General features: G+C 71.2%; 65 protein-coding genes. 22 read left to right on the plus strand and 43 right to left on the minus strand.

Features of this window, described 5'->3' with window-relative positions; genetic code table 11:
- The first annotated feature begins 390 nt into the window (after positions 1-390).
- From ACWGDX_RS29425 to ACWGDX_RS29435, 3 genes are read left to right on the plus strand one after another with little or no spacing between them, the layout of a single operon-like run.
- On the plus strand, positions 391-2,790 hold the full coding sequence (locus ACWGDX_RS29425) for a Helicase associated domain protein (RefSeq protein WP_453630382.1): 2,400 nt from the start codon (positions 391-393) through the stop codon (positions 2,788-2,790).
- Positions 2,790-3,242: a hypothetical protein gene (locus ACWGDX_RS29430; RefSeq protein WP_453630384.1), complete on the plus strand. Its 453-nt coding sequence runs from the start codon at positions 2,790-2,792 to the stop codon at positions 3,240-3,242. The genes ACWGDX_RS29425 and ACWGDX_RS29430 overlap by 1 nt, the downstream gene beginning before the upstream one ends.
- Positions 3,232-3,624, plus strand: a complete 393-nt coding sequence (locus ACWGDX_RS29435) for a hypothetical protein (protein ID WP_453630386.1) — start codon at positions 3,232-3,234, stop codon at positions 3,622-3,624. Before ACWGDX_RS29430 ends, ACWGDX_RS29435 begins: the two co-directional genes overlap by 11 nt.
- 262 nt (positions 3,625-3,886) lie before the next feature.
- Here the strand turns inward: ACWGDX_RS29435 and ACWGDX_RS29440 are convergent, their stop codons facing one another.
- The 3 genes from ACWGDX_RS29440 to ACWGDX_RS29450 all read right to left on the minus strand — a co-directional run bounded on the left by ACWGDX_RS29440 (position 3,887) and on the right by ACWGDX_RS29450 (position 6,692).
- Positions 3,887-4,585, minus strand: a complete 699-nt coding sequence (locus ACWGDX_RS29440) for an N-acetyltransferase family protein (protein WP_453630388.1) — start codon at positions 4,583-4,585, stop codon at positions 3,887-3,889.
- A gap of 209 nt (positions 4,586-4,794) precedes the next feature.
- Positions 4,795-5,367, minus strand: coding sequence for an N-acetyltransferase family protein (locus tag ACWGDX_RS29445; protein WP_453630390.1), 573 nt, complete (start codon positions 5,365-5,367; stop codon positions 4,795-4,797).
- Complete coding sequence (locus ACWGDX_RS29450; protein WP_453630392.1) at positions 5,364-6,692, minus strand: hypothetical protein; 1,329 nt, start codon at positions 6,690-6,692, stop codon at positions 5,364-5,366. The genes ACWGDX_RS29445 and ACWGDX_RS29450 overlap by 4 nt, the downstream gene beginning before the upstream one ends.
- A gap of 192 nt (positions 6,693-6,884) precedes the next feature.
- On the opposite strand from ACWGDX_RS29450, the gene ACWGDX_RS29455 reads away from it, so the two are divergent.
- Positions 6,885-7,382 (plus strand): hypothetical protein, encoded by a 498-nt coding sequence (locus ACWGDX_RS29455; RefSeq protein ID WP_453630394.1) that lies wholly within the window; start codon positions 6,885-6,887, stop codon positions 7,380-7,382.
- 258 nt (positions 7,383-7,640) lie between these two features.
- On the opposite strand, the gene ACWGDX_RS29460 is transcribed toward ACWGDX_RS29455, so the two are convergent.
- Positions 7,641-9,584 carry a pRL2-11 gene (locus ACWGDX_RS29460; RefSeq protein ID WP_453630396.1) on the minus strand — a complete coding sequence of 648 codons (1,944 nt, stop codon included), beginning with the start codon at positions 9,582-9,584 and terminating at the stop codon, positions 7,641-7,643.
- Positions 9,585-9,808: 224 nt separating this feature from the next.
- Between ACWGDX_RS29460 and ACWGDX_RS29465 the strand changes: the two genes are divergently transcribed.
- Complete coding sequence (locus ACWGDX_RS29465) at positions 9,809-10,339, plus strand: hypothetical protein (RefSeq protein WP_453630398.1); 531 nt, start codon at positions 9,809-9,811, stop codon at positions 10,337-10,339.
- A gap of 190 nt (positions 10,340-10,529) precedes the next feature.
- On the opposite strand, the gene ACWGDX_RS29470 is transcribed toward ACWGDX_RS29465, so the two are convergent.
- The 8 genes from ACWGDX_RS29470 to mobF form a co-directional block, all read right to left on the minus strand.
- Positions 10,530-10,769, minus strand: coding sequence for a hypothetical protein (locus ACWGDX_RS29470; RefSeq protein WP_453630400.1), 240 nt, complete (start codon positions 10,767-10,769; stop codon positions 10,530-10,532).
- A gap of 142 nt (positions 10,770-10,911) precedes the next feature.
- Positions 10,912-11,259 carry a hypothetical protein gene (locus ACWGDX_RS29475; RefSeq protein ID WP_453630402.1) on the minus strand — a complete coding sequence of 116 codons (348 nt, stop codon included), beginning with the start codon at positions 11,257-11,259 and terminating at the stop codon, positions 10,912-10,914.
- Between the two features lie 46 nt (positions 11,260-11,305).
- On the minus strand, positions 11,306-11,557 hold the full coding sequence (locus ACWGDX_RS29480; protein WP_453630404.1) for a hypothetical protein: 252 nt from the start codon (positions 11,555-11,557) through the stop codon (positions 11,306-11,308).
- 182 nt (positions 11,558-11,739) lie between these two features.
- Positions 11,740-12,084, minus strand: coding sequence for a hypothetical protein (locus ACWGDX_RS29485; protein ID WP_453630406.1), 345 nt, complete (start codon positions 12,082-12,084; stop codon positions 11,740-11,742).
- Positions 12,085-12,267: 183 nt separating this feature from the next.
- A complete protein-coding gene (locus tag ACWGDX_RS29490; RefSeq protein WP_453630408.1) occupies positions 12,268-12,774 on the minus strand; it encodes a hypothetical protein in 507 nt (168 codons plus the stop codon).
- A 348-nt stretch (positions 12,775-13,122) separates the two neighbouring features.
- Positions 13,123-13,980, minus strand: a complete 858-nt coding sequence (locus ACWGDX_RS29495; RefSeq protein WP_453630410.1) for a replication-relaxation family protein — start codon at positions 13,978-13,980, stop codon at positions 13,123-13,125.
- 422 nt (positions 13,981-14,402) lie between these two features.
- The gene (locus ACWGDX_RS29500; RefSeq protein WP_453630412.1) at positions 14,403-14,831 is read right to left on the minus strand and encodes a hypothetical protein; all 429 of its coding nucleotides are present in this window, start codon (positions 14,829-14,831) and stop codon (positions 14,403-14,405) included.
- Positions 14,832-15,332: 501 nt separating this feature from the next.
- Positions 15,333-17,234, minus strand: a complete 1,902-nt coding sequence (gene mobF, locus ACWGDX_RS29505) for a MobF family relaxase (RefSeq protein WP_453630414.1) — start codon at positions 17,232-17,234, stop codon at positions 15,333-15,335.
- Between the two features lie 441 nt (positions 17,235-17,675).
- Between mobF and ACWGDX_RS29510 the strand changes: the two genes are divergently transcribed.
- Positions 17,676-18,053: a hypothetical protein gene (locus ACWGDX_RS29510; RefSeq protein ID WP_453630416.1), complete on the plus strand. Its 378-nt coding sequence runs from the start codon at positions 17,676-17,678 to the stop codon at positions 18,051-18,053.
- Positions 18,050-19,132, plus strand: coding sequence for a hypothetical protein (locus ACWGDX_RS29515; RefSeq protein ID WP_453630418.1), 1,083 nt, complete (start codon positions 18,050-18,052; stop codon positions 19,130-19,132). The genes ACWGDX_RS29510 and ACWGDX_RS29515 overlap by 4 nt, the downstream gene beginning before the upstream one ends.
- Positions 19,133-19,290: 158 nt before the next feature.
- Here the strand turns inward: ACWGDX_RS29515 and ACWGDX_RS29520 are convergent, their stop codons facing one another.
- Both ACWGDX_RS29520 and ACWGDX_RS29525 read right to left on the minus strand, forming a co-directional pair.
- Positions 19,291-20,208, minus strand: coding sequence for a hypothetical protein (locus ACWGDX_RS29520; protein WP_453630420.1), 918 nt, complete (start codon positions 20,206-20,208; stop codon positions 19,291-19,293).
- A complete protein-coding gene (locus ACWGDX_RS29525; protein WP_453630422.1) occupies positions 20,205-21,062 on the minus strand; it encodes a ParA family protein in 858 nt (285 codons plus the stop codon). The genes ACWGDX_RS29520 and ACWGDX_RS29525 overlap by 4 nt, the downstream gene beginning before the upstream one ends.
- A 467-nt stretch (positions 21,063-21,529) precedes the next feature.
- Here ACWGDX_RS29525 and ACWGDX_RS29530 point away from each other — a divergent pair, with 467 nt between their 5' ends.
- A complete protein-coding gene (locus ACWGDX_RS29530; protein WP_453630424.1) occupies positions 21,530-21,859 on the plus strand; it encodes a hypothetical protein in 330 nt (109 codons plus the stop codon).
- Positions 21,860-21,932: 73 nt separating this feature from the next.
- Here ACWGDX_RS29530 and ACWGDX_RS29535 read toward each other — a convergent pair whose 3' ends face one another.
- The 26 genes from ACWGDX_RS29535 to ACWGDX_RS29660 all read right to left on the minus strand — a co-directional run bounded on the left by ACWGDX_RS29535 (position 21,933) and on the right by ACWGDX_RS29660 (position 42,505).
- Positions 21,933-22,316 (minus strand): hypothetical protein, encoded by a 384-nt coding sequence (locus tag ACWGDX_RS29535; RefSeq protein ID WP_453630426.1) that lies wholly within the window; start codon positions 22,314-22,316, stop codon positions 21,933-21,935.
- Complete coding sequence (locus ACWGDX_RS29540; protein WP_453630428.1) at positions 22,313-22,870, minus strand: hypothetical protein; 558 nt, start codon at positions 22,868-22,870, stop codon at positions 22,313-22,315. Before ACWGDX_RS29540 ends, ACWGDX_RS29535 begins: the two co-directional genes overlap by 4 nt.
- A 131-nt stretch (positions 22,871-23,001) precedes the next feature.
- Entirely contained in the window at positions 23,002-24,033 is a 1,032-nt protein-coding gene (locus tag ACWGDX_RS29545) for a DUF5131 family protein (protein WP_453630430.1), read from the minus strand.
- Between the two features lie 269 nt (positions 24,034-24,302).
- Positions 24,303-24,785: a hypothetical protein gene (locus ACWGDX_RS29550; RefSeq protein ID WP_453630432.1), complete on the minus strand. Its 483-nt coding sequence runs from the start codon at positions 24,783-24,785 to the stop codon at positions 24,303-24,305.
- 6 nt (positions 24,786-24,791) lie between these two features.
- A complete protein-coding gene (locus ACWGDX_RS29555) occupies positions 24,792-25,622 on the minus strand; it encodes an Lsr2 family DNA-binding protein (RefSeq protein ID WP_453630434.1) in 831 nt (276 codons plus the stop codon).
- Positions 25,607-25,810 carry a hypothetical protein gene (locus tag ACWGDX_RS29560; protein ID WP_453630436.1) on the minus strand — a complete coding sequence of 68 codons (204 nt, stop codon included), beginning with the start codon at positions 25,808-25,810 and terminating at the stop codon, positions 25,607-25,609. The genes ACWGDX_RS29555 and ACWGDX_RS29560 overlap by 16 nt, the downstream gene beginning before the upstream one ends.
- A gap of 22 nt (positions 25,811-25,832) precedes the next feature.
- Entirely contained in the window at positions 25,833-26,111 is a 279-nt protein-coding gene (locus ACWGDX_RS29565) for a hypothetical protein (protein ID WP_453630438.1), read from the minus strand.
- Positions 26,108-26,551, minus strand: coding sequence for a hypothetical protein (locus tag ACWGDX_RS29570; protein WP_453630440.1), 444 nt, complete (start codon positions 26,549-26,551; stop codon positions 26,108-26,110). Before ACWGDX_RS29570 ends, ACWGDX_RS29565 begins: the two co-directional genes overlap by 4 nt.
- Positions 26,548-27,234: a GGDEF domain-containing protein gene (locus tag ACWGDX_RS29575; RefSeq protein WP_453630442.1), complete on the minus strand. Its 687-nt coding sequence runs from the start codon at positions 27,232-27,234 to the stop codon at positions 26,548-26,550. Before ACWGDX_RS29575 ends, ACWGDX_RS29570 begins: the two co-directional genes overlap by 4 nt.
- A gap of 249 nt (positions 27,235-27,483) precedes the next feature.
- Positions 27,484-27,678: a hypothetical protein gene (locus ACWGDX_RS29580; RefSeq protein WP_453630444.1), complete on the minus strand. Its 195-nt coding sequence runs from the start codon at positions 27,676-27,678 to the stop codon at positions 27,484-27,486.
- Positions 27,675-28,259: a hypothetical protein gene (locus ACWGDX_RS29585; protein ID WP_453630446.1), complete on the minus strand. Its 585-nt coding sequence runs from the start codon at positions 28,257-28,259 to the stop codon at positions 27,675-27,677. The genes ACWGDX_RS29580 and ACWGDX_RS29585 overlap by 4 nt, the downstream gene beginning before the upstream one ends.
- Positions 28,260-28,333: 74 nt before the next feature.
- Positions 28,334-28,834: a hypothetical protein gene (locus ACWGDX_RS29590; protein WP_453630447.1), complete on the minus strand. Its 501-nt coding sequence runs from the start codon at positions 28,832-28,834 to the stop codon at positions 28,334-28,336.
- Between the two features lie 181 nt (positions 28,835-29,015).
- Entirely contained in the window at positions 29,016-29,822 is an 807-nt protein-coding gene (locus ACWGDX_RS29595; protein ID WP_453630449.1) for a hypothetical protein, read from the minus strand.
- Positions 29,823-29,944: 122 nt separating this feature from the next.
- The gene (locus ACWGDX_RS29600) at positions 29,945-30,460 is read right to left on the minus strand and encodes a DUF6197 family protein (protein WP_453630451.1); all 516 of its coding nucleotides are present in this window, start codon (positions 30,458-30,460) and stop codon (positions 29,945-29,947) included.
- A 77-nt stretch (positions 30,461-30,537) separates the two neighbouring features.
- The gene (locus tag ACWGDX_RS29605) at positions 30,538-32,646 is read right to left on the minus strand and encodes a chromosome segregation protein ParM (protein WP_453630453.1); all 2,109 of its coding nucleotides are present in this window, start codon (positions 32,644-32,646) and stop codon (positions 30,538-30,540) included.
- 81 nt (positions 32,647-32,727) lie between these two features.
- A complete protein-coding gene (locus ACWGDX_RS29610) occupies positions 32,728-33,141 on the minus strand; it encodes a conjugal transfer protein TraB (RefSeq protein ID WP_453630455.1) in 414 nt (137 codons plus the stop codon).
- A 15-nt stretch (positions 33,142-33,156) separates the two neighbouring features.
- Positions 33,157-35,004 (minus strand): ATP/GTP-binding protein, encoded by a 1,848-nt coding sequence (locus ACWGDX_RS29615; protein ID WP_453630457.1) that lies wholly within the window; start codon positions 35,002-35,004, stop codon positions 33,157-33,159.
- A 374-nt stretch (positions 35,005-35,378) separates the two neighbouring features.
- A complete protein-coding gene (locus ACWGDX_RS29620) occupies positions 35,379-35,615 on the minus strand; it encodes a hypothetical protein (protein WP_453630459.1) in 237 nt (78 codons plus the stop codon).
- Positions 35,612-36,109 carry a hypothetical protein gene (locus ACWGDX_RS29625; RefSeq protein WP_453630461.1) on the minus strand — a complete coding sequence of 166 codons (498 nt, stop codon included), beginning with the start codon at positions 36,107-36,109 and terminating at the stop codon, positions 35,612-35,614. The genes ACWGDX_RS29620 and ACWGDX_RS29625 overlap by 4 nt, the downstream gene beginning before the upstream one ends.
- A 122-nt stretch (positions 36,110-36,231) precedes the next feature.
- The gene (locus tag ACWGDX_RS29630; protein ID WP_453630463.1) at positions 36,232-38,454 is read right to left on the minus strand and encodes a hypothetical protein; all 2,223 of its coding nucleotides are present in this window, start codon (positions 38,452-38,454) and stop codon (positions 36,232-36,234) included.
- Between the two features lie 524 nt (positions 38,455-38,978).
- Entirely contained in the window at positions 38,979-39,164 is a 186-nt protein-coding gene (locus tag ACWGDX_RS29635; RefSeq protein ID WP_453630465.1) for a hypothetical protein, read from the minus strand.
- Positions 39,165-39,271: 107 nt separating this feature from the next.
- Positions 39,272-39,427 (minus strand): hypothetical protein, encoded by a 156-nt coding sequence (locus ACWGDX_RS29640; RefSeq protein ID WP_453630467.1) that lies wholly within the window; start codon positions 39,425-39,427, stop codon positions 39,272-39,274.
- An 18-nt stretch (positions 39,428-39,445) separates the two neighbouring features.
- A complete protein-coding gene (locus ACWGDX_RS29645; protein WP_453630469.1) occupies positions 39,446-39,616 on the minus strand; it encodes a hypothetical protein in 171 nt (56 codons plus the stop codon).
- A 424-nt stretch (positions 39,617-40,040) separates the two neighbouring features.
- A complete protein-coding gene (locus tag ACWGDX_RS29650) occupies positions 40,041-40,652 on the minus strand; it encodes a hypothetical protein (RefSeq protein ID WP_453630471.1) in 612 nt (203 codons plus the stop codon).
- 147 nt (positions 40,653-40,799) lie between these two features.
- Positions 40,800-41,360 carry a WhiB family transcriptional regulator gene (locus ACWGDX_RS29655; RefSeq protein WP_453630473.1) on the minus strand — a complete coding sequence of 187 codons (561 nt, stop codon included), beginning with the start codon at positions 41,358-41,360 and terminating at the stop codon, positions 40,800-40,802.
- A 110-nt stretch (positions 41,361-41,470) separates the two neighbouring features.
- Positions 41,471-42,505: a hypothetical protein gene (locus ACWGDX_RS29660; protein ID WP_453630475.1), complete on the minus strand. Its 1,035-nt coding sequence runs from the start codon at positions 42,503-42,505 to the stop codon at positions 41,471-41,473.
- Positions 42,506-42,885: 380 nt separating this feature from the next.
- On the opposite strand from ACWGDX_RS29660, the gene ACWGDX_RS29665 reads away from it, so the two are divergent.
- The 3 genes from ACWGDX_RS29665 to ACWGDX_RS29675 are packed head-to-tail and all read left to right on the plus strand — an operon-like array spanning position 42,886 to position 44,737.
- Complete coding sequence (locus tag ACWGDX_RS29665) at positions 42,886-43,680, plus strand: GntR family transcriptional regulator (protein WP_453630477.1); 795 nt, start codon at positions 42,886-42,888, stop codon at positions 43,678-43,680.
- Between the two features lie 17 nt (positions 43,681-43,697).
- Positions 43,698-44,435 (plus strand): GltA, encoded by a 738-nt coding sequence (locus ACWGDX_RS29670; RefSeq protein WP_453630479.1) that lies wholly within the window; start codon positions 43,698-43,700, stop codon positions 44,433-44,435.
- Positions 44,435-44,737 carry a hypothetical protein gene (locus ACWGDX_RS29675; protein WP_453630481.1) on the plus strand — a complete coding sequence of 101 codons (303 nt, stop codon included), beginning with the start codon at positions 44,435-44,437 and terminating at the stop codon, positions 44,735-44,737. Before ACWGDX_RS29670 ends, ACWGDX_RS29675 begins: the two co-directional genes overlap by 1 nt.
- Positions 44,738-44,739: 2 nt before the next feature.
- Here ACWGDX_RS29675 and ACWGDX_RS29680 read toward each other — a convergent pair whose 3' ends face one another.
- Positions 44,740-45,474 (minus strand): dihydrofolate reductase family protein, encoded by a 735-nt coding sequence (locus ACWGDX_RS29680; RefSeq protein ID WP_453630483.1) that lies wholly within the window; start codon positions 45,472-45,474, stop codon positions 44,740-44,742.
- A 1,168-nt stretch (positions 45,475-46,642) separates the two neighbouring features.
- On the opposite strand from ACWGDX_RS29680, the gene ACWGDX_RS29685 reads away from it, so the two are divergent.
- The 4 genes from ACWGDX_RS29685 (at position 46,643) to ACWGDX_RS29700 (ending at position 50,186) form a co-directional block, all read left to right on the plus strand.
- Positions 46,643-47,932, plus strand: a complete 1,290-nt coding sequence (locus tag ACWGDX_RS29685) for a cell wall protein (RefSeq protein ID WP_453630485.1) — start codon at positions 46,643-46,645, stop codon at positions 47,930-47,932.
- Between the two features lies 1 nt (position 47,933).
- A complete protein-coding gene (locus ACWGDX_RS29690) occupies positions 47,934-49,370 on the plus strand; it encodes a DciA family protein (protein WP_453630487.1) in 1,437 nt (478 codons plus the stop codon).
- 190 nt (positions 49,371-49,560) lie between these two features.
- Positions 49,561-49,815, plus strand: a complete 255-nt coding sequence (locus ACWGDX_RS29695) for a hypothetical protein (RefSeq protein ID WP_453630489.1) — start codon at positions 49,561-49,563, stop codon at positions 49,813-49,815.
- Entirely contained in the window at positions 49,812-50,186 is a 375-nt protein-coding gene (locus ACWGDX_RS29700) for a fic family toxin-antitoxin system, toxin component (RefSeq protein WP_453630490.1), read from the plus strand. Before ACWGDX_RS29695 ends, ACWGDX_RS29700 begins: the two co-directional genes overlap by 4 nt.
- A 192-nt stretch (positions 50,187-50,378) precedes the next feature.
- Here the strand turns inward: ACWGDX_RS29700 and ACWGDX_RS29705 are convergent, their stop codons facing one another.
- Positions 50,379-50,549 carry a hypothetical protein gene (locus ACWGDX_RS29705; protein WP_453630492.1) on the minus strand — a complete coding sequence of 57 codons (171 nt, stop codon included), beginning with the start codon at positions 50,547-50,549 and terminating at the stop codon, positions 50,379-50,381.
- A gap of 338 nt (positions 50,550-50,887) precedes the next feature.
- Here ACWGDX_RS29705 and ACWGDX_RS29710 point away from each other — a divergent pair, with 338 nt between their 5' ends.
- The 4 genes from ACWGDX_RS29710 to ACWGDX_RS29725 all read left to right on the plus strand — a co-directional run bounded on the left by ACWGDX_RS29710 (position 50,888) and on the right by ACWGDX_RS29725 (position 52,737).
- A complete protein-coding gene (locus ACWGDX_RS29710) occupies positions 50,888-51,097 on the plus strand; it encodes a hypothetical protein (protein WP_453630494.1) in 210 nt (69 codons plus the stop codon).
- Positions 51,094-51,822 (plus strand): restriction endonuclease, encoded by a 729-nt coding sequence (locus tag ACWGDX_RS29715; protein ID WP_453630496.1) that lies wholly within the window; start codon positions 51,094-51,096, stop codon positions 51,820-51,822. The genes ACWGDX_RS29710 and ACWGDX_RS29715 overlap by 4 nt, the downstream gene beginning before the upstream one ends.
- A gap of 364 nt (positions 51,823-52,186) precedes the next feature.
- Positions 52,187-52,492 (plus strand): hypothetical protein, encoded by a 306-nt coding sequence (locus tag ACWGDX_RS29720; RefSeq protein ID WP_453630498.1) that lies wholly within the window; start codon positions 52,187-52,189, stop codon positions 52,490-52,492.
- Positions 52,489-52,737: a hypothetical protein gene (locus ACWGDX_RS29725; RefSeq protein ID WP_453630500.1), complete on the plus strand. Its 249-nt coding sequence runs from the start codon at positions 52,489-52,491 to the stop codon at positions 52,735-52,737. The genes ACWGDX_RS29720 and ACWGDX_RS29725 overlap by 4 nt, the downstream gene beginning before the upstream one ends.
- A gap of 214 nt (positions 52,738-52,951) precedes the next feature.
- Here the strand turns inward: ACWGDX_RS29725 and ACWGDX_RS29730 are convergent, their stop codons facing one another.
- Positions 52,952-53,194 carry a DUF6300 family protein gene (locus ACWGDX_RS29730; RefSeq protein ID WP_453630502.1) on the minus strand — a complete coding sequence of 81 codons (243 nt, stop codon included), beginning with the start codon at positions 53,192-53,194 and terminating at the stop codon, positions 52,952-52,954.
- A 72-nt stretch (positions 53,195-53,266) separates the two neighbouring features.
- On the opposite strand from ACWGDX_RS29730, the gene ACWGDX_RS29735 reads away from it, so the two are divergent.
- From ACWGDX_RS29735 to ACWGDX_RS29745, 3 genes are all read left to right on the plus strand, one after another.
- A complete protein-coding gene (locus ACWGDX_RS29735) occupies positions 53,267-53,458 on the plus strand; it encodes a hypothetical protein (protein ID WP_453630504.1) in 192 nt (63 codons plus the stop codon).
- Between the two features lie 94 nt (positions 53,459-53,552).
- Complete coding sequence (locus ACWGDX_RS29740; protein WP_453630506.1) at positions 53,553-53,726, plus strand: hypothetical protein; 174 nt, start codon at positions 53,553-53,555, stop codon at positions 53,724-53,726.
- Positions 53,727-54,073: 347 nt separating this feature from the next.
- Entirely contained in the window at positions 54,074-54,424 is a 351-nt protein-coding gene (locus ACWGDX_RS29745) for a hypothetical protein (RefSeq protein ID WP_453630507.1), read from the plus strand.
- The last annotated feature ends 8 nt before the right edge of the window (positions 54,425-54,432 follow it).

Consider the following 54,432-nt stretch of genomic DNA (forward strand, 5'->3'; position numbering starts at 1 on the left):
CAAGGGGAGGTGCATCACGCGCGGGGCTGTGTAGGGCTTGGGGTTACTGCCCACCACCCCCGCAACAGAAGTGACGGACCGTCGGCCCGATCGGGTGCCGGCCTCACCGCAGTGACGGGCTCCGCTGCGCTCCACCCTGACCGCTCCCCCACCCTCGAAACTGTCCGGCTGCTGTTCAACAGCACCCCGCCAGCATACACTGTGATGTGTCGCCATGGGTGGGAATCGGCCAAGTATCAGCCGTAGGGACGAACTTGGCGCATGAGTGATGCATCACGGGCGCTCACTGTGTAGAGTCTGGGAACAGACATCAGCACCCCGGCCCCTCGCGCCGCGCCGGACTTTCTTTTCTGATTGCGCGTCGAATTCCGCGAAAAGGAGAACACGGGAATGGCCGTGAAACTGCGTGACCACCAGATCGAGGCCGTTGCCGCCATTGTGCGCGGCCTCGATATCCCGCCGGGCGGCATTCCCGTCAATGGCCTGCGCGGGCAGGTACACGCCGCGTGCGGGACGGGAAAGACCATCATCGCGGCTGCGTCGGCAAAGCGGATTGTGCCCAAGGGGCGCATTCTCGTTCTGGTGCCGACGCTGGATCTTCTGACCCAGACCGTCCAGGCGTGGCGCGGGGCCGGGCACACGGGGCCGGCGGTCGCGGTGTGCAGCCTCACCGACGACCCGGAGCTGTGGAACCTGAAGGTGCGCTCCACCACGAACCCCGTGCGGCTGGCTCTGTGGCACGGCGAGGGGCCCGTCACCATCTTCGGGACGTACGCCAGCCTCGGTGTCCTGGCGGAGGCGTTCGAGGGCGTCTACGGGAAGCAGCTCGCGCCGATGGACCTCGCTGTAGTCGATGAGGCCCACAGGACATCCGGCTCGATGGGTAAGGCGTGGGCGGACATCCATAGCCAGCACGTCATCCCGGCGCACCGCCGGCTGTACCTGACGGCCACCCCGCGGATCTGGCAGGAGCGGCCGAACCGGGAGGTCGCTGAGGGGGTGCGTGAGGCGCTGCCGAAGGAGATGGCGGCCTCGATGGATGACGAGGCCGTGTTCGGGCCGGTGCTCTACAAGCTCTCGCTGGCGTCGGCAGTCTCGCGCGGTTTGCTTGCGCGGTATCAGATCATCGTCCTGGAACTGAAGGACCCGGTGGTCACTCCGGAGCGCCTGATGAGTGAGGAGCGGCGTGGTGAGGAGGTGCGCGGGCAGCGCCTCGGGGCGCTCCAGGCGGCGCTCCTGCACACGATGGAGCAGCACCAGCTCCAGACGTGCATCACCTTCCACCATCGGACGATAGAGGCCTCGGCGTATGCGGAGGGCCTGGAGCGGGTGGCCAAGCGGCTGCACGCGGACCAGCCGGAGAAGTACCCGGCCGCGATCTGGGCGGACTGGCTGTGCGGTGAGCACGTGCCCGAGCGCCGGCGGGACGTCCTGGGCGAGTTCGGGTCCACGGCCCGGCGTGCGGTGCTCTCGAACTGCCGTGTCCTGGGCGAGGGCGTCGACATCCGGGCCGTGGACTCCGTGGCCCTCCTGGACCCCAAGGGCGCCCCGCACGACATCGTCCAGGCCATCGGCCGGGCACTGCGGCAGAAGCCGGGACAAGGGAAACTCGCCTCTCTGATCGTGCCGGTATTCCTCCAGCCCGATGAGCAGCCTGAGGATATGTTCACCTCTGGATCGTATCGGCCTTTGGTGAAGGTATTGGAAGGTCTGCGGGCTCACGACGAAGAGGCCGTGGAATTGCTGGCGATTCCGCAGGAGCCGCAGAAGGACGTGGTGCAGCCGTCAGAGTTCATCGGTTCTAAGCCCGAGGACGGTGAGGAAGAAACCCGTCTCCTGCTCCGTTTTGCGGCTCCGCGTGACCCGGTGATGGTCGCGGACTGGATTTCCTTCAACGTCATCGACACGGAGAAGCAGGACTGGGCTCGCGGCTGGGCGTCGCTCAAGAAGTTCACTGAGCGTGAGCTTCACGCCCGCGTTCCATATGGGTACAAGGAGGGCGCGTACCCGCTCGGGCAGTGGGTCGCGGAGCAGCGACGGGCGTACGGGGCCGGGCAGATGACCGGCCAGCGCGCCGGGCGGCTGGAGAAGCTGGGCATGGTCTGGTCCCCGGCCGATGAGCGGTTCCAGGAGAACCTGGAGGCCGCCAAGGCGTACTACGAGCAGCACTGGACGCTGTGCGCGCCCCGGTCCGCGACGATGCTGGACAGGCCATTGGGGATGTGGCTCGCGAATTTGCGGCGGCCCGGTGCGCTGGAGGGTCACCCCGAGTGGAAGACGGCGCTGGAGGCCGTGGATGAGCACTGGGACCCCGCGTGGCCGGCGGAGTGGCAGAGGCACTACGCCGCGCTGCGGGAGCTGCTGACGGATGAGGAGGACCACTCCGAGGTCCTGCCCGGCTTCACCGTCCACGGCATGGACGTCGGGAAGTGGCTGGTGAGGCAGCGTCAGCACACGGTCTGGGCAGGGCTGATGGACGGGCAGCGCGAGCTCCTGGAGGCGGTCGGCGTCGTGCCGCTGCCCCCGGAGCAGGCGGAGCCCGCCACGGCCCCCAAGGCGGCCGTGAGCGCCTTCGAGAAGGGCGTTGCGGCCCTGGAGCAGTACAAGGCCCGCACCGGCTCTGTGACGGTCCCCAGGGCCCACGTAGAGGAGTTGCCGGATGGGTCGGAGGTCAAGCTCGGGGTGTTCCTGAGCAACAACCGCAGCCGCCGGGCCAAGCTGACCGCCGACAAGCTCCAGGCGCTCGCCGCGCTCGGGCTGGAGTGGGCGTCGACGGAAGGGGTGGCGTGATGACCACGGGCGGGCAGGAAGCGGGCCAGCAGGTGGTCAGCGTCGATCCGCGTCAGCGGATGGGCGACTACCAGACGATGGCGGTCAACGCCCGGATGAAGGTCCACGCGGTCCTCGCGGCGGCCGGGCTGGAGCCGGATGAGGCCGACGAACTCGTCTGCGCGATGGAGGCCGGCGCCGTCGCGGGGGCGCACTGCTGGGTGGAGGAACTGCCCGGCTGCGCCCCGGACGCCCACGGCACCGTGTACGGCGACGGCTGGGACGGCGCTGTGGACCGGGCGTTGGAGGTGCTGGTCTCCACCGCCGACAGCGCCTACCGGCAGCGTGGGCGCGCCCGCGTCACCCGGTCGCTGCTGATCGGCGGGGAGATCCTCCGCAACCGGCTCGCGGCCGCGGAGCGGGCTGCCGGGGCCGGCCCTTCCGGTGGAGAGGAGAGCGACCGTGAGCGGTGACCAGGCGGAGGAGCAGCGCGTGCAGGAGGCCGTACGGCGGCACGTCCGCAACAGCGCCTTCGCGGAGGCGGAGAGGGTCATCTCGTTCGTGCTGTCCGACTCTGGGGTGCAGGAGGCGAGGGCACGGGTGGAGGCGGCGGAGACGGAGTTCGGCATGGAGCTGTGCGCCCGTCTCCAGCCGTTCCAGGACCGCTACGACCGGGCCGTGCGTGACGGCGACCTGGCCGGGCTCACCGGGATCTGCCCGGGCAAGCACGGTCGCTGGGGACGGATCTGCGTCTTGTCCGACGGTCACGAGACCTCGATGGAGGAGCCTCACTGGGGCCGCAACAGCGAGGGTCGGCCGATCGCGTGGGTGGGCAGCGCGCCCGACGACTGGTGAGGGCACCAGCTCGTGCCGCCGCCCCGGACTGAGTGGGCGGCGGGACGTTGGCAGGCAGGACCCCCGGGCGAGCTGTGCGGCCCGGGGGTCTTTCGCTGACCCGGGTCAGCGGCACCGTGCCCCAGGGTCTACACGCACTCCAGTGCGATGTCGGGGGCCCGGAGGCGGTGGCATCGCACTGGTGTGCGTGTAGACCCTGAGATCTTGGGCCCGGTCCCCCGGCCGAACTACGTGGCGGCCGGGGCGGGTTCGGCGGGTTCTGCTACCTCGGGAGGGGGAGCACACCATTGATGACGGGGCGGATGCCGTCCGGTGTGGGCCAGTTGGTGACGGCGACCTCGCGGTGCAGGGGGAGCCACATCTGTACGACGTGCGGTTCGGCGGGGCGCCAGACGGCGACGGGGCGGGCGGGCTCCAGGATGCCCATGGCTTCGCCGGGACGGAGCGTCTTCCAGCCCATCGACCGGTAGTACGGGAGCAGGCCGAACCTGTCCTCGGTGACGGTGCCGGTCATGAGGCGGAACCCGCGGGCGATGAACTGGCGTCGGGCGTGCTCCGTCATCAGGACACCGAGTTTGCGGCCCCGCGCGGCAGGGTCGACGGCCATGTACTCGCACTCCACCACGCGGCGGGACAACAGCAGGCGCCGGTCGTGCTCAAGTACCGGGACACTGTCGATCCAGGCCAGTGGCGGCACTGCGACGATCAGGCCGACCGCGGTGCCTTGTTCCTCGGTAACCCATGCGCCGCCGGTCGCGTAGTGGCCGGCTCGGGCGGCGGGGATCGGAATGGTCGCCAGCTGCATGGCGAAGTTCGCAGTGCCGGGATCTCCCGGGATCACCATGTCCAGCAGGCGGGCCAGCGTCTCCTGGTCCTCGGGAAGCGGCCTGCGGAGCAGCGGTTGAGCGGCAGTCGGTCGGCTGTGCCGTGCGGCGGCACGTGCGCGCGAGGCTTGCCCCATCTCTGTCCCTTGGTTTGGTGGCTGATGGCTGAGGCTGGCCACCGTAGAGGCAATGGATCAGGGGGCCCGGCCCGGCACGACGCACCAACGAGTGACGGGCGGGCGTTCGAAGCCACAGCCGGCCACCGCGTGACGCCGGGGTGCGGACGGGTATGTGAAGGCGGCGGGCGGGCGGGGCGGCGCAGGCGATCAGGTACAGGTGCGTGTGGTCACCGCGCGGCGGCGTCGCTGTCGACCTGGAGGAGCAGGAGGTCGTAGACCGGGCCGCCGGGCTCGTTGCGGTACGGGCCCGCGTACTGGTACCCGAGGCGGTCGTACAGGGTCCGGCCGGAGGTGTTGTCCGGGCGGACCAGGAGCGAGGCGTAGTCGGGATCGATGGCCTTGATCAGCTCTGTGTGGAGGCGGGAGCCGATGCCCTGGGACTGCCGGGCGGGGGTGACGGCGAGCTCGCACAGGCCCATGAGGCGGCCCGCGCGGACGTGTTCGGGGATCTCGGGGAGCAGCTCGCCGTACCAGTACTCGGGTGTGCATGGGAAGGCGTAGCCGAAGCCGACCATGGAGCCGCTGGCGTAGGCCGCGACCAGGGTGAAGCCTTCGTGGCGGAGGTGGTGGGTGACCTGGCGGCGCAGTGCGGCGGCGGACAGGCCGTCGGTGGAGGCGCCGGGGGTGTCGACGAGTTCGGGGTGGGCGTCGGACCAGATGTCGGCGATGGTGTCGAGCATCGGCGGGACCTGGCCGGGGCCGTAGGTGCGGATCACGACGTCTGTGCGGGTGCTGGTCATACCCGTCCTCCTCCGGTGGCGGTGGTGCGGTATTCCTCGATCCAGGACGCGACCGCGGGGACGCGGCCGTGTCGCTGGAGTGCGGCGGCGACGTTGTGCAGGGACTGCAGCAGCCGGTCGGAGCGCACTTCGGGGAGGAACGCGAGGACGCGGCCCGCGGCTTCGGCGGCTGCCTCTGGCTCGGGACGGTCCCTCACCGCATGTTGGATGGCGACGTCGGCCGTGTACAGGGCGCGGTTTCTGGCGAAGGCGTCGCCGTGCAGGAGAACGGCCTGTTCGGCGCCGGAGGCGGCGCGTTCGTGCTGCCCGAGGTCGGCGCGGGCGAGGCTTTCCAGGCCCGCGAGTTCGCCGGGTGCGTAGAAGTCCAGCCAGGGCGGGTCGGTGTCGGAGGGGCCCTTGGCGTAGAGGGTGTGGGCGCGGACGATCGCCTTGTCGGTGGCGCTCGGGTCGCCCATCAGTGCCCAGCCGCCGGCCTCGCGCATGTGGAACAGGGAGAGCAGCCGCGGGGAGCCGAGGTTGCGGGCGACGGCCTGGGCGCCCTGCGCGGCAGAGATCGCCTCACGGGGCCGGCCCGAGGCTTTGGCGAGTAGGGAGAGGCAGCCGAAGGCGTGCGCCTCGAGTTCGGGGTCCTCAGCGATCCGGGCGGCGGCGAGGGCCTCGCCGTACAGGGAGTGGGCGTCGCCTGCGCGGCCGGAGTCGTAGGAGAGCCATCCGGCGGCGATCGACAGGGCGCCGGTGGCCGATCGCAGCTTCGACTCGGTGCGGCTGGTGTACGTGCCGGACTGGAGCCACTGGTAGGCGGTGTGCAGCGCCTCGGACGCGGCCTGGCGCAGCGGCGCGGAGCCGTGGTCGTGGTCCTTGGCGAACAGCGTGGTCACGGCCGCCTTGACGGCCCGTACCTCGCTCGCGCCGATCTTTCCCGGCGTCTGCCCGGCGGTGAGCGGGAGGGCCAGGAGCACGCCGGCGCCGTCGAACAGGAAGGCGCGTCGCTCCACCGAATCCTCTTCCTGCCGCGGCCCGTTCGGCCTGGCGGCGGGCCGTGCAGGCCGTGCGGGCAGTGCTGGTGTGGGCAGGCGGAAGCCGAGGTCGGCCATGCTCCGCCCGTGGGTCATCTGGGTCAGGATGCGCTGGTAGACCGCGCGGGGACAGAGGACCTTCCCGTCTTCCCAGTCCGCCACCAGGCGCGGGCCGCAGGCGACGTTCTCGCCCATCGCCCGGCCGGTGTCGTTGACCTTGTTGGCGAACTCGCTGCGGCTCATCTGGAATTCGAGTTCGCGGACAGCGCGCAGCCGGGTGTTGGGGACGGGCTTGCTGTGGTCGGCCATACCGGCTCCGGGTCCGCGGGTGGGACGGGTGCGGCGACCGTACCGCTCCCCTGGTTCTCCTGCCCTGGTCTTGGCCGCAGTTCACCCGCGGGGGCCGACTTGCATCGTTCTTTCATCGGTTGGACGTCGCACCCGAAGAGGCGTTGCTGCTTGCGTGGAGGGTGACGTGACGACCGATCAGGGAGATGGCGAATGGCGAACGCTTCCGCCGCAGGAACAGCCGGGGCCAGGAAGCCCGCCGCCCGGACCTGGCACGAGCTGGCCGCGGTCACCGACGCCAAGCGCAGGCTGTGGCTGCGGGGCCGCAACCGCACCGGCTGGACGGTGTGCGGCCGGGAATGGGACGCGGTAGCCGTCGAACCGATGGCGGCCGGACTGGACGCGCTCGCCGCGATGCGCGCGGGCACCCGGCGCGGCTACCAGGTCCTCGCCGACCACCTCAGCGACCGGCTGTACGTCGCGGTACCGGCCGGCACCGGCCACGCCTTCACGGGCATCCCCGGCGTGCGGGTGCTCTCCAGCGGGCACCAGCTCCTCACCCCCAGCACGCCGCAGGACGGCACGGCCGCGGCCGACTGGGTCAGCCACCCGCGCGGCGACAGACCGCCGGCGCTCATCGCGGCCGACCGGTTCGCCGCCCACCTGCGCGAGCTCGTCTGTGCCGCGCGGGCGGAGGCATCGGTGTCGTGAACGGTCGCACGGTGCTGTACGACCCCGAGGACCGGATCGACGCGCAGCTGCCGCTCGATCGCGTGACGCACGAGCGGGTGGTCCGGGCGGTCCTCGCGTCATGGTGCGGTGTTCCTTTTCTGTGCTGTCGCCTGGTGAACCGGGTGTTGTGCCAGGCGGAGGGATCGTGTCGTCAGGCCGGTTCGCGGGCGTCGGCGGGCCGGGGCGGGTCAGTCCAGGTCGTCAGCCGGTTCGCGGGCGTCGGCGGGCCGGGGCGGGTCAGTCCAGGTCTGTGGTGCCGGAAGCGGCGCGGGGCCGGTTGCGGGCCCACTTCTTGAGGTCACGGGCGCGGTAGAGGAGTTCGGCGCCGCGCTTGTCGACCGGGCCGGGGAAGTCCGGGTCGTTGGCGCGCGCCCAGCGCAGGGCGGCGAGCGTGATCTCCGGCAGGTGGTCGTGCTGCGCTGTGCGCAGGCCGACCACGGCATCGTCCGGGTCTGGTGCCGGGGCCGGGTTCGCCGGCGGCGGCACCGTGGTGTTGCCGGGGTCCACAGCCGGGGTCGGCGGCGTGAGGCTCCAGGCGTCGGCGAGGACGTCCCGGTCGGCGGGCGGCCCGGTGGCGGGCGCGGGCGGGAGCGCGGGGGTGCTGGTGTTCCAGGCGTCGGTGAGCAGGTCGACGGCCGGAGCGGCCGTCTTCTGCGGGGAGTTGCCGGCCTCGCCCTTGGCGTGGACGCCGGACATCGCCCACTCGCGGGCCTCCGCGTTGGACAGGTTCAGCACCTGCGTCTCCTGAGCGCGGCCTCGGGTGACGACTTGGACGCGGCCGGGATGCTCGCTCGCCATCGGGATCGGGCTGACCTCGGGTACGAGCATTCGCCAGGCGTTGAGGGTGTAGCGGACCAGGATGCGGGTGGAGAAGTTTTCGCGCATTTCCGGGCCGCCGATGGCGCGGGCGGTGGCGGACTGGGCGACCAGGAGGACGTGCAGGCGGACCTGGCGGCCCATGAAGAGGATCTCGGCGAGCGCGTCGACGGCCGGGGACGCCTTCGGGTCGCCGCTCTCGCGGGTCTTCGCCCAGTACCGCTTGAGCTGCGCCATGGTCGCGTTGACCTCTTCGAGAAGGATCACCAGCCTCGGGCCGACCCGCCACGGTTCGCGTTCGAGGACATCGTCGGCCAGCTGCTCGGCGAGGGTGAGCCGGTGCCGGCCTTCCCGGGCCAGGTGGACCAGGGCGTCGTGGATGTCAGCGATGTCCCGGCAGTAGGTGATGCCGGGAACGCCGCGGGCCCAGGTGTGGGAGATCCGCTTGAAGTCCAGGACGTAGGCGAGCGCGCCGTTGTGGACGAACTGGCAGCAGATCGCGCGCAGGATGGTCGACTTGCCGCCGCCGGTGCCCGCGGAGATCAGGACGTGCGGGGATTGGTGGTCCAGGTCGACGGAGACCTTCTTCTTGCCCGAGCCCAGGCCGATCAGCGGTGCGGACTCCGGCATCTTCGCGAGGATCTCGCGCACCCCGGGGTCGGACAGGCTCAGCTTCTTGGGCGGGACCTTGCGCTTCCTGACGATGACGTACGTGTCGTTGCCCGCCCGGCGCCAGGTGAAGGAGACGTTCTCCAGGGCGAGCTTCTTGACGATGAGGTCGGCGACCTGGTCCTCGTTGAACCGCATGTGGGTGGGCACGTCGATACGTATCTGCGCGTCGTCGTCGGAGAAGTTGCGCGGGATGTGGAGGTAGCGGCGCGGGTCGGTGAACTCCGACATGCCCAGCGGCACGGCGAGCGCCTCGTGCAGCGGGATCACCCACTCGCGCATGAACTCCCGGCGCCCCCGGGTCAGCAGCCCGTACGCGACGCCGCCGACAGCCGCGGCCGAAGCGGCGGCGATGCCGCCAGTCTCCAGCGTCGCCAGGGCGGGGCCGGGGTTCTTCCAGATGTCGCGCGCGGTGGCGACGGTGGAGTCCTGGTTCTCCCACAGCACCCAGTAGCCGGTCCCGCCCGTCGCGGCCAGGCCGCCGATGCGGACGGTCAGGCGCTGCCACCCGGCCCGGTAGGAGGAACGGGACACCTTCGCTTCGACCTTCGGCAGAACCCGGGTGCCTGCCCGCCAGAACGTCGCGTCCGTCTTCCGCTCACCGTCCATCGGCCGGCCGGCCAGGAACCGGCCGATCCCGAACGCCACCGCTTCCGCGGTCTCCTCCACCTGCCTGTCGAACTTCGACTGCGCCATAGCCGTGCCCTCCGGGTGTGCGTCCAGGCACCTCACACCCGGAAGCGGACACCTCCTTCCTACGGCCGTTCACCTGTGGACAAGGTCCGGCGACCGGCGCCGCCAGATCGGGTCGGCGGTCCTGCGGTGACCGCTCGCAGTAGACAGATGGGGGTGTGCGCGAAATATGGCGCTCCGCGCTTCGGGTGGCATTCCTGGGTGCACCGCTGCGGCAGTATCGGCACATGGAACCGGAACTGGATGTGCTGACCGCTGCTGACGTGGAACGGCTGACGGACTGGAACGTCCCGCCGTTGGACGCGGTCCCCCATGACGTACGTCCGGAGATCGTGACCTACTACCTCGCCGTCGCCGGCATCCCCGACTGCTTCGACCCACTGGCCGGGCTGGACGTGGAGCTGCGCGCCGGGTGGTCCGCCACGGACGGGCGCACCATGCCGGCCACACCAGGCTCAGTCGACCTCTTCGTCGGAGCTCATCTGAGGATGATCGACACGTGGTGGCTGGCCATCGACTCCCTCGATACCAGCGTGCGCGGCCCGTACGGGCTGCCCCCGTGGGCCGAGGACTTCGTCAAGGGTGAGCTGCAGAACCTCTTCGACGCCACGACCGCCCTGCAGCGCCGTCATCACCTATCACCACGGCAGCGCCGGACCCGAGCTTTCCAGGTCACACGGATATGGGTACGTCCTGTCCAACGGCACGGTCGCCCCCTTCTGAAGCCGGCCGGCACACTTCTATCCCCACGGCAGTGAAGATCACCCAGATGACTGAGGGAACCCTTCGGCATTGCTCGGTCCGGCCGAACCCGCAGTTCAACCGGGAATCGCGCGAAGGACAGTCGGCCCGCCCCCCGTTGGAGAGCACGGACACGCCGTACCGGTGCCGAGCACGTCGGACGGTACAAGGGGATGGCGCCCCGGACGGCCGGGGCGTCGTCGCTCCTCAAGCCGCCCGCACCCCGGACCAGCCGCGCGCCGCGTGGCGCAGCTCGACGCGGCCGGCGGTTGTTCCGGCCGGGCGGGTGGCCCAGAAGGGGTGCCGCTGAATGCGTGCGGACAGGCGGAGGAGGCGGCGGCGCAGTGCCGTGGTGTTCTGCGGTCCGGGTGCGGCCAGGGCGTGGTAGGCGGCGTGCCAGTCGCGCTGGGTCTGGACCAGGTCGTCGGGAAAGGTGTGGTCGTCCATCCCCGCATTAGATCGTGTGTTCGATTTCTTTGTCATGCCGGTCCGTATGCGGGCGGGGAGGCCCCGGACCGGGTCCCCCCGTTCCGTCCGGAGAAGGGGTGAGGAAACCGCTGTTCCGGTACGAGTGTGCTGTGCGGACCGGTCAGGAGCGGTGCCGGATGCGGTCCAGGTCCGCGTCGAGGACGGCGAGATCGGGGTGGTCCCGCAGCTGCTGCTCGCGCGCCCATTCACCGAGGTCGGCCTTGTGCGCGGCCTGGACCGCCTCGCCGGTGGTGCCGGTGAGCGTGGCGAGGAGGTCCCGGTCGACGGGGCTCATACCGAGATACCGGTTGGCGGGGGCATAGGTGGAGGCGATACCGGCGGGGCAGCTGCTGCCGGCCTCGGTGAGTTTCCCCAACAGCCACTGCCGGAACGGGGTGTCCTGGTCCTTCCAGGCGGGGTCGTAATTGTCGTACTCGGGGTCGTTGACCCCGGGGCCGATGACAGGCATGCGCGGGCCCTTCCAATTCGGGTGCCGGTTCGGGTGCTGCGGTGGTTCAGGCCGGTGTGACAGTCGCGGTGTACGGGGCCTCAGCCGACGGCGGCGTCTCCGTCCAGGGGCCGGTGACCCGCCAGCCGTCCGCGAGCAGCGCCCGGTCCGCGGCGGCGCCGTCGAACGGTTCGTCGGGGCCGACGCCGATGCAGTAGCCCAGCGGCCCCTGCCCGGGGTGGTCGATGTAGACGTGCCAGTCGGTGTCGTATTCGGCCCGCGCGGTCAGCTCAACGACGGTGGTGTTCTCGTTCGGCATACGCGCACGGTAGAACGCGGGCACACCGGCCGGGGCCGGTTCGCCCGGTTCTGAACCCTCACGGGGAGCATGGTGGTAAACGGCCTCGCCGCGCGCGGACACGGCAGGCGGGCGGGTGCGCGGGTCGTCCGGCGGTGATCCACCGGGCCCGTCCGACGGGCCCGTCCGAATCCGGGGCTGTGTCAGCCGGCGATGTGGCCGGGATCGGGGAGTTCGGGCGGGAAGTGCCTCTCCAGGATCTTGACCCATCTGGGCGGCACCATGAAGCCCGTGTCGGCCTCCGCTCGGACCAGCTCGGTCAGCGCGTCGACGAAGGGCTGCGCGGCGGTACCGGCGGGCATCACGGCGGCGGCCCGCTTGAGACGCTCCTGCGCGGCGGGGAAAACGCCCCTGGCCCAGTCCTCCTCTTCCCGTATCCGACTGCTTCCTTCCTCCCCGTTGATGTGCATGATCGCGAGGGCCGGGCAGTCGCGGGTGTGCCAGGTCTCGCGGATCAGACCTTTCGCCACGTAAGTGATACGGGTCATGCCGCTGCTGCCTGGGAGAGCGACACAGTCGGTGCAGTCTTCATGTTCCATTTTCGGCATATCGGTCATCGCGGGCTCCCTTTCCGGTAGGGAGTGAGCCTGCCAGGCCGGTCGGCGGACGGCCAGGGGTTTGCCCGGCCGCTCCCGGCGCCGGCCCTGCCCGGTCTTTGCCGTGGTGCCGGGTCAGCGGGCGCGGCGGTGGTCGTAGACCGTCAGGGACAGGGCTCTCATCGCGGCGTCGGCCCGGCCGGCGTCCAGGCCCTGGTCGACGGCTTCCAGGGCTTCGGCCGCCGAAACCCGTACGGCCCGGGGCAGGCCGTCGTAGGCGGTCACGCGGTAGGCGACGGTACGGCGGGCGTCCCGTTCCTCCTCGCTCACCCCGCCGGCGATGAGCGGGAAGACCGCGGCCTGGTACGTGGCGATGCTCACGAGGACGGCGTCGGCGATCCCCTCCGCGTACCCGTCGGACGGAACGATCCCGGGACCGGGACCGGGCTGGAAGAAGGCTGTCACCTGGCGGCGGGCGAGAAATGATCCGGTCCCCGCGCCGAGGGCGGCCGCGCCCCCGGCAGCCACAGCCTCCGCCCTGCCGCCCAGAAGAAGCCCCAGGCAGGTCCCGCCCACCGTCGCCGACATCACCAGCACGAAGGTGACCAGCAGATGTATGCGGGCGGCGAACGAAAGTGTCATGCCCAGCAGTATGCACAGCCCCGCCCCCTCCGCCCCCGCAGTGCCGGGCACGCCCTGTGAGCGGGTTTGCCGTGGGGCCGTGACAACGAACCGGGCGGCCCTGTAAGCGCGATCGGCCGATTCCGAGGGCGATGTCCCCTACGCTTCATGAATCTCGAAGGGGGTGACCATATGGGCAAAAACCGCTGTGCTGTCGATGACGCCGGATGGGGCGTACGCGAGGACGCGGACGTCGGCTGGGGTCTGACCAGCACCGTGCGCTGACACCTGAACAGCGGGGCCGGACAGGACGGTTAAGACGTATCCTGTCCGGCCCCGCTGCCATGCGTCAGCCGAACCGCCCCGCGGTCAGCGTGCCTTCGGCAGCCCGGCCAGGGACCGGCGGCCCTCGTCACGGCCGACGACCCGCCACACCGGCCGGCCGGCCCCGTCACGGATCAGCAGGGGCAGGGTCGTGGTCGCCACGGTGAGCCGGTAGTTCACACTCCCGACGCGACGGGCACGGCCGTGGAACACCGCCTCCCTCGTCGCCGGGACCGCGCGGCCCGGGGCCGGGGCGAACACGAACAGCACCAACGGGAACGGCCGGTCCAGGGACGGCCCCGCGTAGGTCTCCTGCCAGTGGGAGCGCGGCGCACGGGCGGCGTTGCCGCGACCGGACGGGGGCGCGTTGCGGTAGGCGTCGTAGCCCTCCACCTTGGCGACCAGGCGGGCGTAGGACATGGTGCGGTCGATCTCCACGAACGCGCTGGACCCGTCCGCCAGGAGCACCACGGCGTCCGGGACGAGGGAGCCGGCGGGGGTGGGATGGGCGGCCTCGAGCCGCCAGTCGGCATGGTCGGCCGCCTCGGCCCGGTGGAAGGCGATGACGGTGTCGACCAGGGCGAGGCCGTGCTCCCGAAGGCCCGTCCTGCTGGAGGCGACGCGCTTCCCGGTGGTCCGCCCGGCCCCGGGCGCGAGCATTCCGGAGGCGGCGGCTTCGGCGAGGCCCGCAGGGGTGCAGTACCAGTAGCTCTGCTGGGCACGGTGGGTCCGCCCCACCAGAGCGGGGGATTCGGCGTACAGGTTGCGCAGCGCGCGGCGTACGTGGTCGGTGTCCTGCTGGTGGGGCAGCAGCAGCGTCTTGAGCCGGCGGGGTGTGGCCAGACGGAGCCGGGCGAGGGTGAGCAGGACCTCGCCGCGGATGTCCGCGCCGGCCTTCGCCACTGCGGCCTTCCGGGGCCGGGACGCTTCTCCAGATACATCTGTACTGGGAGAAGAGGAGTTGCAACCGGCCGGGGCAGGCGGACCAGGGGTCTGATCAGCAACAACGCTCAAACGGCGGCCAGGGGCCGCAGGGCTGGGAGCAGGGCCCGCCGCAGGGCCCGGAACGGGGCCCGCCGGGGCCGGCGGCGTGTGCGGGGTGGGGGTGGTGGTCATCGTGTCCTCGCGATCCTCCGGCCGTCGCGGCCGGATCGGTGACAGGTCCCGCCCGCACGCGGATATGCGCGCGGGCCGGGACCCACCGTGCGAAGCCACCCCTTGTCCGCAGCCTGACGATCACCGACGGCGGATGTCCGACTCCTCCGCAACCACCCCTGGTCCAGGCGGATTTATCCGTGACCGACGCCACACCGCCCGGCCGGAGTTCAGCGGGTAGGACGGGCGCTGGACGGCGAGGCTCCGCGACGCCAGTCCGAGGGCTTGTGAGCGCGGAACGTCTCACCGCTCTCGATCCTGGCCTTGTTCCGGGCGAACTCCCGCTCGGCCGCCGACAACTGCCGGGGCGCACAGCCGGGGTGCCCCCAGCCGTCAGTCACCTTCATGACGACCTCGCCCTTGCCGTAGTCCTTGAAACAGGCCGGGCAGGTGCCCGGGTACGCGGCCCGCACCGACCCGCGCGGCAGCGGCACCGCCTTCTTTGCCGCCCTCTTCTTGGCGGCCGGCTTCCCGCCGCCCGCCTTCTTCGCCGCCGCCTGCGCCCGCCTGACCGCCTCGCGCTGCGCCTTGCCGGGCCGCTTCTTCGGCTGCTGCCCGCGTGCCGCCTTCGCGGCCTTCTGTGCTGGGGTCTGTCCCACGCGTGGATCATAGAATCCGGGCGTCCGGCGGCTACGCGCGGCACGCTCACCGGGCGACAGCGCGTATGTGCGCACCGGTGCGCACACAGCGCGATGAGTTGCGCACGATGTAACGCACGCCCCCCACCCGGTGGAGCACACCTGAGTGGAGTCCACCCACCTGATACGCGTCGTGATCTCCACTCTCCGGTGGACTCCACTCCCACCCCGCCGCCAGTCCGCGCACCGGGTGCACGGTGAAGTACCGTGCCCGCTCATCTCCGGCGGCGGCGCAGGCGCGCGGTGCGCCGCGGGTTCGGCCAGCCACCGGGGTACCGCCATGAGCGGGAGCGGCGCCGGATGGGCGGCGGTTTCGGCGACAGGTACAACGCCGCGGCGCAGCCGGGACGCGTCGGCGAGCTGCTGGAGATGCTCCAGGCGCTCCGTCGACAGGTGCGGCAGGGTCGGGGCAACCATCGGGCCTCCGTGCTCGGTCGTCCCGCCGGACAGGTCGGCGGCGTGTCACGGCTGGAGGCCCTGGCCGGGGCCGGGCTGCTGGTGCTGCTGCTCGTGCTCCTGGCGGCGCCGGTCGACCGGGCCGGCCGGGCCCGCGGCCGGGGCCGGGGGCTCCCCGTCCTCGATGGCGCGGCGGCGGGCGCTGGCCGCGCGGGTGAGGGCGGCGAGCCGGTCCAGGTTCTCCGGTGTGCGCATCCACGTCGCCGGGTCGGTCGTCCGGCCCTCCAGGTACTCGCGCGGCATCGCGGCCTGCTGGTGGGCGTGGACGGCGGCGGCCCGCTGCGCCGGGGTGAGGGCGGCGTCCCGGTCCGGGTGGTCGACGGCGTGGGGAGCGGACGCCGTCTCGCTCTCGAGGTCGCGGTGATCGGCGGGTGCGGAGGAGGCCGAGGTCGTGGCCTCGCTGGCGGTGGCGGTGGCGGCTCGGACGCGGGCGGCGCGGATCGCGTTCTGCACGGCGAGGCTGGCGACCAGGGCCCGCTCGTACCGGCTCGACTCCCGGGGCGGCTTGCCGTCGGCGCCGGTGATCCACCACCTGTCGGGCTCGGCGAAGTCGGCGGTGTAGAAGAGCCGGCCGGGGTCCGGGGCCCGGCGGCCGGGCTGGGGAACGGTGAACTGGCGGGAGTGGTCGGACAGGGCACGGTTGGCGATGTAGTCGTCCAGGCCGCGCGTGAACTCCTGGCCGCGCAGGGTCTCCAGCAGATGCCGGCGGGCTTCGGCCAGGACATGGCGGCGGGCGAATTTCTTGCGGACGGTGGAGACGACCGCGGCGACGTCGACGGCGGCCAGGACGGCGTCGACGTGCGGATCTACCCGGGCCCGGATCGCCGCCCCCACCGTACGGCAGCGCTGGAGGAGCCCGTCGACCATCCGCTTGCCGCACCTGAGGAGCGCGGACGCCTTCCACCACGCGAGCAGCTGCTTCAGCGGGCGCGGGGTCTTCTTCTCGGGGCGGGTGTCCTGCGCCGCCTGCCAGGCAAGGCCGTGGCGAGCCTTCTCGCCGGGCAGCCGCCCGTGTTCCTGCGCGTACTTGTAGGTCAGGCCCTCCAGGGCGTCCTCGATCCGCTGACGGCGGGTCGAGGACCAGTCGATGAGCTCGGAGTCGACACCGGCTATCTCCATCACCGGGCGCAGGCCCGGTGTCACCTCCCGGGGCACCGTCGCCAGTCCCAGGGTTTCGCACACCTCGGTCGTCATCGCCAGGGTGTAGAGCGTCCCGGCCGCCACCACATGCTGGTACAGCCGGACCGTGTCCAGCGCGTACCAGGAACCGTCCGGGCGCTGCGCCCGGTTGGCGATCAGGCAGTGATCGTGGAGCAGGGGAAAGCCGTCCCTGTTGTCGAAGTGCCGCCACTTCGCGACCACCAGGGCCTGGGCCTTCGCGCGCTGACGGCCGGACGCCCACCGGGTCTCGGCGACCTCGTCCTCCAGCCGGCGCAGCACCGTGGTGACGGCCCGCTCGTGCGCCCGCTCGATGACCCGCCGGGTCCGGTCGTCTCCCAGCGCCCACAGCACGACCAGGGACGCCTGCGGACGGAACACGAAGTCCAGGGCGAGCAGCGGTGTCTGTTTGCGCTGCTCGATCTCCTCGACCGGCTGCCCGAGGACAGTGGCCAGCCGCGCCGTCTCCGGGTCGACGCCGTCGTCCAGGAGCCTGCGCTCGATCCGGTCGGCGTCCGGGTGCCGGCCTTCCCCGAACAGCAGCTCCATCTGCCGCTCCGTCACCACCGAGCCCGCGGTGAGCCCGAGCGCGGCCAGGCCGCGCCCCAGCCACACCCCGGGCGGGAGACCGGCCGTCTCCTGAGCGTCCTTCAACGCCTGGCCGACCGGACGGCGCCCGTCCCCGAACGCGACCCCACGCGTGTAATACCGCCACGAATTCCCCGGCTGAACCTTCGCCACACTGATCATCCCCACAGGCAACACCGGCTCTGACCTGCACAAAAGCACGATCCCATGCGGCGGGAGACTTCACCGGAACTTCACCACCGATCCCGCCCTGCGGACGCTTCCGGCGACACCATGCCCGCCAGGCGGACACCACCAGGGCCATGCAAATGCTGCGCGGCACCCAGTCACACACACCTCACATGCCTCGCACGCCTCAAAAACGCCAGGAAACGGCTCCAGCGGTATCCAGCGCGGCTTCACGTACCGCTTCCCCGGACAACGGCCGAGACACCGCCTCATGCACCACGTCACCCCGACCCCCTACAACCCGAGCGAGATCTCTCCGCCTCACCGGCCCGTGACACCCGCAGCCGACCGCCGGGCGGGGCGGTCCCGCGATCCGGCCGTACCGCTCCCCGGGCCCCTCGCCTCATAAATTCGAACAGGCGTAGCATTTGATGGGTGACGACCGACGGCTTCCCCCAGGACCTCCGCGACGCCCAGACCGAGCTGCACCGCACCCGTGCCGCGTACCAGGCGCTCTGCCGCCGACTGCCCTGGTCCGTGGAACCCGCGCCGGGGTGGAGCGGGGAGAGGACGCTGTACAGCGAATACCGCCGGGACACACCGGACAGTCCCGGCTACACACCGGAACAGAAATCGGAGGAGGACCGGCTGCGGGCCCGGCTGCGTGACCTGTCCATCCAGGTGTCGCAGCACCCGTACTGGGCGGCACTCGAACGCGGGGCCGTGGTGGACGCACGGATGGAACTGATGAAGGCCACCCGCGAGGCGCTCCCGCTCTCGCGTGGCGCCGGGGCGGATACCGTGAGCGCATGACGGCAGGGCACGGGCCGGTACACGGCACCGAGGCGTGGGACGAGGCTCACTGGCAGGCGTACGGCGAGGGGGCGTGGCCGCGGGTGCGGCGGCTGTCCTGGACGCTGACGAAGCGGCACATCGGCTACAGCCCCGGCGACATCGGCCTGATCGAGTCCGGAAGGGTCGACACCCCCGGGGCGCGGCGGGAGCGGACCGCGACGTGGCTGCCCGCCGCGCAGCTGCTCGCGCTGGCACTGTGGCGCGCGGCCCGCAGCGAGGACGTCCTGGTCGACGACGTACCGCTCACCCGGGCGCTGTGGTGGCTGGGCGGAGCCCACCACGATGGGCTGTTCACGGGACCGCTGCCGGTGTGGGAGCCGGGGCTGCCCGGCGGCGGGTGGCAGCGCCTCCAGCGGCGCGGCGAGCAGGTCCTCGGACCGGCGAGGGACATCGTCACCGGGCAGGTCCTCCAGGACCGCTCGGAGAACCGGGCGCTGCGCGACACCCAGGACGGCACACCCGAACCGCCGCTGCTGCTCGGGGACCGGTACCGGGCCGTGGCCGCCGGCCCCTCCCGTGACGGTGCCCCGCCCCGCTGGCAGGGCACCGTCGACCACGCGCAGCGGAGCATCACCCGGGCCTCGGACGAACTACGGGCCGGACACTGGACGCCCGGGCCGGACGCCACAGCAGCCGCGGCGATCCTCCTCCCCACCCTGGGCGCGGACCCAGACGCGCCCGCCCTGCCCCCAGGCGTCACCGGGCCCGCATGGATTCAGCGGGCCGTACGCCTCGCGCACATCCACGCGACCATCCGCACTGTCCAGCTCCACCACCGGCACGCCGACGAACTCGACAGCCACCCCGCCCAACTGCTCGGACTCGCCCTCGCGGCGGTCACCGTCGCACTGGGCGATTTCGGCCCGGCCGCAGCCGAGCTGGAGGGACTGTGGGACCGCCGGACCACCGGAATCGCCTCGTGGGAGCGGGCGCATCTCCCGGGCGCCGTACGCGGACACATCACCACCCTGGAGGCGCTCACCACAGCCCTGGCCGGACTCTGCATCGACCTGACCCACCCAAACGAAGAGCACTGAGCCCATGAGGGTTTGCGTTCATCTGTCGGGCTGTCAGCCAGATCGGTCCGCTGTCCCAACTGGCGTGATCTTGAGGCCCGTCGGCGAGTATGGTGCGCTCATGGATACGACGGGCGTCCGACCACCACATTTGGCCGGACGCCCGTCGTATCCGATCGCTAGCGGTTGCTGGACTTCATCCGCTCGAAGACGACATCGAACACCCGCGGGTCCTGCTCGTCGACGAAAGCGGCCAAGATGTGCGTCAGAACCTCATTGTGGGGGATGCGCCCACGGGCAAGCCGATCCGCGAGCGACACGGAGCGCCGGTCGACATCACGCTTGAGCGTGTCGGGCAAGGCGTTCGAGGGCTTGAGGGTTGGCGGCTCCGCTCTCTCTATGACGCCCGCCAGCGACTGAGCGATGACTTGCACGTCATCTTCGTCGCTGAGCGCCAAGCCCCCGGGGATCAGACTCAAGGTCTCCCGTAGCCGCTTGGCGGTGACCTTGTCCGCACCGACGGCCTGAACGACCATCTCGTACACCCCGACCGATGCCTTCAGCCCGTGCTTGTTCTGGAACGGGAGGAGCTCGCGTACCTGTCCCTCGGGGGCCTTGTAGCCGCGGACGGTGAGGACCTCACCGAGTTCCCAGCCGTCGCGGAGCTGACTGCACCGGGAGCGGCTGATGCCATGCTCGATCTCTGACCATTCTTCGATGGTCTTGTAGCAGCGCTCCGGCTCCAGCTTGTGCGGGATCTTTCGGAACAGGCGGCCGGTGGCCACGGTGTCGAGGGACTTGCCCGCGACCCATGTCGCCGTGGACAGCAGCTCGATCCCGGCCACGCAGGCATCGAGGCGTTCCTGCTCGTCTGCGGTGAGGGGGCCGGTGCCTGCCGGGTCGACTGGGTCGGGGATCTTGTCGAGTCCAGGCCGGGCGGCGTTGACGGCGGCGGTGATCCGTTCGGCGAGGGCCTGCTCGGTGAGCGCCTGGCGCTCTTCTTCGACTCGGGCGGCGGTTCGGGTCAGGCTGGTGGCGGCATCGCTGGATGCACCGTCGTCGTCCCAGCCGTCCAGCTCGAAATCCTTCTCGCTCACGCGGCGGTCACCAGCCCTGCGTTGGCGGCGATGGTACGGAAGAAGCCGGCGGTGTCCGTCTTGGGCCGGTAGAACACCACAGGGAGTCCCTTGTTGCGAGATTCCTTGAGGTCGGCGGACCGGACGGGGATCTCTCCCAGCAGCGGGATGCGCGGGTGATTGCGCAGCTGCTTGTAGACGGCGGCATCGAAGTCACCCATGGGCTTCATGACGCGGCCGATGACCATGCCGAGGATGTCGAGGTCGTCGGCGGGGCGTCCGAGGTTGGCCATGATCTTCTTGTGCTGAGCGACCTGCATCTTGACGGCCTTCATCGCCCATTCGTCGACGTCGACCATGATGATCGCTGCCGTCGCGGCTGCGGTCTGCGCGTCGGTGTCTGTGTCCAGAGCGGGGCGCATGTCGAGCAGGATGTCGTCGTACTCGCTCTGGAAGTGCTCCAGCATCCGGGCATAGAACTGGTTGGCCGACCCCGTCTCCCGCAGCCGGGAGGGCAGGAAGGCCATGTCCATGCTGGCGGGCAGGACGTCGATGTTCTCTACGCGGGTCTTGGCGATCAGCTTGTGCGGGTCGGACATATCGATAACGACGGTGGCCTGGGTGGGGCCCTTCTCGTCGTCCAGCATGGGCACCTTGAAGGAGCTGGTGGCGTTGCCCTGGGGGTCGCAGTCGCAGAGCAGGACGCGGCGGCCGTGCTCGGCAAGGGCGCCTGCGAGGTTGATGGTGGTGGTCGTCTTGCCGACGCCACCCTTCTGGTTGCACATGGCGATAATGCGGGTCCGGTCGCTGTCGCTGATGCGAGGCGCTGGCAGCCCGAGGGCACCAGAGATGGGGCCCGAAGCGGTTTCGGTCATGGCAGGGACGATATCCAGAGTGCGGCACCGCCCTGAGCAGCACGCCCGCATCCCACCCCTCTGAGAACGTAAATCGGAGGCGATCCCAGCGTCGACCAAGATCATTCTTCTACAATTGTAGAAGAATGATCTTGGTCGACGGGTTGGGTCAGGAACGCAGTCCGGCCAGGAACCGCGTCCGGCGACCCAGGCGCCACGGCCGCCAGGAATTCCCGATGTCAGATCGCCATCGGGGAGCGACGGACACAGCGGATAGGGTTTCGTCCGTGACGAATCAAGACCCTGGGGAGGCCGCACATTCGGATGACCGTGACAGTGATGGCCTGGTCTCGGTAGGTGAGTCAGTCGGCATACGTGAGCGCCTGCTGCGTCGTACGTGCGGATGGTGCGGAGCGCCGATGACATGGTCGGGGACGGGTCGGCCCCCTCAGTACTGCCGTGCCGCGCATCGTAAGAAGGCGTCTGCGGTGCGCCGTGCCCAGGCGCTCGCCGACCGGCCGGTAGCTGAGGGGGGCCGGTCGGCGGAGCCGGTGCGGGAGGTGGTGGAGCGTACGGTGACCCGGACCGTGGTGCTTCAGGCGCCGGTGGAGGTGCGGCATGTTCCGGCAACGCGTCTGAACGGTGAGCCGTACACGCTGCCAGCGGATGCGATCGAATGGGCGCAGGCGCTCGCACATCTGCGTGCCGCCGCGGAGGCAGCGCATATACCGGGCGTTGCGCGGGAGTCGCTCGCGAGGGCCTGTGATCTGACGGCCCATGCGCTGCGCGCTGGCGCGGGGCGTGTGGGTGAGCGGTAACGGCTACGGCCTGAAACGCAAAAAAGCCCTGCCCCAGCATGTGCCGGGGCAGGGCTTCAGGGCGAACTGGGTGTCAGGCCGCCCAGGTGCGGGCGCACCTTCGTCGGGGTTGGGGAGGCTGGCAGCGGTTGTCGGGGCGGCGGGATGCCGCATCGCGGTGATCGGGACCGGCCCCGGTCTCGGTGGCCGGCGCCCAGATCATGCGCCAGGTGTCGTCCCACTCGCAGCCGTGGTCGGGGTGCGGGTGCCGTAGGAAGAGGCCGTGGGTGTGGATGGCGCGCGGGATGCGGGGGATGAGCGCCGCGGGGTCGTCGCCGGGCCGGGGATGGGCGCGCTCGATGAACGGGCCGACCCGTACGGCGGCGAGCATCGCGCGGGCCTGGTCGACGACGGCCTGGTCCTCGGGGGAGATGGCGCCGGGGGCGTGACCGCAGCGGCGGAAGAAGGGGCGCTTCATCGGGTCGGCTCCTCGAGGGGGGTGGGGTGCGGGGTGGCCGTCGGCATGGCCGGGCTCAGGTAGCGGGCTGCGGTGTCCACGAAGTTGTCGTGGGCGACCTTCGCGGCCTCGCGGGCCTCGGTGAGCCGCTGCTTGGCCGCCTCACGGTCGGTGTCGGCCGCAGTAGTGGGGACCGCCTGCCGGATCGCGTAGGTCAGTGTGATCATGCGGTCGGCGGCGGCGCGCACGGCCTGGTTCTCGATGAGGACGCGCAGGGCGACCAGTGGGCGGGTGATAGCGCTGCGGGTCATGTGGCTCTCGCCGCGCAGGGTCTCGATCCGGTCGGAGCCGGCGCCCTTGAGGACGGCGTCACCGCGCCTCCACATCTTCGTGCGGTGGTCGCTGGCGGCGCAGGCGAGCGCGGTGACGGCCTCCAGGCGGTCACGGCGGATCGCCTCGCCGTGGCTGGCACGGACGCCTCGTTCGGCGGCGCGCTCCTGAAAACGGCCGGAGACGATCGCGCCCAGCAGGGTGGCGACGATGGCGAGGGCAGCTGTGATGAGGGTGGGTAACACGCGGGACCTCTCGGGTTGCTGACGAACGGGAAAGCGCCGCGCCCGGCCGGGGAGGCGGGGCACGGCGCTCGGGGTGCGGTGCTACGTGTCTGACGGCGGGCGGCGTAGGCCCCGGTGGCCGGTCATGCCGGTCACCAGCGGGCGGCGGTCGGGAAGGCGTCGTGGTGGTGGCCGTCCAGGAGGCGGCCGGCGTTCTTCTTGCCGACGCGGCGCATCTCGATGCGGTGCCCGTGGTCGTCGACCGGTTCGCCGACCAGGACGCTGCCGCGCGCGGGCCTGGTACGGATGACGAGGGCGCCGGAGGGTGCCCATTCGCCCCACTGCTTGAAGAAGAAAGGCGTGTGGGTCTGCCGGCATTCGTCGCGGATCTCGCGTACCCAGTCCGGGTCCATGGTGCGGGCGCCGGGTCCGGACTCGCCGCCCGCGATCACCCAGTGGATACCCCGGGTGAATCCGCTGTCGCATCCCGCGTCGTCGCACGGCCCGCAGCCGTCGTCGTGGGGTGCGCCCGCGCAGCAGCGGCACGGCACCAGCAGACAACTGCTGAGGTCGAGCGGGCCGAGGAGCGGTTCCGCGGACAGAAAACGCACGGCGGCTGGCGTATCCAGGAGCGCGGGGATACGCAGGTCGGCGCGTTTCTGGTCTTCGACGCTCACCCCGAGCCACACATTGGGCAGCGGCTTGGCGAAGTGGCTCCACCACTGCCGTGTGTACGCGTCGCGCTGGTACCGGGGGATCGGGGCCGCGTCATCCGTGACGATCGCGGTGGTGGCCTCCTCGCACGCGTGGCGGAAGGTGAAGCTGGAGAGCAGGGACCGCATCCGGCCGTGGCGCTTGGTGAGTACCTGGTAGGTGTGCTGCGGGGTGAGCGCCATCACGGCGAAGACGCGGGCGATGTGCTCATCGGGGACCTTGTCGTGGAAGAGGTCGCTCATGGAGTTGACGAAGATCCGGCGGGGCTTCTTCCAGCGCAGCGGCACCAGCAGCCGCTCGGGCCGCAGCTGGATGTCGAAGCCGTTCTCGAAGTGGTGGCCGGCCGTTCCGCGGAAGCGTTCGGCGAAGGTTTCGGCGTAGCAGTGGTCACAGCCGGGGCTGACCTTCGTGCAGCCGGTGACGGGGTTCCAGGTGGTGTCGGTCCACTCGATGGCGGTCGTGCCTGACACGGTCGTGCCTCCGAGACATGAGGGGTCGGGTGCAGGGGGGTGGGCGTGGGTGATCTGTGAAAGGGCCGTGGGCCTCGGTGTGGCCCGCGGAGGCGTGGGTGTCCGGGCCGCCCGTCTGCCGTCTGCGGGTCAGGCGGGCGGCCCGGATGTCACGCGCCGTCCAGCGGGAGCCGGGCCTTCTGTCGCCCGGCTCGGCTCCCGGGGCATGGCGCTTCTGGACGTGCACTGCGCCGGCACCGCCGGGCCGCGCCGGGCGCGCTGGCCGGTGCTCAGTTCTCGTCGGCGGCCAGGCGCTCGTAGTTCGCGAGCAGCGCGCCGATGGCGGCCGCGTCTTCGGCGGTGCCGACCCAGGTGCCGGTCTCGGTCCAGACCGGCACGTCCGTGGTCTCTGCGTCGAACACGCAGATGTACGGGCCGTACCGCTCCAGAGCGGCGGTGGCCACGGCGGCCGGGTCGGCCAGGAGCGGCGCGGTCGCGAGGACTTCGAGCGCGGTGACGTCCAGCCACATCGGCTCGCCCGGGGTGCGCGGGAGGTGGAGGCGGCCGGTGACCCGGAGCTGGTCTCCGGGCACCAGGTCGTGCAGCACCTCATGCGCCATGACCGGGTCGGAGACGGTGCAGGGCAGGATCATTTCGTCCGTGCGCTCATCGCTCGGGCTGGCGGTGAGGCGGAACCTCGCGGTCGACCCGTGCAGGTCGCCGGGCACGGTCTCCTCGTCCAGGAACCCGTCCAGCACTATGAGGTCATCCATGGCCGGTCAGCCCGCGGAAGCGAGGATGCCCGGCGCCGGGTGCGCGGCGGCGTACGCGTCCAGGACGTCCCTGGCCGGCGTGCCCCGGTCGGAGACCTGGTGGCCGTTCTTACGCGCCCATGTCCTGATGGCGGCGAGCTCTTCCCGGGTGCGTCCCCTGCCGCCCGTGCGGTTCGGGGCGGCCGAGGAGGCCGCCGTGGTGGTACGGGTGCCGGCTTTCACGGTGCGCAGCTCCTCCTGCGCCCGTTCCAGGTCGGCCCTGGCCTGGGCGACCTTCTCTTCGGCCTCGCGCTGCGCGGCCTCCGCCTCGCAGCGCTCGGACAGCTCGGAGAGGTCGCCCCGGATGCGGGCGGCGCGGCTGCGGACTCCGGCGGCCGGGTGCGCGGCCGCCCACTCGAGCAGCTCCTGGACCTCGGTGGAGACGGTGAGCGGGATGACCGGGATGTCGATGGCCGGGGCGCCGGCGGCCGCGCGGGGCAGTCCGAGGACCTGCTCGGCGATGAGGTCGCTGAGCTCGGTCGCGCTCAGGCCGGTGGCCGTGAGGATGGCCTGTTCGCTGTCGCCGTTGTTGTGCATCGAGACCGCCATGGCCTCGTGCGCGGACACAGCCGGGGTGGCGGGAGTCGTCGCCATGGTGGAGGTGTCTCCGGTTTCCGGGAGGAGGGGGAGCAGGGCGGTGAGGGTGTCGGTGTCGGTGGGCAGCCCGAGAGCGTCCAGGAGCAGCCCGAGGTCGTACTTGTCGCGGGCGTGGCGGGCGGTCACCAGGGACGCGGCGCCGCTCTGGTCGCCATCGAGCGGGCTGAGGTCGAGGAGGGTCTCTCTCAACTCGGTGAACACGACGGGCCCCCCTTGTGTCTGGTGGTGGTGCGGGGCTTGCGCTGGGCGAGCACCAGGAGCTCGCGGTTGCGCTTCTTCTGGGCGTCGGTGAGCGGCTGGGGCTTCCGGTGCCAGAGCGGGGACGCGGGTGGCTCGGGATAGGCCAGGGCGTGGTCGGTGTAGGTGTCGTGCGATGAGGTGCTGCTCATGGGTGCCTCCGGGTGGAGGGGTTCAGGCGTGGTCGTCATCGCGTCGGCCCTTTGGCCGGACGTCGGAGGCGAACCGGCCGAGGCGTGCCTCGGTCGGATTCGCGGTGATCCAGGACTCGGCGCATGCCTTGTGGACGGGCTCGCCGTGGTGGGAGCGCATCGGTGTGGGCTGCTCGCACAGCACGCAGGGGCGCATCTGCCAGTGGTCGTAGTGCTGGCTGTCGCGCCAGTCGAGAAGGCCGCCGGGAGCCGGGACGCATCCCGGCTCGAACGGCGGCTTCTTGTCTCGCTTGCGGGTCACAGCCGTAGATCGGGCAGCTGCTGGAGGACCTGGTCCACGAGGTCCTGCGTCGGCTTCCAGGCCGGGAGTGCGCCGGTAGCGAGCACGGGCAGTGGCAGCTCGTGGACATCAGTCAGGACCAGGTGGTGCACGTCGCGCTCCGCCCACGGGCTGGAGCAGCGGGCAGGCCCCTGATCCAGATGGCAGTCGGTGAGCCGGGCGATCCCGATCACCGCACCGAGGGGGAGTTCGCGGCCGCGGATCGCGGTGGCGACCATCGGGTCGCGCAGCACGGCGGGCGCCGGCCGTGTCTTCCCGGCGTGGAGAAGGACCCAGCCGCGCCAGCTCCACGGCTTGGGCCTGTTCTCAGTGCTCTTGCCCGCGAGGATGCAGGTCGCCCAGGGCTGGCGGATGGTGATGCCGCGGATCCAGTCGCCGCCCTCGAGTTCGGCGGCGCTCACGCGACATCCGCCGGGAGGTGCGTGCCACGGCGGCCGGCGCGGCGGCCGTTGACGGTCTTCGCGTAGGCGTCGGCTCGCGTCGCGAAGTACGGGAAGGTCGCCTTGCCCTTCTTGACCTTGTACATCGCTTTGTCCGCGCCGCGCAGGATCCGGCTCATGGTCTCGCCGGACAGGTCGGCTGCGCGGGCGATGCCGATCGAGACGTCCAGGCGCAGCGTCTGCCCCTCGTACTGGAGGGGCTGTTGCAGCTGCTCGCGCAGTTCGGTGATCTCCGCCAGGGCGGCGGCCGGCGGGAGCACGGCGCAGACGGCGAATTCGTCGCCGCCTAGCCGGGCCGCGAACGCCTGACGGTTCGCGCTCCAGCGGGCGAGGCGTCGGCCCATGGTCTGGATGACGGTGTCGCCCGCGGCGTGTCCGTAGGTGTCGTTGATGCCCTTGAAGTCGACCCCGTCCAGCATCAGGACGTGCAGGTCGTTCCGGTGGCGGGTGCGCAGGAGCCGCTCGCTGTACGCGGTGAACTCCGGTCGCAGCGCCAGCCCGGTGAGCAGGTCCTTGCGGGCGTCGGCCAGGCGTCGGTGGAGCGTCAGGGCGTGGACGGTCCAGCCGGCCAGCGGCAGCGCCGCGGTGGTGAGAAAGAGGGCACGTTGCCCGGGACGGGCGTGTAAGCGCGCGGGGAAGGTCATACTGGGTGTCCCTTCTTGTTCTTGCGGGATGGGAAGGCCCGGCACCGCCGCAAGCCCGGTAAGCGAAGGCGGTGTCGGGCACTTCTGTGTGCGGGGCCGTGTACTGGCGCCCCGGGGCTGTCCGTTCACTGCTGGGCGTGGCGGAACACCGCGACCGTCCCGGCCCCGCGAACGTGCGGGACCGGGGCGGTACGGAGGAACGCCGCGTTCGCGGGGTGGTCAGGGCTGGAGGTCAGCCGCCTTGTCTGCTCATAGCCGGATGGTGATCTGGGTGCGCGGGTCGCCCGCGCTGGTGTGGACGGTGCTGCGGTGCGCATCGAGACCGGCGGCCCCGCCCTGGATGGGGAGGTGGCAGTCCGGACAGCCGTGGAACCAGTGGTCGCCGGCCGGGAGTTCGGCCGGGGTGAGCGGGTGCGGGTGCGGGCCGCCGGCTGCGCGGCTCACCGGCGGCCGTCGGGGCGGGTGGTGAGCCAGGTGGTGACGGCGGCGGCGCTGATGCCGATGGCCCGGTGGAGTGCCGCGTCCAGCTCCATCCACGAACTGCCCGGCCCGGTGAGCTCCTTGGTGACCGCGCCTTCGTCGTCGAGGCGAACCGCCTGGCAGTGCTCGATGTAGCCGGTCTTCTTGGTCTTCTTCGCCAGCCACAGCAGTAAAGCCCCGCGGTCGATCGCGGCGTGCGTGGAGGCGTTGATGGCCGCGCCGGCGAGCAGCGCGGTCGGCGTGACGCGGTAGCCGAAGGCACGGGTGATCGCGATGGTCGCCCCGAGCTGTACGGCGGTGTACGACGCGACATGGCAGGCGACCGCGCGCCTGCCAAGGGTGCTGGTGGTCATGGTCGGGCGGGTGGAGTCCGGGGCGGCGGGGGTGCCGTCGGCGTGGACCCGGTCCCGGCCGTACAGGCGCTTACGCGACGCGGTTTTCGAGCCCTGGACCCAGTGGTCACAGGCCGGGTGAAGCTCGCCGAAGGTCGCCAGCAAGGTGCCGAACAGGGCCAGGCGCTCCACGTGGATGGATCGTCGGGACATGTTGGAGGTCTCCTGATCTCGCAGAGAGGAAAGGGGTTCGAGGGTGGGCGAGGACCAGGCGGAGCGGCCGGAGGTCAGGTCCTGGCCGCCCACGACGACGGGCGGACGCTGTCGCAGTACGGGCCGCCGGAGTCGCCGTCGTGCGTGGAGCGGCCGTCGGTACGGCGCAGGTCGGCGAGGATCTCCAGCAGGTCGTTCTCGTCGGCCAGCTCGTAGCCGACGTAGCCGTGTTCGCAGGTGCAGGGCGCGAGCAATGTGAGGACGCCGCGGTCGTCGCGGTCGGGGTCGCTGGTGAGGGTGTGGTGCAGCCAGATGCCGCCGCCCAGGCAGGCCACCGCGCCCGGCTCGATGCCGTTGTCCGGGAGGGCGGGGTGGCCGGTCCATCCGTCGTCCTCCACCGCCTGGGCGAGGGTGGCGGTGTAGGCGGTGTAGATGTGGTCGGCGGCCGCGGTCTCGGCGCCGTCGCACTCCTCGTCCCGGGAGACGCGAGTGGTGGTGTCGACGATGCCGAACAGGATGGCCAGCGGGGAGTCGGCCTCGTACGGCTGTACAGCGGGGGTGAGGGGCTCGAGCACGAGCGGTTCCTCCAGTTGTGGGTGGACAGCGAGCGCCGCGCCCCGCCGGCGTCGTGCTGGTGTCGGCGGGACGCGGCGCGATGCGGCCGGGCGGCCTGTACGGTCCTCGCCCGGGTGTGGGCGAGGACCAGGCAGGGCGTCGGGTCTCAAGGGGTGTTGCGGGCCGAGCGGCTGCCCGGGGTCAGCGCCGGAGCTGGCGGGTGTTGTCGGGGGTGTCGTCGTCGGGCGCGGGGGCCGGGGCGGGGATGTGGATCTCGGGCCGGATCTCGATCTGGGGCTGGAAGGCCGGGGCGGGCGGGAGGAAGTTGCTGACCACCGGGCGCAGGCTCAGGCCGCGCAGGGCGAGGGTGGAGCCGATGGTCCAGGCGAGGACTGCGATCCCGGTGGCGACGGTGCGCCCGTCGGCCGGGGCCGCGGACCACACGGCCAGGACGCTTCCCGCGCCCCAGCAGGTCCAGGTGATGCGGGCGCCGGTGCTGCCGATGAACCCGCCGATCAGGCCGAACCAGCCCACGAGCTGCCAGAAGGTGTAGACGGCGGAGCTGCTGACGGCGAGGCCGGCGGTGTGCTGGGCGATGTAGGAGCGGACCGGGGTCTCGACTGCGCCCCAGAGTTCGCTGGAGGCGCTGGTGCCGGCCCGGGTGGCGGGGACCGCGTCGGCCATGCGGCTCAGGGCGGCGTCGACGATGTCGCCCGCGGTGTCGAGCAGGATGATGACCGCGCACACGCCGGTGAGGATCAACAGGGCCTTGATCCAGTTGGCCATGAAGTGCCATCCGGCCTGCGGGGCCCGGCGCAGTTCCTCCCATCGCCCGTGCAGGAAGCCGCCCTGCTCCCAGGAGGCGTTCCACCCGGCGCGCAGCTGGGCGAAGCGCACGGTGCGGGGGCCCTTGTTCAGGTCGGTGTCCGGCGGCGGGGGTGCCTGGTTGAGCAGGTCGAGGAAGCTCGGGTTGTGCCGGCCGTTGATGGGCTTGTCGTCGGGCTGCATGGCGAGGGGTGCTCCCTTGATCGGGGTCGTGTGACGGGTGGTGGTGTGCAGGCCGGAGGGCCTGGCCCGCACCCGACCGCCGGGGGGGGTCGGGTGCGAGGCAGGTGGTCCGGAGCCGGGGGTCAGAGGCCGCGGGCCTCGGCGAGGCCGGCGGCCTGGTCGAGCATCCGCATCGGGATGCGGCCGCTGGCGAAGTTGTCGTTGAAGGACGGCACGGAGTCGGTCTCGCCGACGTTGCGGCGGATCGCGTCCATCAGGACCTGAAGGCCGCGCGATTCCAGGCTCTGGTCGCCGCCGGCTTCGATGTGGATCGCGCCGTACAGGCAGCGGGCGCCGTTCTCGTCGGCCAGGGCGCCGGCGCACCAGCCGCCGGTGAGCAGCCGGTGGTGGGCGCGCTGGAGGAGCGCCGCCACCGGGGTCGGGTAGGGGGTGGGCGGGGGCTGGAGGGTCGGGGTGGGCGGGATGGTGAGGATGTCGCCCGGGTCGACCGGGTCGATGGGGATGTGCGCGGTGTTGACCTCGTAGGCGACGGCCGCTTCCTCCAGCCGGACCGTCATCGCCGCGGTGACGAACACGATGCGTTCCTCGAGGGACAGTGCCGCTGGCGGCACGGGCGGCGCGGTGGTCGGGACGGCCACGAGCGGTGTGTCCTTCCAGGTGTGAGCAGGGCCCGGCCGGGGTGCGGCCGGGCCCTGCGGGGGTGTGCGGGGTGGGGTCAGACGCCGGAGAGGTTCTTGATGGCCTCCAGCGCCTGGCGGGGTGAGGTGACCGCGTCACGGCGTGCGGCGGACTTCCCGCCGCCGCCGCGGCGCTTGCCGCCGCCCTTCTTGGGCTCGTCGTCCCCGTCGTCGTCGCTGTCCGGCTCGTCGCCGAACTCGCCGGGCCGGGGCGGCTCGGTCCAGTCGAACCACAGGTCCCGCGCTTCGAGCTCGCGGATCTCGTGGTCGGTCAGGGTGGCGACGATGTCGGGGAAGCAGTCGTCCAGGCCGGCCTTGAAGTCCATGAACAGGGTGCGCAGGACTTCGGGCTGCTTGGCTTCGACGATCCACCCGGCGCCGCCGGTGTTGGAGTTGGCGGGCGGCTCGGGTTCTCCGGCCATCACCCGCTCGATCCGGCCCTCCTCGGCAGGGGAGAAGGAGCGGGGGAGCGGCTCGGGGGTGTTCTCGGAGGAGATGCCGAGGGTCTTGAACATCTCGGTGACCTTCTTCGGCGCGACCTTCAGGACGACCGGGATGCAGTTCTCGCGCAGGTTCTCGCACAGCAGCTGTGTGAACCCGTCCTGTACGTAGATGGACTGGCCGGCCACCTTCAGCCCGATGCCGTACTTGCGGCCCTTGACCGACACCTTCTCGGCGAGGTCCATGATCTCCGCGCCGTAGTCGCCGTTGCGGGCGGCGGAGAGGAACTCATCGAGGTAGGCGGACAGCATCCGGTAGGGGCAGCCCGGCAGCTTGGGGTCCCAGTCGTAGACCCGTCCGTCGTCCCACGGCATCTCGCCGCGGATCTCCATCAGCGCGTCCAGGGTGCGCAGGAGCCGGATCATGTAGAGCGCGCCGACGCCGTAGCGGTCGGTGTACTCACCGAGCTTGGCGGCCTTCTCGTCCGGGGCTTCGGCCGCCAGCCACACCACCGCGCCGAACAGGGCGTCTGCGGCGACGTGCAGGCCCATCAGCTGGGTCTTGCCGCCGCCGGACGGGGCGACGAACAGGCCGTGGGCCGCGCCCCGGTCGGTGTAGACGCGGTTGCGGGCGGGCTGGCCGTTGCCGAGGTAGCCGGTCACCCACCGGCCGTCCATGTCCGGGGTCAGCAGCTCCTTCGTCGCGGGGAAGATCTGCGCGAGCGGGCTGGAGTCCCACAGGCTGACCAGGACCTGGCTGCCGTCGACGGTGACGAACAGCCGGCCTTCGTCGTACCTGGTCTTCAGCGCGGCGGCCAGCGAGTGCTGGTTGACGCGCGGCTCGCCCATCTCGTCGGGGACCCGGGCGATGTAGTGGGTGACCTTCCGCTCGTGGTCGCGGATCTTCTTGATGAACTCCGAGCCGGGCACGGGCCCGCCGGCGATCCGGTCGGCCCACCACTCGTGGGTGGTGGGGGCCTTGCGGCGGCGCTCGTTCAGGTCGGGGGTGACGTGGACTTCCTTCCAGCCGGGTCCGCCCTCGCGGCCGTACTGCCGGACCACGTCCTCGATCCGTACGTCGGCGGTCTCGACACCGAACGCGGCGGCGACCGCTTCCTGGGTGAGGCTGGAGATCGGCCGTCCGGCCTCGGAGGCGCGCAGCAGCAGGGACAAGTCGTTGGGCATGCCGGGGTGCGGGGTGGCGGTGACGACGATGGTGCGGCCGGGCAGGCCGCGGGCCTCCCACAGCCAGCGGACCTGGCGGGTGAAGGCGTCGGCGCCGTCGTCCGGCTGTGCGAGGGACGGTCCGGGGGCGGGCTGCAGCTGCGGCGCGGGGGCCGGGGCGGCGAGCGCGGGACGGTGACGGCGGCGGGTGTGCCGGGAGAAGGGCATCACCAGGAGGCCGGCCGTCGCCCAGCCGGCGGCGAGGATGCCGTCCAGGCAGTAGGGGCCCCAGCCGATCGTGTTCCGGGCGGCGATGTCGATCGCGGCGGCGGCCACGAGCGGCGACCAGCGCAGGATCTTGCGCCCCGCACCGGGGTCGTCGCTCTTGGCGGCCAGGACCCACCCGCCGACACCGGCCGCGCCCGCCAGCTGCACGACCGTGTTGACGGGGCTGTCGGCGAAGAGGTTCGGGGCCGCGGCGAGGACCGGGGCGGTCAGGGTGTAGAAGGTGCGCTCCAGGGCGACGCTGCGCGGCACGGACACGGGGTTCTCCTTCGGGGTACGGCGATGGGCGGCCCGCCGTTACATGGCGGGCCGCCCATCAGGGATTTCGGGGGAATCGGGTCAGCGGGCGAAGAAGCCCGGTTTGGGGGTGCGCTCCGGGCGGCTGGAGCGGATGTCGTCCAGGCCCTCGTACAGCCGGGCATGGGTGCGCCGCGTGTCCTGGGCGAGGCCGGAGACCTCCTGGGCCGTCTCGTGGAGCTTCGTCACTTCGACGGCGGCGCCGCCCAGGGCGACGGACACCTGGTTGGTCATCGCGATGAACTTGCGGTCCAGCTCCGCGTTGGCGATGTCGACGGCCAGGCCCTCGGAGCGCCGGGCGTTCGTCCTCATGCTGCGCAGCAGCGCTTCGAGCTCGTTGCTGGCCAGGTCCATGGCCGTGGCCAGCGTCTTGAGCTTCTGCTGGACGGCCTTGTAGCGGTTGTCGCCGTCCGTCTTTGCGGCGGCACCGCCGGTGGTGGGCGCGGGGTCGCTCATCGGCGGACCTCCCTTCTAGTCGTGGTGGGCGGCGGAGGAGGCGGTGGCCAGGCCCGCGTCGTCCATGGCCTGGATGTCCTGGCCGTAGACACGGCCGACCGACATGGCGGCGATCCGGGCGGCCTCCGAGGCGATCTCGCATTCGGTGGCGCACCGTCCGGCCAGCCGCTTCATGCGGTCCGCGGCGTCGGCCAGATCGGTGATCCGGTCGACGACCGCGGTGGCGATGTTGTGGTCGACGACCAGGTCGGCCGCCATGTCCCGCAGCGCGTCGGCGACCTTGCCGAGCGCGGCAGCCAGGTCCTGGGCGCGGTCCTTGTCGAGCGCGGCGGCGATCGCGATGTTCACGATCTCCATCAGGTACTCGCCGAAGGTGATGTCGGTGCGGTGCTTGGCCGCCATGCCGGTCTGGCCCGGCGCGGGCGTGTTGACCTCCGAGGCCACGGAATCCTCCTGTGCGGTGGGTCGGCTGGTACCGGGACGCTGGGTGTGCGGCTCGGGCGCGCGGGGGAGGCTCGCCGGGCTGCTGACGTACGCCCCGAAGGGGTCGGACGGGTCGTCGACGATTACCGCGTCCGGGATGTCGTCCTCAGCCGGTTCGGGCTGCGGGGTGCGGGTCGGGCCGCCGGGGCGGTCCACCGTGACGTCGCCCAGGTCCTCAGGCCGAAGCCTCGAGGGCTCCTCCGGCTCGGGCTCGGGGTCCGTCCCGGTGCCGTCCTTCGCGTCCGTGTCCTCGGAGGCGTCAGACGGCTTCTCCCCGCTCTTCTTGTCGACGTCCGGCTCCCTGGCCGCGGAGTCGTCCTCCGGACCGTCTGAGGGCTCCTCAGAGTTCTTGGTCGTGGCCTCGGAGTCCTTGCCGTCCTTCGCGGCCTTGTCCTTCTCCGCCGCGCGGCGCTTGTCCCAGCGGCGTTGCGCCTCCTCCCCGAGGGCCGCGCCCAGGGTGGTGCGGTCGCCGGCGGTCCCGGCCGCCTCCCGCTTCGCCCGTGCCGCGGCCTTCCGCCCGGCTTTCACCCTGCGGCGTTCCTCGCGCGCCGCCTGGACGGCGGCGCGGTCCTGGTCGCGGTCCTTGCTGCGGTCGGCGAGGTTGGCGGCCTGGTTGGCGCTGCGCCGCTGCTGGCGTGCCGCCTGGCGGGCGGCGGCGCGCTCCTGGCGGCCGCGGGCCCGCTCCGCCCCGGGACCGGCGGCCGGCGAGTCCTTCGACCTGCCGCCGTCGCCCTTCGAGCCGCCCTTGCCGGTCCCGGTACTGCCCGAGCCGTTCTGGCCGCCCGAGCCGCCCGAACTGCCCTTGCCTGTACCGGCCTTGCCGGACCCGGAGCCTCCAGAGCCGTTCTGACGGCCTTTCGGTCCGCCGGACGACTCATTGCCCTTCGAGGTGCCCTTGCCGCCGCCAGCGGAGCGGTCAGAGCCCTTCCCGGCGCCCTTGGGGGGATTGCCGCCCCCGGAACCGCGACCGGAGCCGCCGGACCCGTTCGTTCCCGAACCCGAGCCCGCGCCGCGGCCGGAGCCGCCCCCGCCGCCGGCCTTCGAGCGGCCGCCCTTGTCGGTGCCCAGGCCGGAGCCGGAAGACCGCCCCGCGTCGGCCTTGCCGCGCGCCGCCGCCCTGTCGGACTTCGCTTTCATCTGCGCGGCGTGGAACTTCGCGTTCTGCTCCATCATCGCGGTTTCCTGCGCGGTCCGGGCCTCCAAAAGCGCGGCCTTACGCGCTATCTCCGCCTCACGGAACGGCGCTTCACCGGCATGCCGGTCCCGCGCCATTTCCAGACGGAGCTCCAGCCAGTCACCGAGGCGGTCCGCGAGAGAACGAGGCTGCTCGTATTCGCCTTCCTCGTATTCTTCATCCTCGGAATCCGGGGCGTCCGGCATTCCCGTTTCCCGCAATGCAACTTCCGGGGAAATAGGGCCGTGAATGGCCGGGACTTCCCTGGTCACCCCCTCCGGGAATTCCGGAGGAGCACCGCCGTCCGCACTGCTGCCGGACGGTTCGGAATAAAAGAGATCCCCACCATCGGGGGCATCCGGCATTCCGCCGGAATCGCCGCCCCGGGTGGGGAGGCTGATGACGTTGCTGTCGGTGTCGCCGGACACGCGACCCCTCCTCCTGGACTTGACAGTCAGCTCCGGCCTCGCGTACACGCGCGCACGCCACGCGCGGCACGCGACACGCGCGGCACGCGTTGGGATCGCCGAAGGGCCGCCCCCAGGGATCGGGAGCGGCCCTTCGTACGGGGCACGGGAAGCTAGCCGACGTGGCGGCTGTAGACGTTGTGCAGAGCGAGCGCGGCCTCACGGATGAACTCCGTGTTCCCGTCGCGGTATGCCTGGGTGCCTCGGATATTCACAATCCGGAGCCAGGCGTAGAAGGTGCCGAGGTCTTTGCCGTGCTGCGCAATCAAATCCTGTTTGATTTGGTGCTCGTGTTCCGCACGGTTCATCTGCTTCCGCTCTGCTTTCGTGAGCGGGCGACCTGCACTCACGCCGACTCCCGGCGGTCCAGGTTGTAAATCGACGTGGGACCACCATAGCCCGGATTCGCGCTCGGCGCACCCCGCTGACCCGCGTTTTCCGGAGCAGCCTGGAGCGTCGGGTTGTCCTTACGCGTCTTGAGCTGCGCCTTTTCCTTTCGGTTTTTCTTGGCCTCCTTCACCTTTTCGTCGTGGGCGTGGCGCTTATGGGCGCTCTTTTCCAGTCCCGAAGCGACGCTCTTGAGATTCTTGAGAACGTCGTTCAGGGACTTTTCCACCGGGAACGAGCGCAGGAAAACCTGGCCCCACTTGTCGCCCTCCACGCGGGTCCCGCGGCAGTACACGCGGGCCTCACGCTGGAGGATCTCCAGCTTGGCCTGCATGTCCAGCACGACCCGGTTGAAGTCCGCGAGGTAGTGCGCGTAGGCGGCGGGGTTCTGCGCGATCTCGCGCAGCGCCGCGTTCGGGTCGTCGAAGAAGGGCTGACCGTTGTTTTCGGTGCTCACGGGGTCCTCCGCGGGGGTCGGATCTGCTGTACTCGGGGGGCTGTGGACTGCTTCCGGCAGTCGCAGTGAGGGCCAGCCCGCTTCCTTCGGGCTGGCCCTCACTGGTGTGTGCCGGACTCGGATCACGTCAGGTGCTTGTCCGCGTCCTCGGGGCGCAGCAGGCCGGCCTTGGAGAGCAGGCGCACCGCGCGGGTGTTGTTGACGGAGAGCTGGTTGCGGACCTGGTAGAGCGTCACGAACCCGTCCTTGCCGCGGGGGAGCTGCTGTACGAGCGGCAGGAGCTCTTCGTCCGTCCGTACAGGCGTACCGGGACGATCCTCGCCCCCCGTGCTGCCCGTTCCGGTTGCGGGAGAAGACGCGGCGGCCGTACCTGTACGGGCTCCCGGAACACCCTCGTTGCCGGGTTGTGTACGGACGCTGATGGCGCCGGTGCGTCCCTGTACGGCCGCGTTGGTCGAACCGGTACGTCCCGCAGTCGCTGTACCTGTACGCGCCGCCCCGCCGGGGGTGGTGTGTACGCCGCCTGTACGGTCGCTGTACGGCCTGGTCAGCGCCGCTTCCGCTCCGGCATCGTGCGGCGGGTGGGAGGCGGGGCGTACAGAGTCTGTACCGTCCCGTCCGGTGCGCGTCTCGTCGGGCCGTACCGGTCCGTGAGCGGCGTACAGGTCGTGGCTCGCGCCCTCTGTACGGCTGGACGACGCGGTGTCCGTACCGTCTGTACGCCGGTGCGTACCTGTACGGGCGGGCATTCCGTTTCCGCCCTCCGTACCGGTACGGCCGTCCGCAGCGGCCGTACCGTCGTGGCCGTCCGTACCGTCGTCGTGCATGAGGGTGTGGACGCGCCAGATGACCGCCACGAAGATCAGCACGACGAACGTGGTCAGCTGCCACGGGGCGGAGTGACCGGGCTTGACGATCTCGGCCTGCTCGGACAGGTGGTAGGTCACGTTCGCCGACGCCATCAGCAGCAGCGCGTAGGGGATGTCCTTCTTGGCCCGGAACGCGGTGACGCAGTAGACGTCGATGCTGACCGGGAGCAGCGGGGCGACGTACTGGTTGATGCCGACCATGCGGGCCAGTTCGTACTCGCCGGAGGCGGCGAGCCCGACGCCGGCGGCGAGCGCGATCCACGGCGCGGTCTTCCACGCCTTGCGGCTGAGGTTCTGCTGCCAGCCGCGCCGGCGGGAGGCGGACTTCTTCGCCTCCCGGGCCTCCTCCAGCAGCCGGCGGGCACGGGACTCATCGGCCGAGGCGCGGTCGGTGACGGCCTTCGCCTTGCGCTCCGCCTCGGTGGTGATGCGGCTCGCTTCCTTCTGGGCGGCCTCGCGCAGCTGCACCGCGACGGTCTTGGCCTCGTCCCGCAGGCGCTCGCGCTGCTTGTCGCACGCCGCCGTGAGCCCGGCGAGTTCGTCGGCGAGGGCCTTGCGCTTGGTGGCGGCCTCCGCGTCGAACTTGCCGGTGAGCTCGCGGAGCTTCGTCCGCAGCTCGGTGCGGGCCGCCTCCGCCTCCGTGTGCGCGGCAGCGACCCGGTCGTCGGCCTCACGGCGCCGGTCGTCGGCGGCCCTGACCGCGTCCGCGTACAGCGCCTCCGCCTCCGCCCGGCGGCCGTCGTACTGCTCAGCCGCCGTCGCCGCCAGCTGCGCGAACCGCTCGCGGGCCTGGTCCACCTCCCGCTGCGCCGCGGCCACCAGGTCGTCGGCCTGCTCCTGGGCGCGGGCGAGGATCTGGCCGGCCTCGGTGCGGCGCTGGCCGACCAGCGTGCTGATCTCGGTGAGGTCGGCCTCCGCCAGGCGGCGCAGCTCGGCAACGGCCGTGGCGGTGGCCGCGCGGTCGGTGGCGGCCAGCTCGGTGAGGTCGGTGACCTGCGCGCGGGCCTCCCGCACCAGGGTCTCGGCACGTTCCCGGGCCTGGGCCAGGAGCTGGTCGGCCTCGCCGCGCGCCGTCTCCAGGCCGGCCGTGACGGTCTCACGCCGGGCAGTAGCCTCCTGGTCGGCGTCGGCGGTGATGCCAGCGGCGCGAGCCCGCGCCTCGGACATCAGCACGGTGACCTGCTCGTGCGTGTCCGCGACGGTGCGCGCGGCGGCGGTCTCGGCTTCCGCCTGGAGGGCGGCGGCCTGCTCGCGTGCGGTGTCGATGATGTCGGCGGCCCGGTCCCGGGCGTCCGCGACGCGGGCCAGCGCCTCGAGGTCAACGACCTCCGTGACCTCCGTGACCTCCGTGTCCGTCGTCGCGGCCGGGGCCGGGGAGGCGTCGGGAGTGGGGGAGGCGGCGGGCTGCGGGGCCGGACGGGCCGCCGGCTGCTTGCGGGCAGGGCTCCTCTTGCGGGCGGTTCGTGCGGCGGCCACGCCGCCTCCTTCCAGGTCGGGTGCCGCCCCGGGGCGGGGCGGCGCTGAAGAGCTGAAGAGCAGTGGGGGTGGGCGAAGCAGTGGGGGGCGCTCCCGAAACGCGGGCGGCTGCTCCCGAAACGGCGGCCGGTGGAACCGAAACGGCCCCGCGAGGTGATCGTCTTCCTGGCGAGGCCGTGCCGAAAGATCGGCCGCCCGGGGTGCGGGCGGCCGACTCGGGAGCGTGCTGCGCGGCGGGAACGAAACCGCCGGGGGCTCCCGTCAGGCGGGAGCGAAACCCAACGCGCCGTCTGGGCGCGGACGCTCAGCCGTGGTCCGGCCAGCGCGAAACCGGGCCGAAGAACACCCGGAGTGCGACAGCGGCCAGCAGCGGCGGCACCAGCAGCAAAACGGCGAACAGTACGTAGCGCACAGGCGTGACCCCTTCAACAAATGGTCCGACCGGGCTGTCCGGCTCCCTTGCGACTCGGGCCCTCCCGGCGAGATCCGGAAGAGCCCGAGCAGGCAACCGGCAGGCAGGCAGATCAGCCGGAGGTCGGGGTGCGCAACTCGCGGGCGCGGTCCGCATGGTGGGCGGCGCGCTGGTTGTAGTGGGACACGCAGGCGTGGGCCTCGCGCTGGTCGGTGCTGGCGACGTTCGCGGCGCGTCGCGTCGCCTCCAGCGCCAGCTCCTCCTGCTCGCGGGCCAGATCCTCACGACTCATATTCATGGGGGGGGCTCCTTCCGCCGGGCTTTCCGGCTCCCCTTCACCCCGAAGCCCCACCCGGCCGGGACGCGGCGGGTGGGGCTTCGGGGATCAGGCAGCTGGCAGTCCGGTCACGCGTCGTGGTCGGCCGTCTCCCGTGTCTCCGCCGCCGCGTTGCGGGGCGGCGGAGGAGACAGGGTCTCGGTGATCACGAGGTAGCTGTCGTGGTCGGCGGTCGTCCACTTGGCGGGATCGCCGTGCAGCTGGCGGAACTGAACGGGTGTCATCTCGTTTCCTCCCGGGGGTCAGTGCTTGCGGCGGCGCTGGAGATAGGCGTCCTGGAGCCGGGTGAACTGCTGGTACAGGCGCTGGCCGGTGTCGCACCGCGCGTCCGGCGAGCACCGGGTGCAGGTCTCGCCGTGCGCGCGGCTGTCGGCCGCGGCCGTCATGTAGCGGTCGTACAGGGGGTCAGCCACGTGAGCTGGGGCCCTTCGGTGCGGGGTGGAGGTGGATGTCGGCGACCCGGTGACCGGCCTCCCACGCGCTGGCGGCCGTCATCGCGGCGGCGGCCAGGAGCACGTGGACGAGGGGATGACCGAGACCGAGCCGGGCGGCTGCCCGCGCCGCGCGGTACTGCGCGGCGCGGGCAGCCTGTATGAGGTGAGGGATCAGGACTCCAGCGGTCCGGGGGCAGCAGAATGCGGCCGGCCGGGCTCCGGCGGAGCTTCGCCGCGGCCGTCCCGCTCATGCGGAGTGGGACGGATCGGCAGGGGAGGACGCGTACCGCTCACTTCGAGCCTCCGCCGCTGCTGCGCTTGTTGATCTCCTTCAGCCGTTCGGACAGTTTCTTCTTCTCCGCGTCGTCCACCGGGCCGTGGGCGATGGCAGCCTGGGTGCGCATCAGGCCACCGCCGATCCGGTGAGGACCAGTCGCGGCCGGACGGTGTCACCGGGGGACATCTCCTCGAGCGTGCGCCGCGCGCGGCGGCCGGCGCGCAGAGCCCGCCGGTCGCCGTCGGCGACCAGGTCCCGCACCAGCCGGTGGAGCGTGTCCCCGGCGGTCAGCAGTCCGGTCTGCACCCACGCGCCGCACGACCCGCAGACCGACTGGACGCCGTCGCGCCGCATCGGCTGCCCGCAGCACACCGGCGCGGCGTCGGCGTGGATGCGGATGCGGATGCGGATGAGGGTCTTGCCCGGGTCCCGCTTCGGCAGCGGCTCGCGGTCCGACGGCGTCGTGTCCGCCTGCCCGAGCGCGGCCCGCCGGCCGCCGTCAGCGACCAGGAGCCGCAGCGGCTGGTGGAAGCCGGTCTCGTCCCGCTCGAAGCCGCGCCGGTCGTCGTCGCGCTCCATGTCGTCGGCGAATCCGGCGGGGAGCGTCGGCCGTACACCGCACCCGCAGGACTCGAAAGTCCCGCCACAGTTGGGGCAGTTGCCGGTCGAGCGCGGCTCCGGTAAGCCGTTGGGGGTGGTGACGGCCGGTCCCGGCCGTGTCATGATCGGAGTTCGCACAGGGAGGTCCTTTCTACGGGTTCCTGTGTGTTGTGGTGCCGCCCGGGAGGTCAGAGTCCCGGGCGGTTTGCTGTGCGGTGTCCTGCGGACACCCCGCGGTCGCCGGACCCGGATTCGGGGCCGGCGGCCACGGCGCGTGCAGGACCGTCAGGCAGCCGCGCCCCACCCGGTACGGGCACGGCGAGCGGTACGGATAGCACGGGCCTGGTCGGCGAGATGCCGCACCCGGTCGTTCTGCGCGGCCTGCGCCAGGCCGCTGCGGCGAGGCCCGCCGCTGCGGCGGTCGGGGTTCTTCGCGGCCTCCTCGCGCGCCGCGACGGTCAGAGTGACGAGCTCCTCCCACTCGGTGTCGCGACCGGCGGCAGCCACAGCGGCGAGGCGGCCGGCCTGGCGGATCTCCCGGTCGACCGCCAGCTGCTGGCCCGTACGACCGCCCCGCACCATGTCCTCGGCGGCCCGCTCCCCGTCACCCGCCCTCAGCGCGAGCTCCTCACACGCCGCGCGCACCGGGCATCCCCCGCAGAACCGGAGCGCCCCCTCCCGCTGCGCCGCCCACAGCGTGGGCGGCGCGTCGTCGGCGCGGAAGAACAGATCCGTCCCGACGCCGACACCGCCGACACCGCCGCTGGCGCAGCGGGCGTCGGCGGCGACGGCGGTCTGGAGCACGGTGCTCCGCGCGCTGCGGGCGGCAGTGGGTGTCATCCTCATCGTCGTTTCCTTCTGTCGGGCGGCTGGCGGTATCTGTCCGGACAAGCGACCACGGCCCCGGCCGCCCCGAACACCTGGGGCGGCCGGGGCCGTTCGTCTCGGTGCGGCGGTCAGGCCGCGAGTTCGGGCCTGCGGCAGCGGGCGACGTACGCGGCAGCAGTCTCGCCCGGGGCCGGGGCGGGCAGCGCGGCCTTGACCGCAGCCGCCAGGGCGGTGTGCTTGGGCTGGTCCGCCGGGGTCAGAGGGCGGCGCCAGACCGTGGCCAGGTGGGTGTAGGCAGCGCGGGTGAGGTGCTCCTCGAGGACGTCACTCGCGCGCCGGTCCTGGCTCGCGCCGACCAGGGCACGAAGGATTCCGGTGGCAAGAGCATTGACGGAGCGGCGGTCCCCAGCGGCCTGGGGAATCATGGCCAGCGGGGCGCCGGAGGGTCCGTCAACAGCCGCACCGCGAGCCGTGGGGATCGCATCAGCAGGGACCGTACGGGCGGCGTCAGCCCGGCGGGCCGCGGGCACCGCACGCTCCCACTGCGCCTTGCGGACGGCCGGCGCCGTCATCTTTCGCACGATGCGCCGCTCCCGACGCTCCAGTTCCTCGCGGGTCTCGCGGCGGGCGGGGTCTTCCTGGAGGGCGAGGACGTAGCGGCGGGCAAAGATGCCGCCGTCCGTGCAGTGCTGCCTGCCGACACACCGCGCGCAGCCCTTGCGGTGGGCGAGGTAGGACTGGCGGGCCGTCTCCAGCGTGATCTCCGCCGTAATCCGGGAAACCGGTACGGCCGGCGCTGGGGTCGGCTTGTAGAACTGCTGGGCGGCGCGCCGGTTCTTCTGCGGCATCGCGTCCCGCAGCAGCCGGTTCTGCTCGGACTGCCAGCGCCGGACGTCGATGTTGACGACCACGAGCTGGTCGCTGCCGGGGCAGAGGGGGCGCTTCTCGCCCTCCTTGAGCGGCCCCTGGTCGAGGCCGTGGGGGCGAATCTTGAGGGTGGTCTCGCCGATGATCCGGCGCCAGGTGCGGCAGTCGGGACAGGCGATCGACTTCGCTTCGCCGGGCCGGACGTTGAAGTCTTCCGAGGCCATCGTGCTGAGCAGCAACGGCTCGCGGCGGTTGGTGTGCTTGGTCCGGACACGGCCGGGACGGATACGGGGCATCGAAACCTCCTGCGCATGGGCGGGGGAAGCGGGCTGCCTTCTCTGCCGCGCCAGGCCCGGCCTCTCGGCCGGGTTTCCTGGCGGACAGACAGCGCAGCAGCGCTGTTCGAGCTGAATCGTGGAGCTATTCGGTACAAGCGCCTCGGCCGGGGGAGCTCGGCTCACCCCACTGCCGCCGCTCCGAAGAGACGGTGACTCCTGCTGTTTTACAGCGATACAGGCAGCATGCAGACCATGTAGCCCTGCGCAACTTGCGCTGCACCGACAGCCATGAGGTTGGCATGCGTCAGTCGCGCTGTCAACATGCAACTCAAGCTGGATCGGCTTTCCAGCTTGAGTTGCATGTTGCTTCGCAGGGTGATCGGTGAGAGAGTGCGGGCATGGCAAACACCGGGAAGTACCTGGAGCTCGCTGACAAGCTGGCGAAGCAGATCGAGGAGGAGCTGGCGCCCGGCGATCAGTTCCCCACCGTGACTGAGCTGGCCAGGCAGCTTGGAGTAGCTCCCAACACAGCGAGCCGGGCGGTACAGACGCTCAAGGAACGTGGGCTGCTGTCCGGCAAGGCTGGCGGAAAGACCTGGGTGCGCGTGCAGCCGGTCACCACTTTGCGGCGAAACACTCGTTACCAGCAGGAGAAGGACATCGCCCTGCTGCCGGAGAGCGAGCGGCGGAAGACTGGCGTTTCCGAGCTGGATTCCAACCGCTCGCTCGCCTCTGCGCATAGGGACCAGACCGAGCTGAAGGTGGTCAAAGCTCCCGACGATGTAGCAGAGGTGCTGGGGCTTGAGCCCGGCTCGCTGGTGCTCCGCCGGACGGGAGTCAGGTGGCTCCGTAAGGGGGCCGGCGCCGGTAAGCACGTCTCTTACATGCCGTACGACCTGGTCGCACGGAACTCGTCCATCCTCGACGAGGCCAGCGAGCCGTGGCCTGGGGGCGCGCTACATCAGTTGCTCACCGTTGGCGTCGAGGTAGGCCGTATCGAAGATCAAGTGACCGCGAGTATGCCCACCGACGAGGAGATGGAAGAGCAAGACATCCCGCCGCGGGTTCCCGTGCTCCGAGTCCGGAAGATCACGTATGCGATCACCGGGGAGGCCGTGGAAGTCGCTGATATTCCGCTGCCCGCCGATCGCGCCAAGCTCGTATACGTCACGCCGCTGGAGCCGTGGTCGTAGTGCCCACTTTCTCGGTTGTGACCGCCGTCGTAGACGGCGGTCACTTCTTCCTGGACGACGCTCGCAAGTCTCTCGAAAGCCAGGTGCTTCCTGCGGGCTGGGACCTGCAATGGATCGTCCAAGAGGACGGACTCACCGGTCGCCCGCTGAATTCACTGGTGGATGCGCCGTGGATCTCAAAGGGAGCCAGCCGACACGGTGGCGCGGCAGTAGCACGCACGGTCGCACTGTCTCGGGCCACTGGCGAGATCGTCCGAGCGCTCGACGCCGATGACATGCTCGTCCCTGGGGCGCTCGCTCGCGACATAGGTGCGCTCAAAGAGTCAGGCATGGGGTGGTGCATCTCATCCTGCCTGGATCTCATGCCAGACGGTTCTCTCCGGCCGGGTCCATACGACCCGCCTGAGGGGCCGCTCGCCTTCCCGGAGCTGATGGCCGGCTACACGTCTGACAACTTTCCGGTGGTCGGCACACACCTCGCTGTGCGACTCGACCTCCTTCACCAGTTGGGCGGTTGGCCAGCCCTACCCGCCTGGGAAGCCATTGCTCTCGTTCTGCGGTGTGCAGCAGTGACTCCGGGATGGATGATTGCCGCCCCTGGCGGGATTTACCGCAAGCACGCTGGCCAGACAACGGCACGGTCGGAATACCGGGAGATCGTTGATTTCGACGCACTCAAGTCCCTGATTGCCCATCAGGCCGTAGCCTGTATGGCCAGTCGATGGGTTCCTCACCTGGAGAAAGGAGCGGCGTAGTGAGCCGGAACGAGAGCACCAAGTGGTCACCCGAGGTGCGCCACGAGATTCAGAGGGCGATGAATGCCGTCGTTCGAGAAGCGGACGACATCGTCAAGCGGCGCAGCAGTGACGGACGATGGCTCCCTCCGGGCGAAATCGACGAGCTGGGAAGCAATCCGGCACTCGGCGCTGCTGGACGAATCTGGGTACTGGATCGGCTGCAGACCCGTATCGATGAGGCGCGTGCCGTCATCGACCGCGTTGAGCGCGAGGCCCGCGCCGAGTCCGGCATTTCCCCCCGTGAACGGCGGGACGAGTGAAATCACGTTGCCTGGTAGCGCGTGAACAGGTGGCCCTCGTCTTCCAGGAGACCCACAAGTTCCATCCCCCGCAGTGGCATGGATGTGCCGTGAGCAATACGGTCCGCGGACCCGGCGACGAGCAGAGGCGACACCGTAAGACAAAGCTCGTTGACGTGCCCGCCAGCCTGGAGCTGCCCAAGCGTGTGAGGGCCGCCTTCAGCAAGCACACGAGTGAACCCACGATCGGTCAACAGTCGCAGCGCCTGGCCCATGTCGACTCGATAATCACCGGCAGGGAGCACTTCAACACGCCTGCCAACCAAGCGCCGCAATTCAGGTCGGGCGCTACGGGATGTAATGACCACTGTTCGACCGTCACGCAGAAGCTCTGGGCGTATGCCCTCCAGAGTGGTACTCACAACCGCAATGGCCGGAGTAGCACCCTGCCCTTCGGCTGCGCGGAGGGAGACAAGGTCTGGGTGCGCCTCTGCTGGGCCATATGCCTCCCGGCGGGCGGTCCCTGCGCCTACAAGGATTACATCCGCCAGGGCTCTCAGGACAGCAAAAAGTGCTCGGTCTGCGGCGCTGGAAAGCCCACCAGACCGGCCTTCCCACGCTGCCGCACCGTCCAGGGAAGTGACCATGGTCCCTCGAACCCACATTTTCGCCCCCGGGTAGGCGTACTCGCGCGCGAGCCAGTGGGGCAGGGCTCTGCCGATGGGAACGGGTGCCGGGACCGGAAAGAGACGACGCATACTAACGAGTCTTGCAGGCTGGGGCCGACTGTCTGTCCAGCCCCAAGAGGCCCGCCGATTGGATCACTGCCCAACGGCCGAACGCAATAGCAATCGCGGCCTGATGAAGCGTCATGGGGCGACAGGCGCAAGGCATTCCGGGCACCTCGGACGCCTTGCGCTCCAGCGGCCCGTTATGGTCGATTCCCGGGCTACGCTGTGCTCTGACTTGATCGAATACAGCAAGGCCCCCGGCCTCGGCACCACGGGGGCGCCGAAATCCCGTTCGGACGGGGCACCTTAATGGGAGGTGATCACCATGGTCGCGTCGGTCCGCCAGGCAAATCCGCATGCCGACTCCACCTTCGGGTTCGAGGGGGTCGGGATGACCTAGGCCATCGGCCGCGCATACCAAGAAGTGGACTGCAATCCACTGCGGCCGCGCGGCCCGTCATGCCGACCGGACTCATCGTTCCGGCCGGCCGCCCAGTCTCCGGTTCGCAGCCGGCTCCGGGCTCCAGCTCATCGAGCTGGGTTTAGTACTCCAGTCAGTCAGTCGCAGCACCCGGTCCGCGAGGACCACGCACCACCGCAGCGGCCCCCCTGCAAGGGGGCTTCTGCACCGTTCCGCCAGCCCCTGCAAGGGCTCTCGGAACATCCGTCCGAATCACGTGAAGGAGAGAGGAAGGACTCGCCTCTGGTTCTTCGTCCGGCCGCCCGCTCCTCACGGAGGGGGCGTCCCGCCCGTCCGAACCGGTCCCCGTGAGGAGGCCGGCCTTTGTTGATCTTCATGGAAGGTCGGTATCGCAATAGTGCACGATCTGGTGTCCCCTTGTCAGCCCGGCGTTGCCCGTTTCGGGCCGTTTCGGGCCTTCCGCGCCTCCCGCGTGACGGGATTCGTACGCCCCACTTGCCCTGTTCACGGCATTAGTCACGAAGATTCTTGGGGGTGGAGTGTCACACCGCCCCCGGCCCGGCACACCTATACCGAGAGGGGGACCCCTGTCCTCCTGGCGGTGCCGGCCGCCGTGGTGCTCGAGTGCTGCGTCCCGCCCCACGGGACGCGATCCGAAGTTTCTGCCCATCAGGCGGGAGGGATCAGGGGTCTCGCCGCTTCCCGGACTCTGTCCACAGGTGGTCTGCGCGAGGCTGCCGAGATGGTCTCTGTTTCGTCTGTCCGGGTGTGCCGGTGAGCGCCGTGGCGGCACCGGCCGCCGTGGTCCCGGCGCCGTGCTCCAGAGATGTGGCGGCGGGTGTTGCCGAGTCCACTGGTCGCGGGATCACGTTCGTCGTGGTGCGCGGCCGGCAGCAGGATGTGGTGCGTACGGTGTCGCGGCGGGCTGAGCCGCGGGCGTGGCTGCGGTCTGTGGTGTGGCTGATGGGTGCGGGGCTGCATCCGAAGGCCGGGGCGTCGACGCTCGATGTGGCACGGGATCTCGCGGGCCGGATGGATTACCGCCGGGGGATCGTGCTGTACGACCTGGTGGGCACGGCCCGGCGGGTCGGGGTGTCGGTGGCGACGGTGAAGCGGCATGTCGCGGTGCTGCGTGAGCTGGGTGCGCTGGTGTGGCTGGTGCACGGCTCGAAGCGGAACCTCGCGCTGCCGGGCGAGGGCGCGTATACCGCGACGGCGACGGTGTACGGGGCGGTGATCCCGCCCGTGTTCGACGCGGCGATGGGGCACCGGCTGTCCGGCAGCGGTTACGAGGCGCGGGTGTGCGGGGTGACGGAGACCGGCCGTGAGCGTGCGGTCGCCGCAGCCGTATCGAAGGCGAAGCCTGTGGATAACTCGCCTGTGGATAACCGCAGTTCAGCGCCCCGTGCGCCCCATTCTCCTGGTCGTTACCACCGATCACCTGAAGCTGAGGTTGAGAGTGGTAGTAAAGACACCTCGCGCAAGCGCGCGAGCCGTTCCACCGCATCGAATCCCCCCTCCAGGACCAGCAGCAGCCCGGCGGCGCGGACGGTCCGGCAGGTGGCCCGGGACATCGCGATCGCCCGTCAGGTCCGGCCGCTGGTGGCGTGGACCCAGGCCGAGAAACTGCGGCGCCTGGCGGTCTCGCTGCGCCCGCTCATCGATGACGGCCTGGACGTCCACGACATCGCAGCCGAGCTCCACTCCTGGCATCTGGTGTGGCGACCGAGGAACCCGGCGGCGTTCATCACCGGGGAGCTGCGGGGTTACGCCGACCGGCAGGCGGCTCACGCGGCCGCGGTCGCACCGCAGGACAGCCCGCAGTGGCGGGCCTGTCTGGAGCAGCGGCGGCAGTCCGGGGCCGTCTGGGACCAGCTGCTGGCGGCGGCGGTCCGTACGGACGAGGACCGGCTCCAGGCACGGCGGGCGGGGATCTACGACCCGCAGCTGGTCCTGGACGCCATCGAGGAGGACATGGACGACGCGATGGACCTGTATGGCACCGGCCTGGTCTCGAAGTACTACGGGATCGCCGGGGCCCGGCACATCCGGCTGGGGGTCTGACATGGGCACCCAGCAGGAGAACAGCGGCGTCGATCTGGCCCGCGTCGCTTTGCGGGCCGCCCGTGAGGCATCGAAGAACACGCCCGCGGGCGGGAAGAAACCGCCCCGCCGTCGCACCGCGGGACGGAGGGACGGACGCGAGCCGGTCGGCTTCGGCGCCGCGCTGGAGCATCTGGTCGCGGAACGCGCGTGGGACCTGCCCGCGGCCGCCGGGAGCCTGACCGACCGGTGGGCGGCGATCGCCCCGGACCTCGCGGGCCAGGTCCAGCCGGCCCGGTTCGACGCCGACTCAGGCTGCCTGGAACTGCGGCCCGCCTCACCCGCGTACGCCACCCGGGTCCGCCTCGACCAGGCCGCCCTGGTCCGCAGGATCAACACGGCCCTCGGCTCCACCGTGGTCCGCACCCTGCGGGTCCTGCCCCCGGGACCGGCCGCCCCCACCCGGGCCGGCACCCGCAGCCAAACCCCGGCGCCTGTTCCCCCGGCGCCGGTACGGACCCGGGAAACCGCGTCCGCCGGCTACCGGCACGCCCTCGCCGCCCACCGGGCAGCCACCCCGACAGCCCCCGGCAGCCCCACCACCGCGCACACCGCGGGACAGCCGACCACGCGGACGGGCACGCCCGGCCACACCGTCCCCGACCACCCTCCCGGCAGGCCGGTCCCCGCCCCGGCACCTGATCCAGCCGCCCGACCGGAGCCGACGGGGGCGGAACCGGGATACGGGCCGACCGGCAACCGCCTGGGCCGAACACCCGCCGGTCCCGACCGGGCCGCAGCCGCCTCCGTCCTCGGCCGTCTCCCCCGGCCCCTGCTCGACGCGCTCGGCGGCCGCGCCCCCGGCGCCGCCTACCGCACCCTCCTCGACCAGCTGCACCACCGCACCCCCGACGAACTCGCCGACCGCATCGAACGCCGCTGGTACCTGCACTGGGCGCACACCGCCTACCGCCACAACCCCGACGACATCACCCTCCTCCTCATCACCCCGCCCACCTGCACCAACCCCGCCTGCGAGGACGGGACCGTCCTGCCCGACGACCGGCCCTGCCCGCTCTGCCAGCAGCCCACCCACCGCTACCGCACCCCCGCCTCCGACCCTCCCGCCACCCGCAAGGCCCAGGCGAGCGCAGCCGCAGCCGTACGCGACACCCTCGAAGAACGCCCCGGCCGCAGCGCCGACCCAGCCCGCCGCACCCGCCGACGCCGCATCGGCACCAGCCCCGACGCCCTCGCCGCAGCCATCACCGCCGCCCGCGAACGACTCGACGACCCCACCACCCCACGCGCCACCGCCCCGCCCGAGCCCGGCCCCGAAGACAGCGCCATCCTCGCCGCCCGCGCCGCACACCAAGCCGCCGAAACCACCCGGCAGACAGCAATCGCCCGCGCCCGCCGCGAGCGAGGAGCCGCTGTCCGGGCACAGGGGGTGGCGTGATCCTTCGAGCTCCGGCCGACTGATGATGGACAAACACTTACCTGTGTTGATTCGCTACGGTAGGCGTGACGTTTCGACAGAGATCATTTTTTCATCGGTGGTCAGCGGCCAGGCGCCGATGGCTCCGGTGCCTGGCCGTGACCCGACCGCGACCAGGTCTTTTCGTTCTCCACCCGACAGGAGATCGCCCATGACCGCCCACCCTTCCGACGCCAGTGGTCACGCACACGAACTGCGCATCAGCGTCACGGACGATGTGTACGAGCAGCTCCAGATGCTTGCCGCCGACCAGCACGTACCAGCCGAGGAGTACGCTGCGCGCATGCTCGCTGACGATGTGGCACGCGTCCGGTTTGTTGAAGGCGCCCGGTCGTTCATCGCTGAGCACAGCCACGGCTTCGCCGACCGATTCGGTCCTCACCCTGCTGGAGAACAAGCCGCGTGATCTTAACCGTCGACCTCAGATGGCTCCTGCAGATCGCCAACGAAGAACTGCCCGGTGATCCGGATGTCGTCGACTACGGGGCGCTCGAAGCCGCCAGGGCCCGCCACTGCGCCGTAGTGATGGGCACCACCGTCTATCCGGAACCACACCACCGGGCCGCTGCCCTCCTCCAGTCCCTCGTCCGGCTGCCCGCACTGGAGCACACCAACGAGCTGTACGCCGTCACCGTCGCGGCCGCGTTCCTTCACGCGGCCGGCCGCACTGTGAAGGTGTCCACCGACCAAGCGGCCGACCTGCTCGAACACGCTGCGAGCGGCCTCCATATCCGTGACATCGCCGCCGCCCTGAAGAGCTGGACACCCGAGGACTGAGGACACCGTCGCCCCCGACTGAGCTGTAGCCAGATGCCCGCCTCTGCTGGGTGAGCTTCTGACCGGTCCTGGGCGAGGAGTTGACGGGGCTGTTCCTTCGCGCAGCCGGGCCCGCGCCGAGAAGGCGGCCAGGACATCGGGGCATGCGGCCCCGGCGGTACAGAAGTCGGCATGAGAGGCGGCGAGGAGCACCTAGTCGTCGGCCGACGTCCATGGCGGGGGCGGGACCGAGTTGTTCTCACCGCAGTCCCAGCACTCGAAGTCGTCCGGCAGCCAGTACTTGTCGGTCCACCACGAGACGACGGGTTTCCCCCACAGCACACATTCGGCGCCGCAACAGCCGCACACGAACAAGAAGTTCACTGTTGCCTCCCCCGGGCAGGTCCCTGCCAGGATGCCCTCAGGACACTGCGCCTACCCCCAGAACGACGAACCGGCCCCCGCCGTCACGCCCCGTCCTGGCCAGGCAGGCCCGGTCGGGGGAGATGCCGCTGCCGGTCACCGTCCGCGTTCGCGCGGCCCCTCCGGCCGACGCTGCGGAGTATCGCTTCCGAGCCTGATGATCCGGCCAGGTGATCACTTTGCGTCAATCATTGGTAACTGGGGGGCATGGCTGGGGTGTTCGGGTTACACAGGGGCGCTGGGATATTCGTCTTCGCGGTCAGGCGGGGACGGCTGGTGCCGACTGGGGGTCCGGGCAAGTGCTGACGATCAACGTGGCCGTACTGCTCGCCGTCATCGTCGTCCTGCGGCTGCGCCGCCGCACGGAGGCCAGGAGCCGGCGCGACGAACGGATGACCGTGGTGATCGTGCTGGCTCTCGGTGTGCTGCTGGCCCCGACTCCGGTGGGCAAGGGAATCATGGACATCGTGGGGCAGGTCGCGGGCAGCGTCACACAGGCCAGCCGATGAGTCCCCGCCCGCGGCGGCGCCGGGCGGCGACGGCCAGACGTACGCCGGCACGGCGGCGCGCCCGCAGGCGCGGCGGGCGGCAGCGCGCGGCTGACCGGCTGACCGGTCTCCTCGTGGCCGTCGCCCTGGCCGTCGTCCTGGCGGTGGCCGTTGTCAACTGGCTGCTGGCCCACTGGTGGGTCCTGGCCGCGGTCGGCACGCTCACGGTGTTGGGCGGCGCCGGCTGGCTCTCGTGGAAGCGGCAGAGCGCGCGGTGGGAGGCGGTGCGCGCGCAGGGGCTGCGTTACGGGCTGTCCCAGCTGGACGCCCTGCATCATTCCCGGTTCGAGGACGCGGTCCGAGAACTGATGAGCCGTGACGGCTGCCGGGACGCGGTCCGTGTCGGCGGAGGCGGTGATCTCGGGGCCGACGTGAAGGCCACCGACCCCTACGGACGGCGCTGGGTCATCCAGTGCAAACACCGCCGCAACGGCCTGGCCGACTCCGCGGTGGGCACACCGGACCTCCAGGTCCTCAACGGCACCGCCCGCCAGGTCCACGGCGCCGACATCGCCGTGATCGTGACCAACACCCGCGTGACCGCACCAGCCGTGGCCTTCGCCGAACAGCAACGCCTGCACGTGGTCGACCGCCACACCCTCGCGATCTGGGCGTCCGGCTCACGCCCCCTGTGGGAACTGCTCCGGGCAGTCCCCCCGCCCCGCACACCAGCCACCCCGTCCTGAAAAACTCGTCCGGCCCGCGAAGATGCGTCACCGCCCTCCTGAGCACAGGCCGCTCCCCTCGTTCGTGTGTGCGTCTCCTCGGGCTCTGGGCCGATGGGTCTCCGGCCGCTACCGTGTGAAGACGCAGGTCCCGGAGTGCCGCCACGGTGAGCGACACGTCAGACAGGTGGAGCACGACGGTCCACGGCCAGGACGTCACACTGCCGTCAGGCCGGAGTCCGGGGCGGCCGTCCGATCCCCGGCGGGCCATCCGATCAGGTGACAACGCAGCGGTCTGGCCTGGTCCTTCGCGTGCCGCCCCTTTCACGTCCTGCCACGGCGGGGCGGGACGGCGCTAGTGTGAACAGCCCGAAGGAGGTGCCGCATGGGCGACAGCAGCGAGACGTGGACGACGCTGATCGGCGGGGAGAGCGTGGAGATCCCGGCGACGATCGACGGGGTCCGCGCGGCCCTCGCCGACGAGCCTGAGCGGCTGGCCGGGTTCGAGGCCGAGATCGGACGAACCCCCGCATCCGAGCTGCCGCGGACGCTGGCCGCGTGGGCGCTGCCGCCCGAGGCATGGGCGGAGATCGACGCGCAGTTCGACCGGCTTGCCGCCGGGGACTTCTCCGGCTGCACCCCCATGGAAGACCTGCCCGGCTACAACCCGGCCGGGGAAGAAGCCGCGTGAGCTACCACGTCCAGTACTCCGACCGGGCCGGCGCCCAGCGCGCCGCGATGAAACCCGCCGCCCGCGACGCGCTGGACGCCGGGATGCGGCGCCTCGCGACCGACCCGTACGGACTGCGCTCCGCCCAGGCCCCCGGCCGGCCGCAGACCAAAGAACGGCGCGTCGTCTCCTTCCCGGACGCCATCGTCCTGTACTGGGTCCACGACACCGTCCTGACGATCACCGCCGTCGACATCGTGCACTGAACGATTGAGCCGGCCGGCACGGGCGGGTCCGGAAGGCGCGCAATCCCAAGATCGACCGGCCGGTGCCCGAACGGACAGGCCGCCGGGGCCGGGCACCTGGTGGGTGCCCGGCTGGGTGCGGCGGGAGAGGGCCCGCGAAGTTCACACGTGCTCTACGGCGCGTTCAGCGACTTGGGTCGTTGCTCCTGTTGCGCCGTCGCGGGTCTTGGGCTGGTTACAGCGGCTGTGTGTCGGGGTCCTGGAGGACCCAGCCGTGGGCGGCCATGCCTTCCTTTGTCCATTCCATCAGCAGGTGGGCGGCTTCCTCGGTGCGGGATGTGTCGTGGCCGCCTCCGGAGGCGAAGTAGGCGAGCAGTCGGCCGGCGGCCGGTTTCTGCGTGTCGCACGCGGAGCACAGCTCCAGGTGGATGGGCCGCCCATAGGCGTCGTTCTTCGGCAGACTGCCTGAACGTTCCACCCGTACCATCGTTTCCCCCAGTCGCTCGCTCAGGCGCCATCCCCCCTGTGGTTCTTTTGGCCCGGGGCCGCCATGGACACCGCGCTGCGCACCCGCTTCGACGCCGGGATGCGACGGGTCACCGGCGATCCGTACGGCGCCGGGTCCTCGCCGGTCGGCAAGGACGAGGACCGGCGTCAGGCCGTCGTCGCCGACGTCGTGATCCGCTACTACGTCGGCAAAGACATCCTGATGGTCACCGTCGTCCGCGCGGTCTACCTCTGAACGCCGTGGACGGCGGTCACGGGGCGGGCTCCCACCCGGTCAGCGGGTTTGGTAGACGCGGACCCAGTGGGCCCAACGGCAGGACGGGCCGGACTTGATCTCGTCTTTGACCTCGGCGGCGGAGTGCGAGTGGCCCGGCAGCCCCGGCGGCTTCGAACGGCTGTGGTCGGCGGACCGGCGGCGTACCGAGCACCTGGCCGAGATCATCGGGCGGGAGCGCCTGCGCACTCTGTGTGCCCTGGCCGGCCCGGAAGCGGCCCGAGCCTGAACCCGAACGCGTGAACGTGCCGCAGGTGCCGGGACGCGGATGTCTACCGGTCGTGGCGGCGGATCGTGACGGGGATGGACGAGAGGCTGGAGGGCCCTGACGGCGTGACGAATCCGGACACCACTCCTGCCGCACACCCGCCCCTCCGGGACCGCGACGGAATCCCCGTCCTCAACGACATCGTCCGCCACCAGGACACACAGACCGGCCTGCTCCCACCCGGTGATCCAGCGTCCGGACGCCGCGTTCATCGAAGGGCTCGAGGCGGTCGCACGCTATGTCCGCACCAGCGGCACCGCCCCCTCCGACTGACGGCGGCTCGCGCTGGGGGTCGGTATCGTGCACCGATGGCTGACAACCTGTCCCACCGAGCGCGCGGGCGTGACGCCCGCCGGCGCCTCCGTACAGCCGCGCGCGGCACCCAGGACGGGGACGCCCTCCTCACGCTGCTGGATGCCGAGGTGCTCGCCCGCGCGGCCGGCATCGCCCGGCACGCGGGGCGGCTGCCCGGCGGGATACACGGACAGGCCGTAGCGGGCTGGCAGGCGGCCGTCACCGCGATCGTCACCGCGCTCGACCTCGCGGCCGACCACCAGGCCGGCCGCGTCCCGCCACCGGCGCCGCCCCTGCCACGCGGGCACGCGCGTGCCCAGCTCTCCATCGACTGGTCACAGGACCCCCGCCTCGACTCGCCCTAGTTGAGCAT

The organism is Streptomyces sp. NPDC055025, from assembly GCF_053608565.1.

Coding starts and splice junctions, on each gene's coding strand:
- ACWGDX_RS29425 (WP_453630382.1), top strand. CDS start 391: ATGGCCGTGAAACTGCGTGACCACCAGATCGAGGCCGTTGCCGCCATT.
- ACWGDX_RS29430 (WP_453630384.1), top strand. CDS start 2,790: ATGACCACGGGCGGGCAGGAAGCGGGCCAGCAGGTGGTCAGCGTCGAT.
- ACWGDX_RS29440 (WP_453630388.1), bottom strand. CDS start 4,585: ATGGGGCAAGCCTCGCGCGCACGTGCCGCCGCACGGCACAGCCGACCG.
- ACWGDX_RS29445 (WP_453630390.1), bottom strand. CDS start 5,367: ATGACCAGCACCCGCACAGACGTCGTGATCCGCACCTACGGCCCCGGC.
- ACWGDX_RS29450 (WP_453630392.1), bottom strand. CDS start 6,692: ATGGCCGACCACAGCAAGCCCGTCCCCAACACCCGGCTGCGCGCTGTC.
- ACWGDX_RS29455 (WP_453630394.1), top strand. CDS start 6,885: ATGGCGAACGCTTCCGCCGCAGGAACAGCCGGGGCCAGGAAGCCCGCC.
- ACWGDX_RS29460 (WP_453630396.1), bottom strand. CDS start 9,584: ATGGCGCAGTCGAAGTTCGACAGGCAGGTGGAGGAGACCGCGGAAGCG.
- ACWGDX_RS29465 (WP_453630398.1), top strand. CDS start 9,809: ATGGAACCGGAACTGGATGTGCTGACCGCTGCTGACGTGGAACGGCTG.
- ACWGDX_RS29470 (WP_453630400.1), bottom strand. CDS start 10,769: ATGGACGACCACACCTTTCCCGACGACCTGGTCCAGACCCAGCGCGAC.
- ACWGDX_RS29475 (WP_453630402.1), bottom strand. CDS start 11,259: ATGCCTGTCATCGGCCCCGGGGTCAACGACCCCGAGTACGACAATTAC.
- ACWGDX_RS29480 (WP_453630404.1), bottom strand. CDS start 11,557: ATGCCGAACGAGAACACCACCGTCGTTGAGCTGACCGCGCGGGCCGAA.
- ACWGDX_RS29485 (WP_453630406.1), bottom strand. CDS start 12,084: ATGACCCGTATCACTTACGTGGCGAAAGGTCTGATCCGCGAGACCTGG.
- ACWGDX_RS29490 (WP_453630408.1), bottom strand. CDS start 12,774: ATGACACTTTCGTTCGCCGCCCGCATACATCTGCTGGTCACCTTCGTG.
- mobF (WP_453630414.1), bottom strand. CDS start 17,234: ATGATCAGTGTGGCGAAGGTTCAGCCGGGGAATTCGTGGCGGTATTAC.
- ACWGDX_RS29515 (WP_453630418.1), top strand. CDS start 18,050: ATGACGGCAGGGCACGGGCCGGTACACGGCACCGAGGCGTGGGACGAG.
- ACWGDX_RS29525 (WP_453630422.1), bottom strand. CDS start 21,062: ATGACCGAAACCGCTTCGGGCCCCATCTCTGGTGCCCTCGGGCTGCCA.
- ACWGDX_RS29535 (WP_453630426.1), bottom strand. CDS start 22,316: ATGAAGCGCCCCTTCTTCCGCCGCTGCGGTCACGCCCCCGGCGCCATC.
- ACWGDX_RS29550 (WP_453630432.1), bottom strand. CDS start 24,785: ATGGATGACCTCATAGTGCTGGACGGGTTCCTGGACGAGGAGACCGTG.
- ACWGDX_RS29560 (WP_453630436.1), bottom strand. CDS start 25,810: ATGAGCAGCACCTCATCGCACGACACCTACACCGACCACGCCCTGGCC.
- ACWGDX_RS29575 (WP_453630442.1), bottom strand. CDS start 27,234: ATGACCTTCCCCGCGCGCTTACACGCCCGTCCCGGGCAACGTGCCCTC.
- ACWGDX_RS29585 (WP_453630446.1), bottom strand. CDS start 28,259: ATGTCCCGACGATCCATCCACGTGGAGCGCCTGGCCCTGTTCGGCACC.
- ACWGDX_RS29595 (WP_453630449.1), bottom strand. CDS start 29,822: ATGCAGCCCGACGACAAGCCCATCAACGGCCGGCACAACCCGAGCTTC.
- ACWGDX_RS29610 (WP_453630455.1), bottom strand. CDS start 33,141: ATGAGCGACCCCGCGCCCACCACCGGCGGTGCCGCCGCAAAGACGGAC.
- ACWGDX_RS29615 (WP_453630457.1), bottom strand. CDS start 35,004: ATGCCGGACGCCCCGGATTCCGAGGATGAAGAATACGAGGAAGGCGAA.
- ACWGDX_RS29635 (WP_453630465.1), bottom strand. CDS start 39,164: ATGAATATGAGTCGTGAGGATCTGGCCCGCGAGCAGGAGGAGCTGGCG.
- ACWGDX_RS29640 (WP_453630467.1), bottom strand. CDS start 39,427: ATGACACCCGTTCAGTTCCGCCAGCTGCACGGCGATCCCGCCAAGTGG.
- ACWGDX_RS29655 (WP_453630473.1), bottom strand. CDS start 41,360: ATGAGGATGACACCCACTGCCGCCCGCAGCGCGCGGAGCACCGTGCTC.
- ACWGDX_RS29660 (WP_453630475.1), bottom strand. CDS start 42,505: ATGCCCCGTATCCGTCCCGGCCGTGTCCGGACCAAGCACACCAACCGC.
- ACWGDX_RS29665 (WP_453630477.1), top strand. CDS start 42,886: ATGGCAAACACCGGGAAGTACCTGGAGCTCGCTGACAAGCTGGCGAAG.
- ACWGDX_RS29680 (WP_453630483.1), bottom strand. CDS start 45,474: ATGCGTCGTCTCTTTCCGGTCCCGGCACCCGTTCCCATCGGCAGAGCC.
- ACWGDX_RS29690 (WP_453630487.1), top strand. CDS start 47,934: ATGGGCACCCAGCAGGAGAACAGCGGCGTCGATCTGGCCCGCGTCGCT.
- ACWGDX_RS29695 (WP_453630489.1), top strand. CDS start 49,561: ATGACCGCCCACCCTTCCGACGCCAGTGGTCACGCACACGAACTGCGC.
- ACWGDX_RS29715 (WP_453630496.1), top strand. CDS start 51,094: ATGAGTCCCCGCCCGCGGCGGCGCCGGGCGGCGACGGCCAGACGTACG.
- ACWGDX_RS29720 (WP_453630498.1), top strand. CDS start 52,187: ATGGGCGACAGCAGCGAGACGTGGACGACGCTGATCGGCGGGGAGAGC.
- ACWGDX_RS29735 (WP_453630504.1), top strand. CDS start 53,267: ATGGACACCGCGCTGCGCACCCGCTTCGACGCCGGGATGCGACGGGTC.
- ACWGDX_RS29745 (WP_453630507.1), top strand. CDS start 54,074: ATGGCTGACAACCTGTCCCACCGAGCGCGCGGGCGTGACGCCCGCCGG.